Below are 57,671 nucleotides of genomic sequence, written 5' to 3'. Positions count from 1 at the left end.
GGGGTCGGTCACAGCAGTCGGCGCGGTGGCGGGTCCAGGACGGCGGCCCACACCTCCGGCAGTTCGCGCTCGCGGGCCGCCGCGGCGGCCTCCTCGCGGCCGTACAGCAGCCCGAGCGTGAACGTGCTCTCGCCCGCCGCGTGCGCCCGCACCGCGATGTCCCGCAGCGTCTCGCGGGCCCGCACGCTGTCCTGGTGGTCGCCGAGGACCTGCTGCACGCGCTGGAGCCGGCCGGCCAGCTCCCGGGCCCCCTTGCCGAGGCCCAGCTCGGCGGCCTCGGCCGCGTACCGGGCGCGCTTGGCGGCCTTGCGCGCCGCGTGCAGCGCGCCGTCGCGCTCGGGCCCCGGGGGCAGCGCGAGGGCGGCGTCCACGCGGCGGGCGAGCCGGTCCGTCTCGGCCAGTACGGCGGCGCGGACCACCTTGCGCGGCGGCTTCGCCGCGGCCGGGCGCAGCAGCGGCGGCGTGCCCTCGCGGGTCCGCGGCGGGTCGGCGCGCAGCGCGTCGAGCGTGGTGAGCAGGTCCAGGTAGCGCGGGCCGTCGAGCGCCGCGATGAGCCGCTGACGGGCGTCGGCGTGCTCGGCCTGGGCCCAGATGGTCAGCCGGGCGCGCACCGGGCCGAGCCGCTGTTCGTCGGGGACCGCGTCGAGCCCGGCCGTCAGCCGTTCGGCCAGCACCTCGCGGTCCCGGTCCACGCCCAACTCGCCGGCCAGCCACTTCAGTTCGGCGCCCACCGGGTCGGCGGCGGCCCGGTCCAGCACCTTGCGGTAGGAGCGCAGGACGCTGCGCAGGCGGCGCGTGGCGACCCGCATCCGGTGCACGGCGTCGGGGACCTCGCGCCGGGCGGCCGGGTCGAGCGCGACGATCGCCGCGACCTGCCGCCGCACCGCGTCCAGCACCACGTCGCCGGCGGTCAGCTCGGCGGTCGGGTCCCCGCCGCCGAGCAGGGCGTCCGCGCCCTCGCGCCGGCGGGCCTTCTTCGGCGGCGCGGGTTTCTTTTGTTTCTTCGGTTTCTTCGACTCCTTCGGCTTCTTCCGTGTGTCGTCGCCGTCACCGTGCGCGGCGCGGTGCTCCTCCCGGCGCGCCTCCGTGGCCGGTACGGACTCGACGTGCGGCGCGGCCGTCTCCGCCAGGGCGCGGGCCAGCTTGGAGGTCGATCCGGCGGGCCGCAGGCCCAGGGTGGCCAGGTGGCGCTCGACCGCGTCGAGCAGCGCGGGGTCGCCGCCCGCGCCCAGTTCGGCCTCGACCTCGCTCCAGCGGACGGGCGCGCCGGCCGAGCCCGCGCGGCGCGCGCTGACCTCGTCAGCGCTGATCTCCGCGAGCGACTCGCCGGCCGCGTCGACCAGGCGCCAGACGGTGCGCCGGGTGCGCAGTTCGACCAGCGGGCGCAGCGGGGCGTCCAGGGTGCGCGAGCGGGTCAGGGCGGCGAGTTCGGGCGGCACCGCGTCGCCGAGCGGGGCCCTGATCTCGTCCCGCACCACGTCCCCGCCGTCGCTCGTGCGCGGGGTGCCCTTGGGGCGTACGGGGAGCTTGAGGTGCCAGCCCTCGTCGGAACCGCCGGTGCGGCGGCGCAGCGTCACGCCGTCCGCCGCGAGCCGCTGGTCGGCGGTGTCGTAGTAGGTGGCGTCGAGCGCGGTGACGCCGTCGTCCACGACGGAGGCGACGCCGGGCAGTTCGGCGAGGGCGGACAGCGCGGCGAGGTCGAGTGGCGCTCCGCCGGGCGCCGCCTCGTACTTCCGTTCGATTTCTCGTACGGTGCGTGACATGGCCGCAATGTACGCCCGGGGGGTGCGCGCGGCGAGCGGTTCGACGGGCTCGGTCGCACCTCGCGCGGTGGGGTGGCCGGCCGCGTGGGCGCCGCGTGCCGCCGCCCCGCCGCCGGGCGCGGCCCCGCCCGGCCGGGCTCGGGCGGGGTCGCGCGCGGCGCCGCCAAGGCGTCGCGGGGTCAGGGCGTGCCGAGGCGGCGGGCGAAGAAGGTGCGGACGAGGTGGCGCAGCAGCGGCACCGAGCGCGCCGGGTCGATGGTGCCGACCAGGCCGGCGCGGGCCTCGGCGGTGATCAGGCCGGCGGCCTGGAGTTGGGGCGCCAGGGCCGCGTAGTCGGTGAGGGTCGCGTGCGTGGCGCCGGCGATCTGCCGCCAGGTGGCATGGCCGTGCGAGCGGGCCACCGCCGCCGACCAGGTGCGTTCGAACTCCGCGTCCCGGAACCCGTCCGTGCCCAGCAGGAGCAGCGGCCGGTCCACCCCGGCGCGGGCGACGGGGAAGAGCGGGCCGGGGCGGCCGGTCGGCGTTCCCGGGTGGCTCAGGTACCCCTCCAGGTTGGCCGCCGCCGCGATACGGCGGTCGTCGTAGAGGGCCTGCGCCGCCGTGGTGCCGCCCGCCGAGTGTCCGTAGACGCCCACCCGACGCGGGTCCAGGGCGCGCGCGAGGCCACGGGGCAGGGCGCGGCCCGGCTGGTCGCGGCGGCGGCCGGTCGCTGGGCCGGCCAGGCCGGCCAGCCGGACCAGGTGGTCGAGGACGAGGCGGACGTCGGCGAGCCGGGTCTCGATCATGGTCCGGAACAGCTTGGGGTCGGTGCGCGGGTCGCCGACGAAGACCGTCTCGCGCAGCGTGCCGTCCGGCAGCTCGACCTCGCTGGCGTCGCCCGGGTGGTCGAGGGTGACCACGACGAAGCCGTGGCTGGCCAACTCCTCGGCCACGCAGGTGCCCAGGGTGCGCGGGTCGCCGCCGCCCGGGCTGTAGAGCAGCACCGGCCGCCGCCGCCCGGTCAGCGCGGGCGCGTCCAGGTGGGCGTGGGTGGCGGTGGCGGCCCAGTCCACGCCCGTCGGCGGCACCTGCGGGTGCGTCCGGGGCGCCCAGGACGCGAACGAGCCGGCGGCCCGCGGCGTCATGTGCGGCAGCCGCGGCCGGCCGCGCACGTCGCCGGCCGGGTACCACACCGTGGCCATCACCTGCCGTACGCTGCCGGCGCCGAGCCACGGGTCGGGGCGTTCCCGGTCGACGAGGTGCAGCACGCTGGCCCCGAGCCGGTACGGGCCGCTCGGCGCCGGCAGCCGCAGCCGGAGGCCACCCGCCGCGCCGGCACCCACCGGGGAGCCCGGGCGCGACGCGGCCCACGCCGGGCCCCGGCCGGTGAGGGCCACCGCGCCGCCGAGCACGGCCGCCGCGGCGACCGCCCGCCGGCCGACGCCGCCCCCGGGCCCCGTACGTCCCGCGCCCCCCGTACGCCCCGCACCGCCGCGCCCGGCCCCGGCCACGGCCTTCGCCCCGTACGTGTTGCCGTCCCTGTCCCTGTTCGCCATGGTCTGTCGCACCCTTCCGTGCTCGATCGCCGCGCACCCCGCGCGAACCCCCGCCGCCACGCGGCGGCACGCCGGGAATACTGGTGGGGGCCGGCGGCGCGGGCGATCGTTGCGGCGCTGGCCGAAAAGCTGGCGCGCGGCCCTTGGGGGAAGTAGTGATCCGGGTCCACCTCACGGCCGCCGACCTGGCCCGGGTGCGGTTCGCGCCGCGCCCCGCCCCGCTCCAGGAGCTGAACACCGCGCTGCTGACGCTGTGCCAGCCCGGCGACGCGCCGCGGTACGGGCCCTGGCGGCAGCGGCTGCTGCACCGCCTGCCGGACGCCGTCCGCCCGCTGCGCGACCTGGTCCCGGCCGCCCGCGCGCCCAGCTTCCTCGACGTGTTCGCCGATGACCTGCACGAGGGCCTCGCCGCCCCGCGCGCCACCCCCGCGGCCGTGGTGCGCGCGGAGTTGACCCGCGTGTACGCCACCCATCCCGCGCCGCCCCCGCCCTGGGTGCGCGACCTGCGCCGCGGCGACGCCGACGCCTGGCGGGTGCTGCGCCAGGCGCAGCACGCGGCGTTCGAGACGGTCCTGCGGCCGGCCTGGTCCCTGGTGCAGGACCTGCACCGGGCGGAGTTCACCCGGTACGCCGTGACGGCGGCCGAGGCGGGCGTCGGCGCCGCGCTGTGCGCCGCCGTGCCCGACTCCGCGTTCCGCGCGGACGTGTGGGAGCTGGCCGCGCGCCGGGACGCGGACGTGCGCCCGGCCGGCCGCGGCCTGACGCTGCTGCCGACCTTCCACTGGTCGGGCGCCCCGCTCGTCGCCGACCTGCCGGGCCAGCCGGTGTACGTGACGTACCCGGCCGGCCCCGGCGTGCCCCCCTCGCCCGCAGCCGCCGGCGACCGCGCCGGGGCGCTGTCCGCGGTGCTCGGCCGGGCCCGGTACGAGGCCCTGCTGGTGCTCGCCGAGGCCCACACCACCGGCCAACTGGCCCGCCGCCTCGGCCTGAGCGACGCCACCGCGTCCGAGCACGCCGCCGCGCTGCGCGGCGCCGGCCTGATCACCACGGTCCGCGCCGGGCGCGCGGTGCGGCACCGCCGTACCGCGCTCGGCGGCCTCCTGGTGCGCCCCCGCGACCGCCCCACCCGCGACCGCCCCACCCCCGACCGCGCCACCGCCGACCGACCGCCGGCGGACGCGTAGGCCACGCCGCCCACCCGCCGACGCCCACGCACCCAGCCAGCGCCCGCCCACCCCTCATCCGCCGGTGTCCTCCCGACAGCGGAGCGCGCCGGCCGGGCGCGCTGCGGGGACGCTTGCCGTGGGGCAGGGTGGACGCATGGGCAAGCCAGCACCGCCGCAGGCTCACGTTCGGCGCTTCCCGCAGCGGCCGGAGTCCGTCGCGACGGCCCGGCGCTTCGTGCGCGGCGCCCTGGACGGCACCTACGCGCCGTTGGTCGACACCGCCGTGCTCCTGGTCAGCGAGCTGGTGACCAACGCGGTGGTGCACGCGGCGACCGAGATCGAGGTGTCGGTGCGGGCCGTGGGCAGCCGGGTGTGCGTGCGGGTCAGCGACCACCGGCCGGGCCGTGGCTTAGCTCCCCGGGCCTGCCCTCCGTACGCCGGTACGGGACAGGGGCTGGTCGTGGTCGAGCAGCTCACCTGGCGGCACGGGGTGGACGTCGGGGACGACCACAAGACGGTCTGGTTCGAGCTGCGGACCGACGCTTCGCCGTCGCCGCCCTTCGGATGGCGGCCCACCACCCCGCCGCCCGTGGCGGCCCGCGAGACCGTGATGCTGGTGGACCTGCCCAGGACGCTGTACGCGGCCTCCGAGCGGCACCGGCACGCGCTGCTGCGCGAGCTCTACCTCGCGGCCTCCGCCGGGACCGACCTCGGTGTGCCGCCCGGGGAGCTGGCCGTCGCGCATGACATGAACAACGTCGTCAGCGCCTGCGTCACCGCCGCCCTGGAGCGACACCCGCCGCTGACCGACGTCCACTCGCTGCCCCTGACCGTGCCGGCGGACGCCGGCCCCGCAGTGGCGACCCTGCGCCGGGTACTCGACCTGGCCGAGGAGGCGGCGCGCGCGGAGCGCCTGCTGACGCTGCCGGCCCTGCCGCGTCGGCGCGCCTTCCAGCAGTGGCTGCTCGACCAGATCACCGACCAGCTCGCCGGCGAGCCGCCCACCGCGTGGACGCTGGTCCCGCACGGGCCGGGCTTCAGCCCGTCCGAGATGGTGCCGTGGGACGCCAGCCTCCTCCAGTCGAGCAGGGTGCCGACCATCGCCGCCGACGAGAGCAACCACATCATCGCGGTCAACGGGTCGGCCGCCGACATGCTCGGCTGGTCCGCGGACGACCTGCTCGGCCGCAGGCTCACCGCCCTCATCCCGGAGCACCTGCGCCAGCGCCACGTGGCCGCGTTCACCTCGCTGCTGCTCACCGGGCAGGCGCACATCCTGGGTCGCTCGGTGCCGCTCCCGGCGCTGCACCACGACGGGCACCTCGTCCCCGTCCGGCTGATCATCCAGACCCAGGAGATGGCCGACGGCCGCACCGTGTTCGTCGCCCAACTGGCCCCCCGGGCCACCACCCCGATCGACGGACCGGGCAAACACCACGCCCGCGGCCTGCCCTCGCCCCCGCCGGAGGCGGGCGGGCCGCCCGCCCCGGCCGCGCCGCGACCCGAGGCCCGGCCGGCCGAGCCCGTCACCGAGCTGTCGGACCTGGAGCGGTTCACCCTGCTGGCCGGCCTGGGCAGCGCGCTGGGCAACACCGCGAACCTGCGCGAGGGCCTGCAGGAGGCGGGCCGCATCGTGACGCGGCAACTGGCCGACTGGTGCGTGGTCGACCTGCTGGACCAGCACGCCGGGGTGGACCGGGTCTGCGTCGTCCACCGCGACCCACCCCCGGGCCGAACGCCGCGCGCGTACGAGGGCAGGCTCCCGCCGCTGTCCGACGTCGAGCGCGGCCCGCTGGCCCGCGTGCTGCGCGGCGCGGGCCCGTTGCTGCTCACCGAGGCGCTCCCGCCGGGCCAGGCCGACAGCCCGTTGGACGCCCAGTACCGGGAGCTGTTCGAGCGACTGGGGGCCTCCAGCGCCGTGGTGGCCCCGCTCCGCTCGCGCCGGGAGGTCTTCGGGGCGCTGACGCTGGCCCGCACCGACCCCGACCGGCCCTTCACCAAGGGGGTGCTCTCGCTCGTCGACGACGTGGTGCGCACCCTCACCCTGGGCGTGGACAACGCCCGGCTCTACCAGGACACCCGGAACGTCGCCGAACGCCTCCAGCGCTCCCTGCTGCCCAGGCTGCCGGAGGTGGAGCACCTCCAGTTGGCCGCCCGCTACGTCGCCTCCTCCACCACGGCGCAGGTCGGCGGCGACTGGTACGACAGCTTCCGCGTCTCCGGCGGAACGGCCGTCGTCATCGGCGACGTCACCGGGCACAACCTCGACGCGGCCATCACGATGAGCCAGCTCCGCAGCATGCTGCGGGGCATCGCCATCGACCGCGAGGAGCCCCCGCAGGTGGTCCTGCGCCGCCTGGACCTGGCCAACCACAGCCTCTCCCACGAGCCCACCGCCACCTGCCTCTACGGCCTCGTCAAGGGCCCACCCGGCGGCCCCTGGGAGCTGCGCTACTCCTCCGCCGGGCACGTGCCGCCGCTGCTGACCACCGCGGAGGGCGAGACCCGGTTCCTCGAAGAGGGCGCGGGCCTGCTCCTGGGCATGGACCCGGACGTGCCCCGCACCGAGGCGTGGAGCGAACTCCCGGCCCACTCGACCCTGTTGCTCTACACCGACGGCCTCATCGAGCGCCGCGACGAACCCCTCGACCACTCCATGGCCAGGCTGCGCCGGCACACCGCGGCCCTGGCCCGCGAGCCGCTCGAGGTCTTCTGCGACGAACTCCTCATCGGCCTCGGCGCCGACAGCGCCGACGACCTCGCCGTCCTCGCGGTCCGCCCCACGCCGCCGCACTGACCCGGCCCCGGCCGCTCCCCCGCCGCACCGCCAGGCCGACTCGGCGCCCCCGAACGTGCCACCGCCCCGGCGGCCGTCCACGGGGGACGGCAGCCGGGGCGGCTGACGGTGCGACGGGCCCGCGCGGCGGGCCGGCCGCTAGGCCGATATCGGCCGCTGCACCCTGATCGACTGCAACAGGCCGATCGCTATCCACGCGGCGAACATCGACGTGCCGCCGTACGAGACGAAGGGCAGCGGCAGGCCGGTGACCGGCATGATGCCGAGCGTCATGCCGATGTTCTCGAAGGACTGGAACGCGAACCAGGCGATGATGCCGGCCGCGACGACCGTGCCGTACAGCTCGGGGGCGCCGCGCGCGATGCGGCAGGCGCGCCAGAGCACGACGCCCACGAGCAGGATGATGAGCCCGCCGCCGAGGAAGCCGAGTTCCTCGCCGGCCACCGTGAACACGAAGTCGGTCTGCTGCTCGGGGACGAACTGGCCGGTGGTCTGGCTGCCCTTGAACAAACCGGAGCCGGTCAGTTGGCCGGAGCCGATGGCGATGCGGGCCTGGTTGGTGTTGTAGCCGACGCCGGCCGGGTCGAGCGCCGGGTTGGCGAACGCGGCGAACCGGTCGATCTGGTACTGGTCCAGGATGTTGAGCTGCCAGATCAGCACGATGCCCAGCAACCCGGTGCCGAGGATGCCGGCGATCCAGCGGTTGGAGGCGCCGGAGGCCAGCAGCACCGCCAGCACGATGACGGCCATCACCATCACCGAACCGAGGTCCGGCATCAGCAGCACGATCGCGATCGGCACGGCCGCGATGGCCAGCGACTGGAGCACGGTGCGGTGGTCGGGGTACTCCCGGTCGCCCGCGTCCACCTTGGCGGCCAGCAGCATCGCCATGCCCAGGATGATGGTGACCTTGGTGAACTCCGACGGCTGGAGCGAGAAGCCGCCCGGAAGCTGGATCCACGAGTGCGCGCCGTTGACGGTCGAGCCCAGCGGCGAGAGCACCGCGAGCACCAGGACCACCGACAGCACGTACAGCACCGGCACCGCGCCGCGCAGCGTGCGGTGGCCGAGCCAGATGGTCACGACCATCAGGGCCAGGCCGATGCTGGTGTTGAGGGTGTGTCGGAAGAGGAACGAGTACTGGTCGCCGCCGGTCAGCTCGGTGCGGTTGCGGGTGGCCGAGTAGACCAGCACGGCGCCCATCGCGGACAGCGCGAGCGCCGAGATCATCAGCGTCCAGTCCAGCCGCCGCACGATCGAGTCCCGCGCCGTCAGCTTGCCCCAGGCGCCCGGTTCCGGGCTGAAGCGGCGGACGGAGAAACCGTCGGAAGCACTCACTGGCCCCGCCTCCCGGTCGCCGCGAGCGGCGGGGTGAGGGCGGTCGACGCGGAGACGGGGCTCTCGCCCGCGTCCAGCGTGGCGATCGGCCGCTGGCCGCGCTGGTCCAGTTCACCCGCCGCCAGCACCGGCGCCGTCTCGACCGGCTCGGTCTTCTTCGGCGGCTTGATCTGCGGCGCCTCGATCGTGCCGTCCTTCTCGATCTTGGGCAGCTTGGCCTGCGGCGAGGGCAGCAGGGCCTTCTTCCGGTCGATCCCGCCCTTGGCGTCCACGCCGTACAGCGCGCTGTAGATGTTGCGCACGGCCGGCCCGGAGGCGCCGGAGCCGGTGCCGCCCTGGGAGATCGTCATGACGATCGTGTAGTCCTTGGTGTACGAGGCGAACCACGACGTCGTCTGCTTGCCGTGCACCTCCGCGGTGCCGGTCTTGGCGTGCATCGGGATCTTGTCCTGCGGCCAGCCGCCGAACTTCCAGGCGGCCGAGCCGTTGGTGACCACGCCGGCCAGCGCCTTGTCGATCTTGTCGCGGGTGTAGCCGCGCATCGGCAGCTTGCCGTGCGTGGTCGGCTTGATCTCCTTGACGTGCTTGCCGTCGGGGCTGACCACGGCCTTGCCGACGCTGGGGTCGTAGAGCGTGCCGCCGTTGCTGATCGCGCTGTAGATCGTCGCCATCTGTATCGGCGTGACGAGCGTGTCGCCCTGCCCGATGGAGTAGTTGACGCTGTCACCGGCGCGCATCTTCATGCCCTCGGCGCAGTTCTCGCGGGCGATCTGGGTGACGTAGTCCCGCTTCTTGGACTTCGCCTGCTTGCACCACGCGTCCTTGTTGGCCTCGTAGTAGTCCTTCTTCCACTTCCGGTCCGGCACCCGGCCCGCGACCTCGTTGGGCAGGTCGATGCCGGTCTCCTTGCCAAGCCCGAACTGGTGCGCCGTCTTGTAGAAGTGGTCGGCCGGCTTGTCCTTCGGCTTGTTCCCGCCGTCCTTCTGCCACTGCTTGTACGCCAGGTCGTAGAAGACCGTGTCGCAGGAGACCTCCAGGGCGCGGCCGATGTCGATCGGCCCGTAGCCCTTGGACTCGAAGTTCTTGAAGACCTGGCCGCCGATGTTGAAGGCGCTGCTGCAGTTGTACTTGTCGTCGAAGTCGTAGCCCGCGTTGACCGCCGCGGTCGCCGAGATCACCTTGAAGATCGAGCCGGGCGCCGCCTGCCCCTGGATGGCCCGGTTGAGCAGCGGGTAGTTGGAGTCCTTGCCGGTCAGGCGCTGGTAGTCCTTGCCGGAGATGCCGCCGACCCAGGCGTTGGGGTCGTACGTCGGGTTGGAGGCCATCGACACGATGCGGCCCGTCTTGGACTCCATGACCACCACGGCGCCCGCGTCCGCCTCGTAGTTCCGGTTGGTGTTGCGGTCGTGCTCCTTGCGGGCGGCCTTCATGGCCGCATCGAGCTCCTTCTCCGCTATGGCCTGCACGCGGGCGTCGATGCTCGTGACGACGTTGGCGCCGGGCACGGCCCGGTCGCTCTTGGCCTTGCCGATGACGCGGCCGAGGTTGTCCACCTCGTACCGGGTGACCCCGGCCTTGCCGCGCAACTGGCTGTCGTAGGTGCGCTCCAGGCCCGAACGGCCGATCTGGTCGGCGCGCAGCAGCGGCGACTCGCTGTCCTCGGCCTTCTTGATCTCCTCGTCGGTGACCGGCGAGAGGTAGCCGAGCACCTGCGCGGTGTTGGCGTCACCCGGCGCGGCGTAGCGGCGCACGGCGGTGGGCTCGGCGCTGATGCCGGGGAAGTCCTCGGCCCGCTCGCGGATCTGCAGGGCCTGCTGGGTGGTGGCCTCGTCGGTGATCGGGATGGGCTGGTACGGGGAGCCGTTCCAACAGGGCTGCGGGGTCTTGGAGTCGCACAGCCGCACCTTGTCGGTGACGTCCTTGGTCTCCATGTCCAGCACCTCGGCGAGCCGGGTGAGCACGGCCTGGCCGTCGTCGGCCATCTTCATCAGCTCGGTGCGGCTGGCGGAGACCACCAGGCGGGTCTGGTTGTCGGCCAGCGGCACGCCCCTGGCGTCCAGGATGGAGCCGCGCACGGCGGGCTCGACCACCTGCTGTACGTGGTTGTTACTGGCCTGGTTGCTGTACTCGTCGCCGTTGCGGATCTGGAGGTACCACAGCCGCCCGCCGAGCGTCAGCAGCAGCGAGAAGACCAGGATCTGAATGGCCACCAGGCGGATGGTGACCCGGGTGGTCCGCCCGGTCTCCGGGATGTTGCTCATCGTGTCCCCCTCTCCACGCTCTCCGCGCTCTCCCCGCGCTTCGGGCCCCGCGGCCGGTACGGGTCCTCGTGCGGGCCCGCCTGCGCGGCCCGCCCGGACGCTTGCCGCATCACAGTCGCTTGACCCCCTTGATGCGCGCGAGCTTGCCCTTGCCGGGCTTGGCCAGCAGGTCGCTGCGCGGGCTGGCGATCCGCGCCGACTTGCCGAGCCGGATGGTCTTGCCGATACGGGCCGGCTTGCCGGAACGGGCCGCCTTGCCCCAGCCACCGGAACCGCCACCCGCGCCGGAACCCGGCGAGAGCCAGCCCAGCGACCGGTCCCGGGTGCCGCCGGACGAGGTGCCGCCGCCGTCGCTGAGCGGGTGGCTCTCGGTGCGCCGGGCCATCGCCATCACCAGCGGTACGACGAACGGCGCGAGCAGCAGGTCGTAGAGGGCGGCGGTGAACAGCAGCTTGCCGAGCCCGACATGGCGGGCCGCGTCGTCGCCGACGAGCGCGCCGACGGCCGCGTACAGCAACGTGGCGCCGATCGCCGCGCCGACGACCACGAGCATCGGCCCGGTGGCCGAGCGCGGTTGACCCTTCTCCGGCTTGGCGAGCCCGGCCAGGTAGCCGATGACGCACAGCACGAGCGCGTACCGCCCGGCGGCGTGGTCGGCCGGCGGGGCGAAGTCGACCAGGAGGCCGGCGCCGAAGCCGGTGAGGGCGCCCGCGGTGTGCCCGTAGCCGAGGGCGAGCCCGAGGACGACCAGGAGCAGCAGGTCGGGCACGGCGCCCGGCAACTGGAGTCGGGCCAACACGGTGACCTGGATGATCAGGGCGACGACCACCAGGAAGGCCGAGAGGACGATGCGTTTCACTGGGCTACGCCTCCGGGCGTTGCGTTCGCGCTGGGGGTGACGGTGACGGTGACCTTGGGCGTCGGCTTCTTGGCGGGCTTGGGCGGCAGCACCTCGTCGCGCGGGTTGGTGCGCGGCGGCTTGACCACGATGCCGACGATGTCGAGCTTGGTGAAGCCGACGTACGGGCGGACCTGGACCGTGCGGGTGAGGTCGCCGCGCGAGGGGTCGACCCGGACCACCTCGCCGACCGGGACGCCGGGCACGAACGGGCGGTCGGCGCGGGAGCCGAAGGTGACCATGCGGTCGCCCTTCTTCACCTTGGCCTTGCCGTTGAGGAGTTGCACGCGCAACGACCGGTCACCCTGGCCGTTCGCGAAGCCGATCTCGCCGCTCTTCTCCAGCCGGGTGCCGACGGTGAAGTCGGGGTCGTTGGCGAGCACCACGGTGGACGTGGACGGGCCGACCGTGGTGATCCGGCCGACCAGGCCGTCACCGTTGATGACGGTCATGTCGCGGGCGATGCCGTCGTTGCTGCCCGCGTCGATGGTGACGGTCCAGGAGAAGCCCTGGGCCGCTCCTATCGCGATGACCTCGGCGCCCTTGATGCCGTACTGGCCTCGGCCGGCGGTCTTGAGCATCTTGTCGAGCTCGGCGACGCGGGCGCGGTTGCGGTCGTCGCTGCCGAGTCTGTGCTTCAGTGCGGCGTTCTCGCGCTCCAGTGTGCTGATGCGATCGTGTCGCTCGTCGGAGTCCCGTATGGCGGCGATCGCGTTGCCGACCGGGTCGACGGCGGTGGCCACGGTGTCCTCGACCGGGCCGAAGACCGTCTGGGCCGCCGTGCGCGGTGTGTCGAGCGGGGAGTCCTCGCCACCGCGGATATCCACAGTGATCAGTGCGAACGCGATGGCGACCAGCAGCACTAGTAGCAGCCGGCTCTCTCGGGTGTCCCTCACGTACGGCGGCCGTGCCTTCCTCGTCGGACCGGCCGGTTTCGGGTCGGCGGCCGGTCGGGGCGTCCTACCTCAGTGCGAACGCTGTCCGTACGGACCGCGTCATGAGCTGGAGTGGTCCTGATACGTACCGCGCGGGTCTCCGGCGTACGGATGACGCGGGGCGCGAGGTACCGGTGATGGGCGGTGCGGTGGTGCGGTGGTGCGGTGATGCGAGGTGTGTGCGGTGGGGCTGGTGTTGTGCGACCCATGGGCTTGTGCGACCCATTATGCGGGGGTTCCGCCGCGCCGGGACGCGGCTACCCGCGCGGCGGAACGCGTTCACCCAACCGTTGGTTCAGCGTCGCGGCTGCGAGTCGAGGACCTGCTGGAGGGCCTCGAACTCCTCGACGCACTTGCCCGAGCCGAGGGCCACCGAGTCCAGCGGGTCCTCGGCGATGTGGATGGGCATCCCGGTCTCGCGGCGCAGCCGCTCGTCGAGCCCGCGCAGCAGCGCGCCGCCGCCGGTGAGCACGATGCCGCGGTCCATGACGTCGCCGGACAGCTCGGGCGGGCACTTGTCGAGGGTGGTCTTGACGGCGTCGACGATCGAGTTGACCGGCTCCTCGATGGCCTTGCGCACCTCGGTCGCGGAGATGACGACCGTCTTGGGCAACCCGCTGACCAGGTCACGCCCGCGGATCTCGGTGTGCTCCTCCTGGTCGGACTCGTACGCCGAACCAATGGTGATCTTGATGCTCTCGGCGGTGCGCTCGCCGAGGAGCAGGCTGTACTCCTTCTTGATGTGCTGGATGATCGCGTTGTCCAGCTCGTCGCCGGCCACCCGGATGGACTGCGCCGTGACGATTCCGCCCAGCGAGATGACGGCGACCTCGGTGGTGCCGCCGCCGATGTCCACGACCATGTTGCCGGTGGCCTCGTGCACCGGGAGGCCGGAGCCGATCGCCGCCGCCATCGGCTCCTCGATGATGTGCACCTGGCGCGCCCCGGCCTGGGTGGACGCCTCGATGACGGCGCGCCGCTCGACTCCGGTGATGCCGCTCGGCACGCAGACCACGACGCGCGGCCGGGCCAGATAACGGCGCTTGTGGATCTTAAGAATGAAATAGCGGAGCATCCGCTCAGTGATCTCGAAGTCGGCGATAACGCCATCCTTCAGGGGCCGCACGGCGACGATGTTCCCCGGCGTACGGCCGATCATCTTCTTGGCTTCCGCGCCCACCGCGAGAATCCCGCCGGTGTTGGTGTTGATCGCGACAACAGAAGGCTCGTTGAGGACGATCCCGCGGCCTCTGACGTAAACCAGCGTGTTGGCGGTCCCGAGGTCGACAGCCATGTCACGGCCGATGAACGACATGTTGTTCCCCATGAGGATGCGTCTGGCCTTCCCAACGTGAGCGAATGCTTGCTTGAGGTAGGCGTGATGTGTGCGCTTACGAGGCGCGGAAGGTTCCATCGTAGTCTCGCTCGCCGCGGTACAGCGCGAGGGAGCTCCTGCCATTGTCGGCGGAACACGGGCCCGTCCCCTACTTATGGAGACGTCGTGTCGCGGCGATGCGTTCCCTCAAACGATGGGCATATGCCCGGGGACAACCGAAAAAATACGATCGCCCCCTGGGCAACCGGGCTCACCCATGTGGGTCGGGTGAAGAGACCCGACGGATATCCGACGTCTCGTCAGGCGAGACCGGGAAAGAAAATCTTCATCTCCCGTTCGGCCGACTCCTCGGAGTCGGAGGCGTGAATGAGGTTCTCGCGCACGATGGTGCCGAAGTCGCCCCGGATGCTGCCGGGAGTGGCGGCGATCGGGTCGGTCGGGCCGGCCAGCGTGCGCACGCCCTCGATCACCCGCTCACCCTCGACCACCAGGGCCACGGCCGGCCCGGAGGTCATGAACTCCATGAGCGGCTCGTAGAACGGCTTGCCCACGTGCTCGGCGTAGTGCTGCTCCAGCACCTCGCGCTCCAGGGTCCGCAGCTCCAGCGCGGCGATCCGCCACCCGGCCTTGTTCTCGATGCGGCCCAGGATCTCGCCCACCAGACCGCGCCTGACCGCGTCGGGCTTGAGAAGGACGAGGGTGCGCTGGCTCATGATCGCGGCTCCTTGGCAGTGTGAACGGGGGTTGGTGGGCCCGAGGCTACAGGGGGCGCGCCCCGGGCCCGCACCGGGCCCGGCCATGATCCAACGCCGACGCGCCGCGCGTGGCCGGCCGGGCCACGCGCGACGCGCCCCGACCCTACGCGGGGTCGGACGCCGGGCGCGTCGCGTCCGCGTCCGCCGCCGCCCGCTGCCGCGGCGCCGTGGCCCCGCCGGCCGCTCCGGGCTCGCTGACCTCACGAGCCTCACGGGCCTCGTCGGCCGCGGCGGCGCCGTCGGCCGCGTCGGCGTTCCCGGTCCCGCCGGCCGCGGCGCGCGCCTCGGCCAGCTCGCGGGCGGCCTCGTCCATCGCCGCGAAGCGCGCCTTGGCCTCGTCGATGTGCCGCCCGTAGTGGATGGACGCCCACCACAGGCCGGCGAACGCCAGGCCCAGGAAGAACATCACCGGCACCACGAAGCCGCTCAGCACCAGCCCGATCTGCAACACCCAGCCGACCTGGAGCGCCCACGGCCAGCGCAGCATCCCGGACAGCAGCACGCACAGGCCCATGGCGATGCCACTGACCGTCCACACCGTGCCCATGGACAGGTCGGAGAGCTTCATGGCGACCAGGCCGGCGAAGCCGATGACGAAGAACTCGCAGATCAGGGTGGACGCACACAGGGTGCGCAGCGTTCGCATGCTCTTACTCCCTTCCGAGGAGCAGCCGGGCCTCGCCCACGGTGATGACGGAGCCGGTGATCAAGACGCCGGCGCTGGAGAACTCGCCCTCCTCCTCGGCGAGCGTGACGGCGACGTCGATCGCCTCGTCCAAGCGCGGCTCGACCTGCACCCGGTCGGGCCCGAAGACCTCGACGGCGACGGCCGCCAGTTCGTCCACGTCGAGCGCCCGGTCGTGCGCGTACCGCGTCACCACGATCTCGGTGAACAGCGGCTCGAACGCCTCCAGGAGGCCGCGCACGTCCTTGCCCGTGCTGCACGCGACCACGCCGATCAGCCGGCTGAAGGCGAACGCCTCGGTGACCGCCTCGGCCGCGGCCCGCGCGCCCCCCGGGTTGTGCGCCGCGTCCAGCACCACGGTCGGGCTGCGACGCACCACCTCAAGCCGGCCGGGCGAGCTGACGCCCGCGAACGCCGCCCGCACCGTGTCCAGGTCGAGCGTCCTGGCGTGCTGCGAGCCGATGCCGAAGAACGCCTCGACGGCGGCGAGCGCCACGGCCGCGTTGTGCGCCATGTGCGCGCCGTGCAGCGGGAGGAAGAGGTCCGGGTACTCGCCGCCGAGGCCGCGCAGCGTCAGGAGCTGGCCCCCGACCGCGACCTCCCGGCTCAGCACGCCGAACTCCATGCCCTCCCTGGCCACCGTGGCGTCCACCTCGACGGCCCGCTTGAGCAGCACCGACGCGGCCTCCACCGGCTGTTGGGCGAGGACCACCGTCGCCCCCGCGGCGCCGTCGGCCCCCTCCCGGGCCTTGATGATCCCCGCCTTCTCGGTGGCGATCGCCTCGTGCGTGCTCCCGAGCCGGTCCGTGTGGTCCAGCGAGATCGGGGTGACGACGGCGACCGCCGCGTCGATGACGTTGGTCGCGTCCCAGGTGCCGCCCATGCCGACCTCGACCACCGCGACGTCGACCGGCGCGTCGGCGAACGCCGCGTACGCCATGGCCGTCAGCACCTCGAAGAAGGAGAGCCGGAACTCCTGCTGGGCGTCGGTCATCTCCACGTACGGCTGGATGTCGCGGTACGTCTCGACGAACCGCTCGGCGGAGATCGGGGCGCCGTCCAGGCTGATCCGCTCGGTGATCGACTGCACGTGGGGGCTGGTGTACCGGCCGGTGCGCAGCTCGAAGGCGCCGAGCAGGGCCTCGATCATCCGGGCCGTGCTGGTCTTGCCGTTGGTGCCGGTGATGTGGATCGCCGGGTACGCGCGCTGCGGCTCGCCGAGGATGTCCAGGATCGCCTTGATGCGCTGCACCGACGGGTCGAGCTTGGTCTCACCCCAGCGGCTGGCCAGCTCCGTCTCGACCTCGCGCAGCGCGCGGTCCAGCTCGGGGTCCTGGGGTCGGGACGGCACGCCGTCGTCCTGGGGCGGGCCGGCCTGGGCACGCAGGGTGCGACTGCCCGCCTCGATCACGGCGAGGTCGGGGTCGCGCTCGGTCTCGGCCTCAATGATCTCGTCGAAGGCGTCGAGCCCGTCGGGCTCGGATTCGTCACTCGGGGGGCGCTCACTCACGGCGCCAGTCTACGAGGCGGGTCGGACACCGGGCGCGCGCCGGGCCACCCACGTGCGAGCCGGCCGCCGTCGAGAGCTGAGTCCCGCCGTCGGCGGAGGTACGCCGTCGCACGCGCGAGGGGCCCCGCACCGTGTTCGGTGCGAGGCCCCTCGTACGGGTTGCCCGTGCTCCCGCCGTTCGGCCGGCCGGGCGGCTACGCCTCGGGCAGCGCCGCGAGCTGGGCCGTGATGCGGACGATGTCCTCCTCGGCCGTGGCGAGCCGCTTGCGGATCTTGTCGACCACCGGCTCCGGCGCCTTGCCGAGGAACGCCTCGTTGCCGAGCTTCCCGGTCGCCTGCGCCTTCTCCTTCTCCGCCGCGGCCAGGTCCTTGGCCAGCCGCTTGCGCTCGGCCGCCACGTCGATGGTGCCGGACAGGTCGAGCGCCACCGTGGCGCCCACGACCGGCAGCGACGCGGTCGCCGTGAAGCCCTCGCCCTCGGGCTGGAGCCGCAGCAGCGAGCGGATCGCCGCCTCGTGCGGGGCGAGCGCGGTACCCGTCAGGTCGAGTCGGGCCGGCACCTTCTGGCCGGGTTGCAGGCCCTGGTCGGCGCGGAACCTGCGGACCTCGGTGACCAGTTCCTGGACCACCGCGATCTCCCGCTCGGCCGCCGCGTCCCGGAACCCGCTGTCGGCCGGCCACTGCGCGACGACGAGGGACTCGCCCCCGGTCAGCGCGGTCCACAGGGTCTCCGTGACGAACGGGACGAGCGGGTGCAGCAGCCGCAGCGTCACGTCCAGGACCTCACCGAGCACCCGCCGCGAGGCGTCGGCGGCCGGGCCGCCGGCCTGGAAGGTGGTCTTGGACAGCTCCACGTACCAGTCGAAGACCTCGTCCCACGCGAAGTGGAACAGCGCGTCCGAGAGCTTGGCGAACTGGTAGTCGTCGTAGTACGCGTCCACCTCGGCGACGACCGTGTTCAGCCGGGAGAGGATCCACCGGTCGGCCGCCGACAGCTCCTCGGGGGCCGGCAGCGGGCCGTCGACCGTGGCGCCGTTCATCAGCGCGAAGCGTGTCGCGTTCCAGATCTTGTTGGCGAAGTTGCGTGAGCCCTGCACCCAGTCCTCGCCGATCGGCACGTCGGTGCCGGGGTTGGCGCCACGGGCCAGGGTGAAGCGGACGGCGTCGGAGCCGTAGGTGTCCATCCAGTCCAGCGGGTTGACCGCGTTGCCGAAGGACTTGGACATCTTCTTGCCGAACTGGTCGCGGACCATGCCGTGCAGCACGATCGTCTGGAACGGCGGCGTGCCGTCCATCGCGTACATGCCGAACATCATCATCCGCACGACCCAGAAGAACAGGATGTCGTAGCCGGTGACCAGGATGGAGTTCGGGTAGAACTTCTCGACGCTCTCGGTCCGCTCCGGCCAGCCGAGCGTGGAGAACGGCCACAGGCCGGAGGAGAACCAGGTGTCCAGGACGTCGGTCTCCTGGTGCCAGCCCTCGCCCGTCGGCGGCTCCTCGTCCGATCCGACGCAGACCATCTCGCCGTTCGGCCCGTACCAGACCGGGATGCGGTGGCCCCACCAGAGCTGGCGCGAGATGCACCAGTCGTGCAGGTTGTCCACCCAGTCGAAGTACCGCTTGGTCATCTCCTCCGGGTGGATCGCGACCCGGCCGTCGCGCACCGCGTCGCCGGCGGGCTTGGCCAGCGGGCCGACCTTGACCCACCACTGCATCGAAAGCCTGGGCTCGATGGTGGTCTTGCAGCGCGAGCAGTGCCCGACGGAGTGCTTGTACGGGCGCTTCTCGGCGACGACGCGGCCCTCGGCGCGCAGCGCGCCGACGATGGCGCTGCGCGCCTCGAAGCGGTCGAGCCCCTGGAACGGGCCGTGCACGGTGATCACGCCGCGCTCGTCCAGGACGGCGGGCGCGGGCAGGCCGTGCCGCTGGCCGATCTCGAAGTCGTTCGGGTCGTGGGCCGGGGTGACCTTGACCGCGCCGGTGCCGAACTCCGGGTCGACGTGCGCGTCGGCGACGACGGGGATGCGGCGGCCGGTCAGCGGCAGCTCGATCTCGGTGCCGACCAGGTGGCGGTAGCGCTCGTCGTCCGGGTGGACGGCGACGGCGGTGTCACCGAGCATCGTCTCGGCGCGGGTGGTGGCCACCACGACGGACGCCTCGCCCTCGCCGTACCGGATGGAGACCAGCTCGCCGTCGTCCTCCTGGTACTCCACCTCGATGTCGGAGATGGCCGTCAGGCAGCGCGGGCACCAGTTGATGATGCGCTCGGCGCGGTAGACCAGCTCGTCGTCGTAGAGCTTCTTGAAGATCGTCTGGACGGCGCGGGAGAGGCCCTCGTCCATCGTGAAGCGCTCGCGCGACCAGGCCACGCCGTCGCCGAGGCGGCGCATCTGGCCGGAGATCTGCCCGCCGGACTCGTCCTTCCACTGCCAGACGCGCTCGATGAACGCCTCGCGCCCCAGGTCGTGCCGCGACGTGCCGTCCTTGGCCAGCTCGCGCTCCACGACGTTCTGCGTCGCGATGCCGGCGTGGTCCATGCCGGGCTGCCACAGCGTCTCGAAGCCCTGCATCCGCTTGCGGCGGGTGGCGGCGTCGATCAGCGTGTGCTCGAAGGCGTGGCCCAGGTGCAGGCTGCCGGTGACGTTGGGCGGCGGGATGACGACCGTGAACGGCGGCTTGTCGCTCGCCGCGTCCACCTCGAAGTAGCCACGCTCTACCCAGCGCTCGTACAGCTTCCCCTCTACGTCGGCCGGCGCGTACTGGGTCGGCAGTTCGGGGGCGGGGCTGTTGTGCCCGTCGTGCGGGCGCTGAGTGTTGTCGGTCACGAGCCGATTCTACGGTCCCGCCGCAGGCTGTTACGAACCCGTTGCGCGCCCCGGGGTGAGGGCGCCTCACGGCGTCCGGGAGGATGCTGACTGAGGCGCGACTGTCGCGCGTGGCCTTCGACACACCGGGGAGACGCCCTATGAGCCACCACCAGCCGCAGTCAGGCCCTTACGGCGAGCAACCCGGGCCGTACGGCAACGCTGGTGGCCAGCCGCAGGCGCCCAACCCGTACGCGGGCCAGCCGGGTTACGGCTACCCCGCCGCCCCGGGCCCGCAGGCCCAGCCGGCCCAACCCGCGCAGCCCGGCGGCTACGGCCACCCCGCGCCCCAGCAGCAGCCGAACCCGTACGCCCAGGGCGGCGGCTACGGCCAGGGCGGCTACGGCCAGCCGGCCCCCCAGCAGCCCCAGCCCCAGCCGAACCCGAACCCGTACGCGCAGCCGGGCGCGCCGTACGCGCAGGGCCCGTACGCCCAGCCGCAGCCCGCCTTCCACCAGCAGCCGATGCAGCCGCAGCCCGCTCCGTACGGGCCGCCGACCCCGGGTGGGAACGGTGGGGGCGGGCGCCGGAAGACGGGGCTGGCCATCGGCGCGGCGCTCGCGGTGGTGGCCGCCGCGGTGGGCGGTTACCTGCTCTTCGCCAGCGACGAGGACACCGCGTACGAGCTGAGCACGCCGCAGACCGTGGCGGGCGACTACCAGCGCGTCGGCGAGGGCAAGGACGAGAGCAACCTGACCCCCGCGGGCAAGGCGCAGCTCAAGGAGATGCCGGTGGTCGAGGACGCGCACCCGGTCTCGGCCAACTACCAGACGCCCGGCCAGAAGAAGCTCCAGTTCAGCGGCGTGTGGGGGAAGGTGACCGACCCGAACCGGGCGGCGGACCTCGCGCTCGCCGTCATCACCAAGGCACTCGTCGAGGACGGGACGGCCGAAACGGTCGGCAGCCCGCAGAAGTTCTCACCCGACGGCTTCGACGGCGACGTGCTCAAGTGCCAGGAGCTGAAATTCACCTCTCCCAAGGGAGCCATCACGGCCCCCGCCTGCGTCTGGGGTGACGAGAGCACCGTCGGCGTGACGGTCATGGCGGACCCGGCGGCCCTGGTCACCGGCGCCGGCATGACGCTGAACGAGGCGGCGGGGCTCGCCGCCGAGGTCCGCTCGGACGCCCGCGTCGAGGCCGGCTGACCGGCTCACGTCAGCGGGTTCCGCGCGACCCCGTCGGCACCACGGCAGCCGAGGCCCGCCCACCCGCGCGGCCTCGGCCCCTCCCACGCCGTGCCCAACCACCGCTCCTACCAGCCGCGACACCGTACGCAGCAGAACGAGGGAACCCATGAGCTACCACCAGCCCGGCCCCTACGGCCAGCAACCCCAGCAACCCCCACAGCCGGGGCCCTACGGCCAGGGCGGCGCGGCTGGCGACCCGGGCTACGGCTACCCGCCCCAGCCGCCCCAGCCCGGCCCCTACGGCCAGCCCCCGCAGGGCTACGGCTACCCGCAGCAGCAGCCCGGTCCGTACGGGCAGATGGGCCAGTACCAGCAGCCGGGCCCGCCGATGCCGCCGCAGGGCGGGGGCAACAGGAACAAGACGGTCGGCATCGTCGTGGGCGCGGTCGTGGCCTGCGCGGCGGTCGTCGGCGGGGTGCTGTTGTTCAACGGGAGCGACAGCGACGGCGATTCGGCCAAGGACAAGAAGAAGGACACCGTCGTCGGCGACACCGGCGGCCAGCAGGGTTCGGGTGGGACGGGCGGCACCGGTGAAGAGCAGCCGCCGGTGACCGAGCCCGCCCAGCAGTACAAGCTGACGACGCCGCAGACGGTCGCTGGCTCCTTCCAGCGTGAGGGCGAGGGCGAGACGGACAGCGGCATCGGTGCGAACGGCGTGGAGCCGACGAGCTTCACCACCGAGGGATCGGTCTCCGCGGAGTACGCGGGAGGCATCAAGAAGCTCACGTTCGGTGGCGCGTACGGCAAGTCCACCGACCCGGAGGCCAGCGTCGACTGGTACTTCCAGCAGATGCGATCGAGCAGCGGCGGCAAGCCGCAGGGGACGCCGCAGAAGTTCACCCCGGCCGGTTTCGACGGCGTCATGAAGTGCCAGGTGGTCGAGTCCAGTTCGGTGCCGATCCAGACGTGCGCGTGGAGCGACGCCAGCACGATCGGCGCCGTCATCTTCGGTGACCCGGCCGTCGTCAGCGACCCCGGCGCCGTCAACCTGAGCGCCGTCGCCGACACCACCGCGCAGGTCTACAAGGACGTCCGCGTGCCGAAGTGAGGCCACGCGGGACCGCGCTTGGGTGACGCCCCGTCAACGCGCGAGGGGCGCCCGGCCAGTTGGCCGGGCGCCCCTCGCGCGTTGCTGGGTGAACAGCGCGCTACGCGCTCTTCTCGTGCCGCTCGTCCTTGCCGACGATGCGCGGCTCGCGCGGCACCAGGGTCGGGTTCACGTGCGAGTGGACGACCTCTTCGGTGATGACGACGCGGGCCACGTCCTTGCGGGACGGCACCTCGTACATCACCGACTGGAGGACCTCCTCCATGATGGCGCGCAGTCCACGGGCGCCGGTGCCGCGCAGGATGGCCTGGTCGGCGATGGCCTCCAGGGCCGGACGGTCGAACTCCAGCTCCACGCCGTCGAGTTCGAACAGCCGCTGGTACTGCTTGACGAGCGCGTTGCGCGGCTCGACCAGGATCTGGAGCAGCGCCTCACGGTCGAGGTTGTGCACCGAGGTGATGACCGGGAGGCGGCCGATGAACTCGGGGATCATCCCGAACTTCACCAGGTCCTCCGGCATGACCTCCTGGAACTGGTCGCTGGCCTCGATCTCGCGCTTGGAGCGGATGGTGGCCCCGAAGCCGATGCCCTTGGCGCCCGCCCGCGACTCGATGATCTTCTCCAGGCCGGCGAACGCGCCGCCCACGATGAACAGCACGTTCGTCGTGTCGATCTGGATGAACTCCTGGTGCGGGTGCTTGCGTCCGCCCTGCGGCGGGACGGAGGCCGTGGTGCCCTCCAGGATCTTCAGCAGCGCCTGCTGCACGCCCTCGCCGCTGACGTCGCGGGTGATCGACGGGTTCTCGCTCTTGCGGGCGACCTTGTCGATCTCGTCGATGTAGATGATCCCGGTCTCGGCCTTCTTGACGTCGTAGTCAGCGGCCTGGATCAGCTTGAGCAGGATGTTCTCGACGTCCTCGCCCACGTACCCCGCCTCGGTGAGGGCGGTGGCGTCGGCGATGGCGAACGGCACGTTGAGCATCCGGGCCAGCGTCTGCGCCAGCAGCGTCTTGCCGGAGCCGGTCGGGCCGAGCAGCAGGATGTTGGACTTCGACAGCTCGATGCCGTCGTCGCGGCTGCTCGCCGCCTCGCCCGCCTGAACGCGCTTGTAGTGGTTGTAGACGGCCACCGAGAGCGCCTTCTTCGCGGCCTCCTGGCCGACGACGTAGCCCTCGAGGAACTCGTAGATCTCGCGCGGCTTGGGAAGTTCCTCCCAGCGGACCTCGGAGGTCTCCGCGAGCTCCTCCTCGATGATCTCGTTGCAGAGATCGATGCACTCGTCGCAGATGTACACACCGGGGCCTGCGATGAGCTTCTTCACCTGCTTCTGGCTCTTCCCACAGAACGAGCACTTGAGCAGGTCGCCGCCGTCACCGATGCGTGCCACGAGGTGCTTCCCCTTCGCCTGGGATCTGCAACGCTTGCGCAGACCCGGGTGCTTGCCTATCGACGGTACCTTGCCGGGGCCCCCGTGCGGGCCCCCCTTGGAGCGACTCGATCCACACGGCACCGAGTGCACGCCAAGAGGGACCGCTCCCGACGCGGCGGGATCAAACCGAAACGGAACTCTTGCGGGTCGAGACGATCTGGTCCACCAGACCGTACGCCAGCGACTCGTCAGCGGTGAGGATCTTGTCGCGCTCGATGTCGTCGCGGATCTTCTCGATCGGCGTCGTGGAGTGCTTGGCCAGCATCTCCTCGAGCTGCGAGCGCATCCGCAGGATCTCGTTGGCCGCGATCTCCAGGTCGGAGACCTGGCCGCGGCCGGTCTCGCTGTACGGCTGGTGGATCAGGATGCGGGCGTTGGGCAGCGCCATCCGCTTGCCGGGCGTGCCGGCCGCGAGCAGCACGGCCGCGGCGGACGCCGCCTGTCCCATGCACACCGTCTGGATGTCGGGCTTGACGAACTGCATCGTGTCGTAGATAGCCGTCAGCGCGGTGAACGAGCCGCCGGGCGAGTTGATGTAGATCGAGATGTCGCGGTCGGGGTCCATCGACTCCAGGCACAGCAGCTGCGCCATGACGTCGTTGGCGGAGGCGTCGTCGATCTGGACGCCGAGGAAGATGACCCGCTCTTCGAAGAGCTTGGCGTACGGGTCGTACTCGCGCACGCCCTGCGAGGTGCGCTCCACGAAGCGCGGGACGACGTACCGGGACTCGGCGGCCGGGCCCTGGTACAGACCGCTACCGGCGTTGTTGTTCATCTGCGTGTTCACCATCCTGATGGCGTTCGGTGGGCTGGAAGTGGAAGCTCGGGTGCCGCTCAGGCCCCGGTGCCGCCGCCGCCCGGAACGCTCGCGGCGGAGGCCATGACGTCGTCGATCAGGCCGTACTCCTTGGCCTCCTCGGCGGAGAACCAGCGGTCGCGGTCGGAGTCGCGGGTGATCTGCTCGACGGTCTGGCCGGTGTGGAAGGCGGTCAGCTCCGCCATCCGCTTCTTCGTGTGCAGCAGCCGCTCGGCGTGGATCTTGATGTCGGAGGCCGAACCCGCCAGGCCGGCGGAGGGCTGGTGGATCAGGATCTCGGCGTTCGGCAGCGCGAACCGCTTGCCCGGGGTGCCCGCGCTGAGCAGGAACTGGCCCATGGAAGCGGCGAGGCCCATGGCGATGGTGACCACGTCGTTCGGGATGAACTGCATGGTGTCGTAGATCGCCATGCCCGCCGAGATGGAGCCGCCCGGGCTGTTGATGTAGAGGTTGATGTCCTTGTCAGGGTCCGCGGCGAGCAGGAGCAGCTGCGCGGTGATCTTGTTGGCGATGTCGTCGTCGACCGGCTGGCCGAGGAAGATGATCCGCTCCCCGAGCAACCGGTTGTAGACCTGGTCGCCGAGGCCGCCGCCGACGGTCGGCTCGCCGGCGGCGGAAGGCATCAGATTCGTCACGTATCCACCTGCTCGTTGATTCGACGGCCGCGAGCCGTCTCAGCGTCTTCGTGCGGACAGGAAGCAAGCGGCGCCTGGAGCCCGCCCCACACCCTCCGGGGCTTTCCGCGGCGCCACCCCTGCCCTCGTATCTACGGACCCTAACGCGCAGGTCGGACAACGCCATCCCGCATCCGGAACTGTTCGCTGTGAGCGCAGGCTACGGGGCGCTGTGCGCCCGGTGGAGCGCCGGTCGGCCCGCGCGCCAGCCGGGAAAGGCGAACGGGCCCCGGCGGGCCGGCGGACGGCCGCACAGCCCCGCCCGGCCGGCTTCCGACACCCGCCCGTGGCCCCGTTCGGAGCCGGTCGTACGGGTGTGCGCCGGGGGGCCCGGTGTGTCGATCGCGGGCCGGCGCGCGCCGGCCCCCCGCGGGCGGGGACGGACACGGGTCCGGACGCGTGTGCGTCCGGACCCGTGCCGTGGTGTCCCGCGCCGGGGATCAGGCCGGGGCTCAGCCCTCGGTCTTCTCCTCGGCCTTCTCGTCGGCCTTCTCCGCGGCCTTGGCGTCGCCGGCCTCGTCGGCCTTGGCCTCCGGCGCGTCGGCGCCCTCGGCCGCGCCCTCGCCACCGGCCTCGACGGTCTCGGCGGTCTCGTCGGTGTCGTCCTCGTCTTCCAGGTCGACGACCTCGCCGTTGGTGTCCGTGACCTTGGCGGCCTCGACCACGACCGCGAGGGCCTTACCGCGGGCGACCTCGCCGACGAGCATCGGCACCTGGCCACCCTCGACCACGGCCTGCGCGAACTGGTCGGGGCTCATGCCGGAGGACTGCGCGCGGCGCATCAGGTGCTCGGTCAGCTCTTCCTGGCCGACCTGCAGCTCCTCCTTGCTGACCAGCTCGTCCAGCAGGAACTGGGTCTTGATGCCCTTCTCCGCCTGCTCCTTGGTCTCCGCGTCGAACTCTTCCTCGGTCTTGCCCTGGATCTCCAGGTACTTCTTGAGGTCGAGGCCCATCTGGCCGAGCTGGTGGTTGACCAGGTTGTGCTTGCGGGTCTCGATCTCGTCCTGGAGGAGCTTCTCCGGGATCGGGATCTCGGCCAGCTCCAGGAGGGCGTCGAGCACCTTCTCCTGGGCCTGGGTGGCCTGCTCGTACTTCTTCATCTGCTCAAGGCGCTTGCGGCTGTCGGCGCGCAGCTCCTCCAGCGTGTCGAACTCGCTCGCCAGCTGCGCGAACTCGTCGTCCAGCGCGGGCAGTTCGCGGGACTTGACCTCGGTGACCTCGACCTTGACCTCGGCCTCCTTGCCCTCGGCGGAGCCGCCCTTGAGCTCGGAGGTGAAGGTGGCGGTGCCGCCGGCGGAGACGCCGGTGACGGCCTCGTCGATGCCGTCGAGGAGCTGGCCGGAGCCGATGGTGTACGAGACGCCCGAGGCGACGCCGTCCTCCAGCACCTCGCCGTCGACCCTGGCCTCAAGGTCGATCGTGAGGGTGTCACCCTCGGCGGCGGGGCGGTCGACCACGGAGGTGGTGGCGAAGCGGTCGCGGAGCTGCTCGACCGACTTGTCGACGTCCTCGTCGGAGACCTCGACCGCGTCGACGGTGACCTCGATGCCGGAGTAGTCCGGGATCTCGACCTCGGGGCGGACGTCCACCTCGGCGGTGAAGGCCAGCAGCTCGCCGTCCTTCAGCTCGGTGATGTCCACCTCGGGCTGACCGAGGACGTTCAGCTCACCCTCGTTGACCGCCTCGGTGTAGAACTTCGGGAGCGCGTCGTTGACGGCCTCCTCCAGCACGGCGCCACGGCCGAACCGCTGGTCGATGACCCGGGCCGGGATCTTGCCCTTGCGGAAGCCCGCCACCGTGACCTGCTGGTTGATCTTCTTGTACGCCGCGTCGAGGCTGGGCTTGAGCTCCTCGAAGGGCACCTCGACAGTGAGCCGAACCCGAGTCGGGTTCAGGGTCTCCACGGCGCTCTTCACGGTTCGGTCTCCTTGGGGCTGACTTCTTGGGGTCTTCGGGTTTTTCTGAGTGTGGCTCTTCATGTGCGTGCCTGCGCGTGCTGCGACGTGTGGTTGGCGCGGCGACGCTGCGGATCGCGCCCCTTGGCGAAGCGCCCGCCGTATTACCAGGGGATACCAGGGGCGGGCCCATTCCCGTCATCACAGACACAGGCGCGCAGCTTGCATAGTAACCGCAAGCGAGAGCAGCCCCCTAACGGGATCATGCCCGTTCACAGCCGCCGCCCGACGCCCGGTCGGACCCGCGGCGAGGCGGGGCGAATCGGCGCCGACGGACTGCGCCGTACGAACGACACGCCGCCCGGACCGTGGCCTGGGCGGCGTTCGAGGTGATGCTGGTCGGGGTGGCCGGATTCGAACCGACGACCTTCCGCTCCCAAAGCGGACGCGCTACCAAGCTGCGCCACACCCCGCCGGTGCGACACGTAGGGTACATGCCGATCGGACTGTCGGCTGCCACTTATTCCCGCGATCAGGCGAAGTGTGCGCGGGACGGGGCTGACCCGCTACGATGCACCTCGTGCCACGGCCGGGCCCGCGAGGGCTCGTACGGGCCGGTGTTTTCGGCGGTCGCCACGGCGATCGTCCCACCTCACCGGTGGCGCGCGGGCGTAGCTCAATGGTAGAGCCCCAGTCTTCCAAACTGGCTACGCGGGTTCGATTCCCGTCGCCCGCTCCACTGCCTGCCCAACGGCCCGGCGTGCGGATCCTCCGCCGCCGGGCCGTTGGCGTCGCGCTCGCCGTACGGGCCCTCCGGCCGGGTCGTACGGCCACTCGGGGGCCGTCGCGGCCCGGCGGAGCGACGTGCGTTCCCTGCGGGCCGCCGCAGCCCAGGCGACCGGTCATGAGGGGCAACGTCACGAGGGGCAACGGTGTCCGCGCCGGGTTCGCGCTGGCGCTCCGCCGCGTTTGGGCCGCGTGGGACGGGGGACTCGGCCGCGGCGATGTGGCATGGCATGGCGTGGCGTGACACGGCCCGCGGACCGGCGGGCTCGCGGGAGGGATGGCCCGGTGCGCGAGGTGACGACGCGGCCCGGCGGGCGCGAAACCGGGGAATCGGGACACCGGAGAGACGGGCGGGCCAGTTGCCCGTGTGCTGCCCCTTGTGCCGGGAGCGCGACGTGGGGAGACTCCCACGTACTCCGACACTCCCCGGCCGGCCGGTCCGCGTGCACGGCCCAGCACCGGACGCGGGGGCGGCCCGCTCGCGCCGTGGCGCACGCCGGCGACGTACGCCGAGCCGGCCGCGTGCTCCGCCGCGTCACGCCCTCGCGGGCGCACACGGCGGACGCGGGAGGCCCGGCTAGAACTCGATGTCGCTGATGCCCTCGGCCACGTTGTCCAGGAACTCCTGGATGTCCGGGGAGGCATCGGTCGAGGCGAGGAGGAAGCCGAAGAGCATGGCGACGAGCATGGGCCCTGCCTTGATCTTCCCAGCCCTGAAGATAAACGCCAAAATTATGCCAACCAGCAGCACAACAGACAGGGAAATAACCACGACTGATCCCTCGCCCTCGGTCGCAACACGTCTCTCCGGCCCGGGGAGGAGCACGGCCCCGCACACCCCCACCTGAACCATCGTGCCACCAAGTGAGTGATGGTTGGAGCCAGGTGACGAATCATTGGCCAACCGCGCATGCTGCTCGGACGGCCTTTCCGGGCTCCGGTCCGGGGGCCCGAATCGCCTCCGGGAGTGATGGCAGGCCCGGTTTTCGGGCGTACCGGGCGGTCCGGCGGGCATCGGGTGTCCGATAGACACCGCATAAATTCGGCCGGATCTCCTACCCTGGTGCCCCTTACAACAACATTGCTAACGGGAATTCTGCATATCTTCAACGCGCCCCGGACCTGCGGACAAATCACCAACAAAGCGGTGAAGTTCTCGCCTCTTCCGTCAGCGCCGGACATCCCTCGCCAAGAGGGCCAATGCCGCGTGCTACAGCGCGAGTTGCCCTGTCCATGCCGGGCCGGAGAGGACCCTCACGCGCGCTCGGTTGACGCCTCGCCGGGGCAGGGCGGGGATGGTACGCGAGTGAACAATGCGCAGCGGAAATGTCGAGCAAAGTTTTACCCATTCCTGGGGTGGCCACTATGGCGCCTCAGATGTTCGACGCTGCCTCCCCCACTTCCCCGCAGTGCGGGCGCGGTTCGCCGGCCCCGACGGGGTGCGGGTCCGCCCGTGAGTGACCGCCCCACCGCGTACCCGAGCGACCAGCTCCGGTCCCCCTCGCGCCGGCCCGCGCGAGCGCGCCACGGCCCGGCCCGCCGTCGCTCCCTCGGCCTCGGGCCGCACCTGCGGGCCGGCCACGTTCACCTGGTGCGGCGCGCCCGGGTGCGGGTGGTCGCGGTGCCCGTCTTCGGTCGCGCGCTCGGCTTGGCCTCCTGGGCGGCCCCGCGGGTGCGGCCGGCCTGGCTCCACCACAGTGACGGCGTGCGGGAGTTGGGCGCCGCTCCGTGGACCGGGCGGGTGCTGACGCCCGGTCTGTTCGGGTGCTCGACGGTGTTGGTGGTCTGCTTCCTCGCCTGGGTGCCGCGGCGTGGGACGTGGTGCACGGCGCTGGGCGCCGGCACGTTGTACGGCGGTCTGCCGCACGGCTTCCTCGCCGGGGGCGCGCTGTTCGGCGGGGGGCCGGAGGCTCACCCGTGGCTGCGGGAGCCGCTGGGTGAGGTGGTGGTGACGGCGGTGGCCGCGCTGGTGGTCACGGCGTTGCCCACGCCCCCGGTGCGGCGGGTGTTCCGCTTTGCGATGGAACCGACGATGGCATGGGCGTTCCGCGCCGACCCGGCCGAGACCCGTCGGCGGCCACCGCGCGCGGGTGGCTGAAGCAACGCGGTGTCCAGGGGGCGCCCGGCGATGGGTCGCGCGCCCGGGCGCGGTGGGCCCGGGCGCTCGGCCCGGTCAGCTCTGGGCCGCCGGCCGGTCCTCCGTGTCCGGCAGGCCGAGGAGTTGCCGGGTGCGGGCGTACTTCGCGCTCAGCCGCTCCCGGGTCTCCGGGTCGAGCCGGGCCAGTCGGGCCGGGTCCGCGTTGTGGGCGACGTCGGCCGCCTTGATGAGCACGGCGCCCGGGGTGGCCCGCAGCCGGGCCGCGTACGCCTCAAGGGGCTCGTCCTCGCGCTTGGTCATCGCGTCGACCAGCTCCTTGGTGTGCGGCGTCAGCGGTGCGGTGGCCAGCCAGTCGCGGGACAGGACGTCGTCCTCGATGGCGTCGTGCAGCCAGGCCGCCGCGATCTGTTCGTCGTCGCCGCCGCGCTCGCGGACCCCGTGGGCGACGGCGGCCAGGTGCTCCACGTACGGGATGCCGGCCTTGTCCGTCTGGCCCGCGTGTGCCTCGCGGGCGAGCGCCTCGACTTCCTCCAGCGTCAGCACCGACATCTCGTGTCCTCACTCCGTGACCTGTGACCTGTGGCGGCGGTTCGGGTACCCACTCTCGCCGGTCACACCTGTCGGTCGAGCCCCGGGGCGGGACGTCACTGCTTCTCGCCCGCGCCGACCATGCTCGTTCGGCGCAGCGCGAGCCGGGCCGGCAGCGTGCTGGACAGCAGGCCGATGAGGAGCGCGGCGCCGGCGAACGCCGCGTACAGGCCCGGGGGGATGTACGGGCTGGTGCCGGTGATGCCGCGCGTCATCGGGTTCAGCGTGATCAGCGCGATGGCGGTGCCGATGGCGACGCCCGCGACGCCCACGAGCAGCGCCTCCCAGCGGATCATGCCGAGCACCTGGCGCCTCGTGGAGCCGATCAGGCGGAGCGTGCTCAACTCGCGGCGGCGGTCGAGGACGGTCATGACCAGGGTGTTGGCGGCGGCCACGGCGGCGAATCCGCCGAGTACGGCGGCCATGGTGGTGTTGGCCCAGACGTTGATCTCGCGGTCCTTGTCCTGTGCCTCGGCGTACCCGTCGCGATCGGTGACGGTGCCGAGCGGGGCCAACGCGGCGGCGACCCGGTCCGGGTCGCTGCCCGGGATCCGCTGGACGAAGACGTCGGTGTCGTAGGCGGCGGTCACGTGGGGGGCCAGCGCGGCGCGGGGCAGGGTGAGCTGGGCGACGCCGAGACCGCGGCCGTAGACGGCGACGACCTCGGGCTTGGCCGTCGAGCCGTCGGGCAGCACGATCTGGAGCCGGTCGCCGACCTCGGCGTCGGCCGAGTCGGCGAGCAGCGCGTCCACGGCGACGGTGTCGGGGCGGCCGATGGCGGACTGGTCGCCGGCGCGTACGTCCAGGTCCTGGACGGTGCGCAGCGCGTCGCCGGTGCCGGAGACGCCCTGGGCCGCGGCGCTGGTGAGCATGCGGGTCTCGCCGGAGCCGGTCGGGACGAGCACGCCGGCGCGCAGCAGGCCGACGGCGGTCCGCACGCCCGGGGTGTGGGCGGCGCGGGCGGCGGTGTCGGCGGGCAGGCCGTCGGGGTCGGTGACGATGTGGTCGGCGACGATGCCCGCGCGGCGCTGGTCGTCGCGGGCGTGGTCCTCGCTGGTGTGCAGGAACACCAGGGTCGAGGAGAAGGCCATGGCCAGCACGATCGGGGTGATGGCGGAGGCCAGTCGGCGCGAGTTGGCCCGGGTGTTGGCGGCGGCCAGGCCGGCGGGGGCGCCGCCGGCGCGCAGCGGCAGGCCGATCAGCCAGGCGCAGAGCCGGGCGATGATCGGGCCGAGCAGACTGACGGAGAGCATGAAGAGCATCACCACGCCGAGCGCGAGGTTGGCCGCGTCGTCGCCGCTCTCCCCCGCCGCGACGCGGGCCAGCACGATGCCGCCGACCAGGGCGCCGGCGCCGAGCACCGTACGGATGACGCCGGGCCTGAAGCGCTCCACGGCGGCCTCGCTCAGGGCCTGGCCGGGCTTGGTCCTGGCCGGACGGCGGGCGGCCAGCAGCCCGGCGAGTACCGCGGCGAGCACGCCCGCGCCGACCGCGCTGACCAGCGGGATCCAGGAGACGTGCAGGCGTACGGCCTCGGGGATGGCGCCCTTGTCCTGGAGTTGGTCGAACCACCAGTGGGCCAGCGCGATGCCCGGCAGGCAACCGACGGCGCCGGCGATCGGCGCGATCAGCAGGGCCTCGGTGGCGATGGAGCGGCGGAGTTGGCGCGGGGTGGCGCCGATGGCGCGCAGCAGGGCGAACTCGCGGGAGCGCTGGCCGACGCAGAGGGCGACCGTGCCGGCCGCGGTGAAGACGGCGACCATGGTGGCGACGCCGCCGAAGCTGCCGCCGAGTCCGGTCAGGAGTTCCTTGGCCTCGGCGACGCCGGGCTCCTCCACGCCGCCGCGGCCGTCGCCGGTGTGCACCTTCGCCTTGCCCGCCACGGCGCGCCTGACCTGGTCGGCGAGGTCGCCGGTGGTGGTGCCGGGCGCGGCGAGCACGGCCACCGCGTCGATCTTGCCGGGGTGCCCGGAGAGTTCGACGGCCCGCTGGTCGGTGAGCCAGGCGGTGGGTGCCCGGAGCGCGGCGTGGGTCGCGGGCTTGGCGATGCCGGAGACCTCGAAGCGGTGCGCGCCGTCGGCGGCGGTGAGGGTGACGTGGTCGCCGACGGTGGCGCGCTGGGCGCGGGCGGTGGCCTGGTCGAGCACGACCTGGTGCGCGGTGCGGGGCGCGGCGCCCTGGGCGAGGTCGCCGCCGGTGAAGGCGGTGGAGCCCCAGCCGTGGGCGGTGACGGCGCCCGTGCTGGTGCGCAGGGGGTAGCTGACGTCGGGGATGGCGGTGGCGACGCCGGGGGCGGCGGCGATCTCGCTGACGAGGGCGGCGTCAAGGCGGGCCGCGTCGGGCACCAGTTCGCTGCCGTCGTCGCCGTCGTCGCCGCTGTCGTCGGTGAGGCGCGCGTGCTGGTCGGCCGCGGCGACCACGGGCACGTCGGCGTAGCGCTGGGGCGGCGCGGAGGCGCGTACGCCGCTCTCCAGCAGGATGCCGCAGGCGGAGACGATGAACGCGGCCATCATCAACGCCACGAAGGTGCCGGCGAACGCGGCGGGCTTGAAGCGGACGGCCGCGCGGGCCAGGCCGTTGGTCAGGGAGCGTCTGGTCATGCCGCCGCACCCGCCATCGGGTGGGGCGCGGCGGGGCGGGTGCGGGCGGTGAGGGCGGTCATGCGCGCGGCGACCTGGTCGGCGGTGGGCCGGGCGAGCCGGTCGGTGATGGCGCCGTCGGCCAGGAACAGCACCCGGTCGGCGTAGCTGGCGGCGGTCGGGTCGTGGGTGACCATGACGACGGTGGCCGACAGGGTGTCCACGGCCTGCCGGAGCAGGGTGAGCACCTCGGCGGCGGTGCCGGTGTCCAGGGCGCCGGTGGGTTCGTCGGCGAAGACCACGTCGGGCTGGGTGACCAGGGCGCGGGCGATGGCCACGCGCTGCTGCTGGCCGCCGGAGAGCTGGCCCGGGCGGCGCCTCGCGTGCGCCTCCAGGCCGACCTGGGCGAGCACCCGGGCGGCGGCCTCGCGGTCCGGGCGGCGGCCCGCGAGTCGCATGGGGAGCAGCACGTTGTGCTCGACGGTCAGCGAGGGCAGCAGGTTGAACGCCTGGAAGACGAAGCCGAGGCGGCTGCGGCGCAGGGCCGTGAGCTTGTTCTCGTTCATCCCGGTGATCTCGGTGCCGCCGAGCCGGACGGAGCCGGCGGTGGGCCGGTCGAGTCCGGCGGCGCACTGAAGGAAGGTGGACTTGCCCGAGCCGGAGGGGCCCATGACGGCGGTGAAGCTGCCACGGGGCAGGGCGAGGTCGATGCCGCGCAGGGCGTGCACGGCGCCCGAGCCGCGCCCGTACTGCCGGCGCACGCCGCGCAGTTCGATGGCCCACGCGCCGCCCGGCGTGCCGGGCGGGTACGGCGGCGGCCCGTCGGCCGCGGTCGCGACCCGGGGCCGCTCCCGTGTGGCGTACGGGCCGCCGGGCCCGGTGCCGTACGGGTCGCCCGCGGGGTGGTCGGTGCCGGCCGGGCCGGGTGTGGCGTGCCCCTCGGTCCGCTTGGTGCGACGCCTGTTCCGCAGCCCCATCGCCTGTTCCGTCCTTCGCTGGTCGTGGCGCGGTGGAGCGCCGTCGGTGCGCTGGCGTGGGCGCCGTCGGTCTGCGCCTCACGTGGTCTTTCAGCACCTCGAACGTACGGAGTGAAGGCGCGTCGCGACCATGGCGGTTGCTGGCGGATGCATGGTGGGGAAAACCCGATGGCCGGTGCGGGTGCTGGGCTCCCGGATGGCTTCCGTCCACGGCGCGCGCCTGCCGGGCGCGCGTTGCGGAGGGGAGCCTTCCGGGTCGGCCCGGGCGTCGAAAAGTCGTTTGGTAAACTAATTACATACGATTTCTTGACTCCCCCTTGACCTCACCGTCGGGCCGACCTCTGGAGGAGCCATCGGACACGCGGACACCCTCATCGCCATGGGCGGGGCGTTTCTCGCCGCCGCCGTGCTCGCCCGCCTGGGCGCGCGGATCGGGCTGCCCACCATTCCCCTGTTCATCCTGGCCGGCATCCTGCTCGGGCCGAACACGCCGGGCTTCGTCCTGGTCGACGACCCGCACGAGCTGGAGATGCTCTCCGCGCTCGGCCTGGTACTGCTGCTGTTCTACCTCGGTCTTGAGTTCCACATGGACGACCTCAAGACCGGCGGGCGCAAGATGGCGCTCGCGGGCGGCTCGTACCTCGCCCTCAACGTGGGCGCCGGCCTCGCCTTCGGCTTCCTGGTGGGCTGGGGCACGTCCGAGGCGCTGGTCCTGGCCGGGGTGCTCGGCATCTCCTCGTCGGCGATCGTCACCAAGGTGCTGGTGGACCTCGGGCGGATCGGCAACCCGGAGACCAAACCCATCCTCGGCATCATCGTCGTCGAGGACATCTTCCTGGCCCTGTACCTGGCGGCCCTCCAGCCGGTGATCTCCGGCGCGGACAGCATGTCGGCCGCGGCGGGCGACGCCGGCAAGGCGTTCGGCTTCCTGCTGCTGCTCGCGGCGATCGCCCGCTGGGGCATCGGCGTCATCGACAAGCTGATCTCCACCCGCGACAACGAGTTGCTGGTGATCTCCTTCCTGGGCGCGGCCGTCTTCGTGGCGGGTGTCTCCGAGTGGTTCGGGGTGGCGGACGCGATCGGCGCGTTCATGGTCGGCCTCATGCTGGGCAGCACCACCTCCGGCAACCGCATCCGGAAGCTGGTGCACCCGCTGCGGGACGCGTTCGGCGCGATCTTCTTCTTCGCCTTCGGCCTGTCCATCGACCCCGGCGACCTGCCGACGGTGCTGGTCCCGGTGCTGATCGCGGTGACGCTGACGATCGTGATGAACGTGTTCGCCGGCCTTGTGGCCGCCCGCCTCTACGACTTCGGCGCCGGCCCCGCGGCCAACATCGCCACCGCGCTGCTGGCCCGCGGCGAGTTCGCGCTGATCCTGGCCACCATGGCGGCGGGCGCGGGGCTCGACGAGCGGCTGTCCCCGTTCATCGCCGGCTACGTCCTGATCCTCGCGGTGCTCAGCCCACTGGCGGCCGGCAGCTCCCACTGGCTGGCCCGCTTCCTCCCGGGCGGCCGAGACGCGGAGCAGCCCAGGCAGGCCGCGCTCCAGGGCAACGGGGCCGGCGGCTCGGGCGGTGCCGGCGGCACCGGCGGGGACAAGGGCACCGACCCCGGCTGAACGGCGCCGGCCGAACCGGCACGAGGGGCCGGGCGCGTACCGCACGCGCCCGGCCCTTCGTCGTTCACCGGACCCTCGCCGCTCACCGGCGCCTCGCCGCTCACCGGCGCCTCGTGGCTCGGCTACTCGCGGCAGATCAGCAGCAGCGCCCGGTCGTCGTTGACGTCCTTGGCCACCGACTCGATCAGGTGCCAGGCCGCGCCCTGGAAGCCGCTGGCCACGTAGCGGTCCGCCTCGCCGGTCAGCCGGTCGATGCCGTCGGCGATGTCCCGTTCGGAGGTCTCCACCAGGCCGTCGGTGAACAGCATGAGCACGTCGCCCGGACGCAGGTTGCCCTTGATCGGGTCGAACGTCGCCCCGTCGTACACGCCGAGCAACGGGCCCTCGGCCGCCATCTCGTCCCAGCGTCCGGAGCCCGCGTTCAGTTGCAGCGCGGGCGGATGGCCGGCCGAGTACAACTCGTAGTCCCCGCTGTCCAGGTCGAGCACCAGGTGGATGGAGGTGGCGAAGCCCTCGTCCCAGTCCTGCCGCAGCAGGTAGCCGTTGGCGGCGGGCAGGAAGCCGTGCGGCGGCAACGAGCCGAGCAGCCCGCCGAACGCGCCGGACAACAGCAGCGCCCGCGACGCCGCGTCCATGCCCTTGCCGGAGACGTCGGTGAGCACCACTTCGAGGCTGCGCCCGCCGTTCGTGCGGGCCGCGACGACGAAGTCGCCCGAGAAGGACTGGCCGCCGGCCGGTCGCAGCGACATCTCGCGGTGCCAACCGCGTGGCAGCGTCGGCAGCTTGCTCTGCACCCGGATGCGTTCGCGCAGGTCGAAGAGCATGGTCCCGCCGCCGCGCCAGGGCACCCCGACCCGGCTGCGGAACTGGGCGATCACCAGCCCGAAGAAGCCCACCGCCGCGACGACCAGGATGGTGCCGGGGGTCACCCGGTCCTCGCCGCCGACGTACGGCTCAAGGACCGCGGCCTCGATGATCAGCGCGGTGGCCGAGGCCGCGTACAGCGCGAGCAGGCTGGCCGGGCGCAGCAGCAGTCCGCCGGCGACGATCGGCAGGACCAGTACGGAGGGGTCACACCAGTCGGGTTGGGCGATGGTGCTGGCCGCGATGGCCGGCACGGCCGCGAGCAGGACGGCCAGGGCCAGCCAGTCGGAGCCGTCGCCGCGGAAGTAGTCCACACCGGCCTTGCGCACGCTGGTGCGCGCCCGGTGTAGCGCCTTGCGCATCCGGGCCGTCGCGGACTCCACACCTCCGGTCTTCATCGCATCGGGACCTTATCCACCCTCCACCATGCTCCGCACGTTTCTCCGACTCCGACGCTGAATCCGACGCTTCGCATGGTCGCCCCCGGCGCGGCCACGGAAGGCGCGCCTCGGGCCGCTGGCCGAGAAGGGAATCCTAAGCGAAATGCGATCGCCTGTGCGGGTACGTCGCGAAGATCACCAACGGGCCCGCGGGATCGCGCGCCCGCGCGCGGGCGGCGCCCGAGTCGAGTAGCACCCGGGCACCAGGAGCTAGCGGGGTTGGCACCCCGGGCACCAGAAGAGGTTGCGGGCGGCGAGTTCGGCGGTGCGGATCTCGCCGCCACAGATGTGGCAGGACTGCCTGGCCCTGCGGTACACGTACACCTCTCCCCCGTGGTCGTCCACGCGCGGCGGACGCCCCATGGCCTCGGGGAGGTGTTCGGGTCGCACCGTGTCGATGCGGTTGTTCCGGACGCCTTCGCGCATGAGGTGGACCAAGTCGGCCCAGACGGCGTCCCATTGCGCCCGCGTCAGATCGCGGCCGGCGCGGTACGGGTCGATGCCGTGCCGGAAGAGCACCTCGGCCCGGTAGACGTTGCCCACCCCGGCGATGACCTTCTGGTCCATCAGCAGCGCGGCGACCGTGGACCGGCTGCGGGAGATCCGCCGCCAGGCGACCTCGCCGTCCCCGCTCGGGTCCGCCGCCACCGGCCGGTCGGCCGGCCCGCGCGCCCGCAGCGGGTCGGGGCCGAGGCGCTCGTGTATGGCCTGCTTCTCCGCGTCGGTGATCAGCGCGCAGGTGGTCGGCCCCCGCAGGTCCGCGTACGCGTCGGGGTTGGCCAGGCGCAGCCGCACGGTGTCGGTGGGCGGCGGCGCGGGGGCCGGGCCGAAGGTGAGCTTGCCGAAGAGGCCGAGGTGGATGTGGACCCAGCCGGCGGCGGCGAAGCCGAGGAAGAGGTGCTTGCCGTGCGCGTCGGCGGCGGTCAGCGGCTGGCCGTCGACGAGCGCGGCACCGTCGGCGAACTTGCCCTGCGGGCTGCTCGCCCGCACCGGTCGGTCGGCGAAGCGCTCCCGGTAGTCCGCCGCGAGGCGGTGGATCGTATGCCCCTCAGGCACGGCTGGGTTCCTCCGGCTGCCGCGGGCCGGTGGCGGCGCTTCGCCGCCCGGCCCGGGCCGCGCTTGGTCGGGGGCCGGGTGCGGGGCCCCACGGATCGGGATGGGTGGGCGCCCCGCGGCCGGCCGGGCGGGGCGGTGCGTCGCCGGGCCGGGCGCGGGGCGCTACGACCCGCCGCGCGTCAGGGCTGCGGGTGGTGGGCCGGGATGGCGGGCAGGGTGCCGGTCAGCTCGTACGACGAGAGCATGTCGATGCGGCGAGTGTGCCGCTCCTCGCCCGAGTACGGCGTGTCCAGGAAGGCCGCGACGAAGCTGGTGGCCTCGTCCAGGGTGTGCATCCGGGCGCCGACGCTGAGCACGTTGGCGTTGTTGTGCTCGCGGCCGAGGCGGGCGGTCTCCTCGCTCCAGGCCAGCGCGGCGCGCGCGCCCTTGACCTTGTTCGCGGCGATCTGCTCGCCGTTGCCGGAGCCGCCGATCACGATGCCGAGGCTGCCCTCGTCGGCGACGGCGCGCTCGGCGGCGCGCAGGCAGAACGGCGGGTAGTCGTCCTGGGCGTCGTAGATGTGCGGGCCGCAGTCGACGGGCTCGTGGCCGCCCGCGGTGAGCCACTCCACGAGGTGGTTCTTGAGTTCATAGCCGGCATGGTCGGAGCCGAGGTACACGCGCATGTGCTGAGTGTGGCACGAGCGGTGACGGGTAGGCGCGGACGGGTCCTGAACACCGAATTTCCGTGCGCAACGATTTGGAATCGCTTCTTCCGCTCGGCTTCACCCTGAGTTTGAATGCCGGAGCCGCACAGCGCACCACCAAAGCTAAGGATCGTGCATGAGTACGCAGCCGCCCCCCGTCAGGGTCGACGGGGCCAAGGACGCACCCGGGGCACCCGGTGACGCGTCCGGCGATGGCCTCAAGGCCGGCCTGAAGAACCGCCATCTGTCGATGATCGCCATTGGCGGCGTGATCGGCGCCGGCCTGTTCGTGGGCTCCGGCGCCGGCATCGCCAAGGCCGGCCCCGGCATCCTCGTCTCCTACGCCATCGCCGGCCTGCTGGTCGTCCTCGTGATGCGGATGCTCGGCGAGATGGCGGCGGCCGACCCGACCTCGGGGTCGTTCTCGGCCTACGCGGACCGGGCGCTCGGGCGCTGGGCCGGGTTCACGATCGGCTGGCTGTACTGGTTCTTCTGGGTCGTGGTGCTCGCCGTGGAGGCGACCGCGGCGGCGGCGATCCTCACCGAGTGGGTGTCCCCGATCCCGCAGTGGGCTTGGGCGCTGCTCGTGATGGTCGTGCTGACCGCGACGAACCTGGCCTCGGTCGGCTCGTACGGCGAGTTCGAGTTCTGGTTCGCCGGGATCAAGGTCGTGGCGATCGCCGCGTTCATCGTCATCGCCGGGCTCGCGGTCTTCGGCGTGCTGCCGGACACCGAGGCGGTGGGCACCTCGCACCTGACCGGTGACGGCGGCTTCCTGCCCAACGGCCCCGGCACCATCCTCTCGGGCATGCTCCTGGTCGTCTTCTCCTTCATGGGCAGCGAGATCGTCACGCTGGCCGCGGGCGAGTCCGCGGAGCCGGCGAAGATGGTCAGCCGGGCGACCAACAGCGTGATCTGGCGGATCGGCATCTTCTACCTGGGCTCGATCCTGCTCGTGGTGATGCTGCTGCCGTGGAACTCGCAGGCCCTCCTTGACGACGGCCCCTACGTCGCCGCGCTGAACGAGATCGGCATCGCCCACGCCGGGACGATCATGGACGTGATCGTGGTGACGGCCGTGCTGTCCTGTCTGAACTCGGGCCTGTACACGGCCTCCCGGATGGCCTTCTCGCTCGGCCAGCGCGGTGACGCGCCCGCGTCGTTCGCACGGGTGAACAAGCGGGGCGTGCCGGCCGCAGCGATCTGGTCCTCGGTGGCCTTCGGCTTCGTCGCCGTGATCTTCAACTACACCTCGCCGGACACGGTCTTCGAGTTCCTGCTGAACTCCTCCGGCGCGGTGGCCCTGTTCGTGTGGATGGTGATCTGCTTCTCGCAGTTGCGGATGCGCCCGATCATCGAGCGCGAGATGCCCGAGCGGCACACGGTGCGGATGTGGCTCTACCCGTACCTGACGTACGCCACGATCGCGCTGATCATCTTCATCCTCGGCTACATGCTCTACGACGACGAGGGCCGCGAGATGATGGTGCTCTCGCTCGTGGTGGGCGCGTTGGTGCTGGTCACCAGCCTGGTCCTGGACCGCAGGCGGGGACGCGTCGCGCTCGCGGCGGCGGCCGGGCCGGCCGACGCGCCGGAGGCGGCCAAGGCCCCCGAGGTGCCCGAGCAGCGCGCCTGACCGGGCCGGGCCGCCCGGCGGCGGCCCTCTGACACGCCAGCGCCCCACCCGCCCGACTGGGCTGGTGGGGCGCTGGCGTGTGGTCCGGGCCCGGCCCCGAGGGGGCGGGCCCGGCGCGGAGGTCAGGAGCGGCGGTCCAGGAGTCGCCAGGCGGTGGGGAGCAGGCCCATGGCCAGGGCCACCTTGAGCGCGTCGCCGAGCAGGAACGGGGTGAGGCCGGCGGCGACCGCGTCGGTCAGCGACATGTTCGTGGCCAGCGCCAGGTAGGGCACGCCGATCGCGTAGATGATCGCGGAGCCGACGGCCATGGTGCCCACCGTGCGGACCATGCCACGGTCGCCGCCGCGCCGGGCCAGCGCGCCGACCGCGGTGGCCGCGAGCATCATGCCGATGACGTAGCCGAAGGAGGGGGCGGCGGCGCCCGACTCGCCCTCCGCGAACCACGGCATGCCGGCCATCCCGACCAGGGCGTACACCAGCAGCGAGAGCAGGCCGCGGCCCGCGCCGAGGGACGCGCCGACGAGCAGCGCGGCGAAGGTCTGGCCGGTGACCGGCACCGGCGAGCCCGGCACGGGGACGGCTATCTGCGCGGCGACGCCGGTCAGCGCGGCGCCGCCGACGACCAGGGTGGCGTCCCGGACGCGGGCGCGGCCGTCGGACGAGGCGTGCAGCAGGTCGGCCAGGACCGAGCCGGGCCGGGCGGCGGTGGAAACAGTGCTCAACGTTTCTCCCCGAGAAGAGTCAGGACGGTGCGGATGGCCGAAGCGGCGCGGCCACAGCGACGTTAACCCAGCCCATACCACCCGCCCACCGTGTACCCGGTACAAAGCCGCGGGCCGACTCCTGGCGGATACGACACTCGGCCCGTGGTCCCGCGGCACGCTGCGCGTTCGCCGTTTCGGCTGGTCGCGTGATGCTCATCACGAAGCGGCGGGCGGCGGATGGATCGTTTTGCGGTTCCTCGCATGCGACGGCGAGACTGTGGGCTCCCACCAATACGAGAGTACGAGCGCGATGCACGACACACCCACGTCCGGCGCGGCCGGTACGGAAGAACCGCTGGCCGGTGGGCTCAAGCAGCGCCACATGACGATGCTCGGGCTCGGCGGGGTGATCGGCGCGGGCCTGTTCGTCGGCTCGGGCGCGGGCATCGCGGTGGCGGGGCCGGGCATCGTGCTCTCCTACCTGCTCGCGGGCGCCCTCGCCATGCTGGTGATGCGGATGCTGGGCGAGATGTCGGCGGCGATGCCCGCCTCGGGCGCCTTCTCGGTGCACGCCGAGCGCGCCCTCGGCCGCTGGGCCGGCTTCTCGGTGGGGTGGCTGTACTGGTTCCTGCTGGTCGTCGTGTTGGCGGTGGAGGCGACGGGGGCGGCGGGCATCGCGCACGGCTGGGTGCCGGAGGTGCCGCAGTGGGCGTGGGTGCTGCTGTTCATGGTGGTCTTCACGGCCGCCAACCTGGCGGCGGTGCGCAACTTCGGGGAGTTCGAGTTCTGGTTCGCCGCCCTCAAGGTGGGCGCGATCGTGCTGTTCCTGGTGCTCGGGCTGCTGGCCATCCTCGGGGTGCTGCCGGACACCGACGCGGTGGGCCTGACCAACCTGACCGGGCAGGGCGGCTTCCTGCCGGAGGGGTGGGGCGGCGTGATCTCCGGGGTGCTCGCGGTGGTCTTCGCCTTCGGCGGCCTCGAGGTGGTGACGATCGCGGCGGCCGAGTCGGACGACCCGGCGCGCGCGGTGGGCCGGGCGGTGCGCAGCGCGGTGTGGCGCATCGTCTTCTTCTACATCGGCTCGATGCTGGTCATCGTGACCGTGCTGCCGTGGACGGACATGGCCCCGGGAAAGAGCCCGTACGTGGCGGTGCTCGACCACATCGGCGTGCCGGCGGCCGGGCAGATCATGAACATCGTGGTGTTCGTGGCGCTGCTGTCGGCGCTCAACGCCAACCTCTACGGCTCCTCGCGGATGATCTTCTCCCTCGCGGAGCGCGGCGAGGCGCCACGGGCGCTGCTGCGGGTGGGGTCCGGCGGCGTGCCGCGGCGGGCGGTGTTCGCGTCGGTGGCCTTCGGTTTCGTCTCGGTGCTGCTCAACCTGAAGTGGCCGGATTCCATCTTCCAGTACCTGCTGAACGCCGTCGGCGCGGTGCTGCTCTTCGTCTGGGCCCTGATCGCCGCGTCGCAGCTTCGGCTGCGCTCGCGGATGGACCCGGCCGCGGTGGCCGCGCTGCCGCTGCGCATGTGGGCCTTCCCGTGGCTGACGTGGGCGGCTCTGGTCGCGATGGCCGGCGTCCTGGTGCTCATGCTGACCGACGACGGCGCCCGCCCGCAGTTGCTGTGGTCGGCCGGCGCGACCGCCGCCGTGCTGGCCGTCGCGGGGGTACGAGAAGTGGTCAAGCGGCGCGAAGCGGCCGAAGTGCCGCCAACCTGACGATCGGTCGGGCACGGAACGTAACGATGCCGTCTGCATATCGGACAGGGCTGTCCGAACTGTTGTCCTGAGCGGACACCGGCCCCACACTGGCAGCTTCATGCGCACGTCAGGGCTCTCACGGACTGGACCTTTATCACCATGAAGCGGACCCCCGCGTTCCCCGCATCGGAGCGCGAGCCAACCAAAGAGGTAACGGACGGCAACGAAGCCGCCGCGACCGACAGTGTCAATCTTGGCCACGGTCTCAAGCAGCGACATCTGTCGATGATCGCGCTGGGTGGCGTCATCGGTGCGGGCCTGTTCGTGGGCTCCGGCGCCGGCATCCGCGCGGCGGGGCCGGCCATCGTCCTGGCGTACGCCGCCTCGGGCCTGCTGGTGATGCTGGTCATGCGGATGCTGGGCGAGATGGCCGCGGCCAATCCGGCGTCCGGCTCGTTCTCGGTGCACGCCGAGCGCTCGCTCGGCCCCTGGGCCGGGTTCACCGCCGGCTGGATGTTCTGGATGCTGCTGTGCGTGGCGGTGGCCGCGGAGGCCATCGGCGCCGCCGACATCATGGTGGGCTGGTTCCCGGACACCGAGTCCTGGATGTGGGTCGCCCTGTTCATGGTGGTGTTCACCGGCACCAACCTGGCGGCGGTGAGCAACTTCGGCGAGTTCGAGTTCTGGTTCGCCGCCCTCAAGGTCGCCGCGATCGCCGCCTTCCTGATCCTCGGCGTCCTGGCCATCATGGGCGCGCTGCCCGGCACCGACGCGCCGGGCACCGACAACCTCACCGGCGACGGCGGCTTCCTGCCCAACGGCGTGGACGGCCTGGTCGTCGGCTTGCTGGCCTCGGTGTTCGCCTTCGGTGGCCTGGAGACGGTCACCATCGCCGCCGCCGAGTCCGAGCACCCCCGCAAGGGCGTCGCCAAGGCCGTGCGCACCGCGATGTGGCGGATCGGCCTCTTCTACGTCGGCTCGATGCTGGTCATCGTCACGCTCATCCCGTGGGACGACATGGCGGTGGTCAACGACGGCCCGTACGTGGCGGTGCTGAACCACATCGACATCCCGGCGGCCGGCGACACGATGAACGTCATCGTGCTGATCGCGCTGCTCTCGGCGATGAACGCCAACATCTACGGCGCCTCGCGCATGGCGTTCTCGCTGGTCGCGCGCGACCAGGGGCCGCGCTTCCTGAAGACGGTCAGCAACCGGGTGCCGCGCCGCGCGGTGGTCGCCTCGGCCGCGTTCGGCTTCCTGGCGGTGCTGTTCAACTACTGGTGGCCCGAGACGATCTTCAAGTGGCTGCTGAACATGGTCGGCGCGGCCGTGCTCGTGGTGTGGGGCTTCATCGCCGCGGCCCAACTGCGCATGCGGCGCCAGTTGGAGCGCGAGGCGCCGGACAAGCTCATCGTGCGCATGTGGCTCTTCCCGTACCTGACCTGGGTGGCGCTGGTCGGCACGGTCGGCGTGCTGCTGCTGATGCTCCGCGAGGACGACACCCGGACGCAGCTCTTCTTCACCGCCGGGCTCGCGGTGGTCTTCGCCATCATCGGCTACGTCCGGCAGCGCGCGGCGGGCCAGGCCGGGGGCGTGAACGCCGCCGCCGTGGTGGCCGCCGCCAAGGCCGACCACGACGACCCCGTCAGCACCACTGGCGCCCCCGGCACTCCTGACCGCTCCGGTGACGGCACCGGCGAGGCGCCCAAGGACGCGCCGAACAGCTAGCGCGGCACTCTTTCGACTGATCCACCCCGGCGCCGTCCCGGCCCGCTCGCAGCGGGCCCGGACGGCGCCGGCGCGTTGTGCGGCCCCGCCTGACGAGGTGGCGGCGTACGCCGGAGGCGGGACGGCCCCTCAGACCGGGGGACCATCCCGCCTCCGTCTTTTGGACCAGGTCAACGCCGGTCCGTGGCGTGAAATGGTCTTGCTGGTAGCGTGCACCTGCAAGTTAATTGCAATAAGCAGTCGGAGGGCTCGGCATGGCCATCTACACACTTCCTGAACTTCCGTACGACTACTCGGCGCTGGCACCGGTGATCAGCCCCGAGATCATCGAACTGCACCACGACAAGCACCACGCCGCCTACGTCAAGGGCGCCAACGACACCGTGGAGCAGCTCGCGGAGGCGCGGGACAAGGACCAGTGGGGCGCGATCAACGGCCTGGAGAAGAATCTGGCCTTCCACTTGTCCGGGCACATCCTGCACAGCATCTACTGGCACAACATGACCGGTGAGGGCGGCGGCGAGCCGCTGGACAAGGACGGCGTGGGCGACCTGGCCGACGCCATCACCGAGTCCTTCGGCTCCTTCGCGAAGTTCAAGGCCCACCTGACCAAGGCGGCGGCCACCACCCAGGGTTCGGGCTGGGGCGTGCTGGCGTACGAGCCGGTCAGCGGCCGGCTCGTGGTCGAGCAGGTCTACGACCACCAGGGCAACGTCGGCCAGGGCTCGGTGCCCATCCTGGTCTTCGACGCCTGGGAGCACGCCTTCTACCTGCAGTACAAGAACCAGAAGGTGGACTTCATCGAGGCGATGTGGCAGGTCGTCAACTGGCAGGACGTGGCCAAGCGCTACCGCTCCGCCACCGAGCGGGCCGGCAACCTGCTGCTCGCCCCCTGAACCGCGGCCGAGGCGGAAGCGCGGGCGGCACGCCGCCGGCTGACGCGCGCCGGCCGCCCCCGACCTCCTGCTGACGTGATCGTCTTCTCACCCTTCACGTAGGCGGGCGGAAAAAGGCAGGGCCCCCACGCGATCGACGCGCGTGGGGGCCCTGTCGTGCCCGACCCTCCCACACGTCCCACGGGTCCCGCCGCACCCGTCCACGGGACCGCCGTGGCGCGCCCCCCGCGCGTCACCAGCTTCCATTCCCTCCCTTTATCACCTCTGTGCATCACGCATGAAATGATTCCTGCTGACCTACACATGAGACGAAGACGAGGGAGTCCCGTCGTGCCCGGTGAGAACCTGACCCGTGAAGAGGCCCGTACCCGGGCCGACCTGCTCACCGTGGACGCGTATGACATCGCGCTCGACGTGCGCAGCGCCGTCGGCGCCCAGGAGGGCGACGGGCCGCGCACCTTCCGTTCGGTCACCACCATCCGGTTCCGCTGCGCCACCGAGGGCGCCGAATCGTTCGCGGACCTGCTCGCCCCCTCGATCACCTCCCTCACCCTGAACGGGCGCGCGCTGGACGTGGCCGAGGTCTACGACGGCTCCCGGATCGCGCTGACCGGCCTGGCCGCCGAGAACACGCTGACCGTGGACGCGCGCTGCGCGTACAGCAAGACCGGGCAGGGCCTGCACCGCTTCGTGGACCCCGAGGACGGCGAGGTCTACCTCTACACGCACTTCGAGCCGGCCGACTCGCGCCGGGTCTTCGCCAACTTCGAGCAGCCGGACCTGAAGGCACCCTTCACCTTCGCGGTGACCGCGCCCGAGGGGTGGACGGTGCTCAGCAACGGCGACCGGGACGGCGAGAGCACGCCGGCCGAAGGGGGCGGCACGCACACCCGCTTCGTACCGACCAAGCCGATCTCCACGTACATCACCGCCGTCGTCGCCGGCCCGTACCACTACGAGCGCGACCACTACAGCCGCGTCCTGCCCGACGGCAGCACGCTGGAGATCCCGCTGGGCGCGCTCTGCCGCAAGGGCCTGGCCCGGCACTTCGACGCGGACGACATCTTCACCGTCACCAAGCAGGGGCTCGACTTCTTCCACGAGCGGTTCGACTTCCCGTACCCGTTCGGCAAGTACGACCAGGCGTTCGTGCCCGAGTACAACATCGGCGCGATGGAGAACCCGGGCTGTGTCACCTTCCGCGAGGAGTACATCTTCCGCGGCAGGGTCACCCAGGCGTCGTACGAGGCCCGCAGCAACACCCTGCTGCACGAGATGGCCCACATGTGGTTCGGCGACCTGGTCACCATGGAGTGGTGGGACGACCTGTGGCTCAAGGAGTCCTTCGCCGACTTCATGGGCGCCTACGCGCTGGTCGGCGCCACCCGCTTCACCGACGGCTGGATCACCTTCGCCAACCGCCGCAAGAGCTGGGCCTACCGGGCCGACCAGCTCTCCTCCACGCACCCGGTCACCGCCGACATCCGGGACCTGGAGGACGCCAAGCTCAACTTCGACGGCATCACGTACGCCAAGGGCGCCTCGGTGCTCAAGCAACTGGTCGCCTACGTGGGCGAGGAGGCGTTCCTCGAAGGCGCCCGCCGCTACTTCAAGCGCCACGCCTACGGCAACACCACCCTGGGCGACCTGCTCTCGGTGCTGCACGAGACCTCGGGCCGGGACATGGCCGCCTGGTCCGCGGCCTGGCTCCAGACCACCGGCGTCAACGCGCTCACCCCGCAGGCCACCTACGACGCCCACGGCACGATCACCGAGCTGGCCGTGGTCCAGGAGGCCGCCGACGCGCACCCGACGCTGCGCCCGCACCGCGTGGCCGTCGGCCTCTACCGGCGCGCGGACGGCGCCCTGACCCGGTACGCGCGGGCCGAGGTGGACGTGGCGGGCCCGCGCACCGTCGTCAGCGAGCTGGCCGGCCTGGAGCGACCCGACCTGATCCTGGTCAACGACGAGGACCTGACGTACTGCAAGATCCGCTTCGACGAGGGTTCGCTCGCCACCCTGCGCGGGCACCTCGGCGAGCTGACCGACCCCATGGCGCGCGCCCTGTGCTGGTCCGCGCTGTGGAACCTGACCCGGGACGCGCTCATGCCGGCCCGCGACTTCCTCGCCCTGGTCGAGTCGTTCGCCGGCACCGAGACCGACATCGGCGTGTTGCAGATGGTGCAGTCGTGGGCCGGCTCGGCGCTGGCCCACTACACGGCCCCCGCCTCGCGCGAGACCGCCGGGCAGGCGCTGGCCCAGGGCGCGCTGCGCGAGCTGCGGCAGGCGGAGCCGGGCAGCGGTCACCAACTGGCCTGGGCCCGCTTCTTCGCCGGCGCCGCCTCCGCCGAGGCCGACCTCCAACTCCTGGACGGCCTGCTCGCCGGCAACGCGAAGATCGACGGCCTGGACGTGGACCAGGAGCTGCGCTGGACGTTCCTGGCCCAGCTCGCCGCGCACGGCGCCGCCGACGCGGAGCGCATCGACGCCGAGCTGGCCCGCGACGACACCGCGTCCGGCAAGCGGCACCAGGTGCGCTGCCTGACCGCGCGCCCGTCGGCCGAGGTCAAGGCCGCGGCGTGGACGTCGGTCGTGGAGCGCGACGAGCTGTCCAACGCGCTGGTGGAGGCCACCATCGCGGGCTTCGGGCAGTCGCACCAGCGCGCGCTGCTCGCCCCGTTCGCGCCCCGGTACCTGGCGGCCCTGGAACGGGTGTGGCAGGAGCGGTCCATCGAGATCGGCATGTCCATCGTGACGGGCCTGTTCCCGATGCAGCAGGGCGACCAGGCCACGCTGGACGCCGTCGAGGGCTGGCTGACCGAGCACCCGGACGCCGCCCCGGCCCTGCGCCGGCTGGTCGCCGAGGGCCGCGACGACCTGGCGCGCGCGGTGCGCGCCCAGTCCTGCGACGCCGCCTGAGCGCGGCGCGCGTGACGGGGGCGGAGCGGGTGGCGCGGGTGCCGTAGCCGCGCGCGGCGCGCCGCCGCTGGTCGGCCGGGGCCGGTCGGGGATCTTTCCCCGGCCGGCCCTGCGGCGTGTGGTGGAGGGTCGCCGTGGCGGGTCGTCGCCGTGGCGGATGCTCGCCTATGGCGGGCGGCGGGTGGCGGGCGCGGCCTGCGGCGGCTGGCGGGCCGGCGGGGCGGGGCGGACGGGGTTCGTACGGTGTCCCCCGCCATGGCCGTCCGAATATGTCAGCGATGCTCGAACTTTTGCGCTTTGGTGCAGTGTTGTACCAATTCTCCGTCAGTTCTGTCACGGCGCTGACCCGCCGCCGTGGGCGCGGGAACCTGCGGGGCATGACTGCTGACTTCACCGCCCCGCGCGACGCCGCCTCGCCTCGCCCCCTCGGCCACCTGTCCGCCACCCAGCGCCGCGTCCTGACGGAGCGCCAGTTGCGGGAGCACGGGGTGCCGCCGGCCCTGGTCGCCGAGCGCGGCCGGGCCGGTGGCCCCTGGCAGCAACTCCTGCCGGGCGTCTACCTGTTGCATCCGGGCCGACCCAGCGGCGAGGAGCGGGCGGAGGCCGCGCTGCTGTACGCGGCGCCACCGGGCGCGGGGCCTGGGCCGCGCCCGCCGGCCGTGGTGACCGGGGCTGCGGCGCTCGCGCTGCACGGGTTCACCACGCTGCCGCCGCTGGCCGGCCTCGACCGCATCGACGTCCTGGTGGACCACGCGTGGCGACCGCGCTCGACGGCCTTCGTCCACCTGCTGCGCACGGCCGCGCTCCCCCGCCCGCAGCACGTCGCCGGCCTGCCGGTGGCCCCGGTGCCGCGCGCGCTCGCGGACCTCGTCGGCAGCCTGCGCAGCGCCGACGAGGTGCGCGCGGTGCTGGTGGAGGCGGTGCGCGGCAAGCACTGCGAGGCGGGCGCCCTGGTACGGGAGTTGGCCCTGGCCCGCCTGCTGGACCAGCCGCAGGTGGCGGGCGCGATCGAGGGCCTGATGGCGGAGGGCCGCACGGTCGCCGAGGGGCTGCTCTACCGGATGGTGCGCGAGTACCGGCTACCGGAGCCGCTGTGGAACGTGGGGCTGTGCCTGCCCGGCGGCGCGTACCTGGCCGGCGTCGACGCCTACTGGCCGCGGCAGGCCGTGGCCGTTGAGCTGGTGGCGCGCGAGCCGCAGGCGGACGGGCGCGCCCCCTGGCCACGCGACGCACACCGCCGCGAGCACTTGGCGGGCCTTGGCATCACGGCCATCCAGGTCACCGCGCGGCGGTTGCGGGGCGGCCTGGAGCGGCAGGCCGCGATCGTACGGACCGCGCTGATGGCGTCCGTCGACCGCGAGCCCGCCGCCTCCGTCGTCATCCTGCCGCGTTGACCCGCGGTGCCAGGCTGCCGTGCCGGCCCTGCTCGACGGTGCGTACGGGGAGCTCGCTCCCCTTCGGGGTGGCCCCGTGCGCGGCGTCGGCGCGGGTGGCGCCTTCGGTCGCGGCGTCGGTGGCGGCGGTGTCGGTGTCGGTGTCGGTGGTGCCGCAGAACTCCGCGTCGACCACGGCCATGCCCTGGCCCGTCCAGTCGGCGTTGAGGTTCAGCGCGATCTGGTGGCGGGCGTCCTCGCTGGAGAAGGCGTACGAGGACGAGCCGGGGATGCCGCCGTCGTGGCCCCAGACCGTGGTGTCGCAGGACAGGCGCAGCTCGGCCACGCCGAGCCCGTATCGCAGCGGCACGTCGTCGCCGATCGGCACCGTGGTCTTCATCTCGGCCAGCGCGGCGCGGGGCAGCAGCCTGCCCTGGAGGAGGGCGGCGTAGAAGCGGTTGAGGTCGGCGGAGGTGGAGATGGCCTCGCCGGCCGCCCAGCCCCAGGAGGGGTTGAGCAGGGTGGTGTCGTGGATCTTGCCATGCGGGTCGTCGGGGAACTTGCTGTAGCCGCGCCCGTGCGGCCCCGGGATGCCCGCCCTGGTGCCGGGCAGGGTGGTGGAGCGCAGCCCAAGCGGCTTGATGATGCGCTGCCTGACCTGCGTGGCGTACGGGGTGCCGGTCACCTTCTCGATGATCAGGCCGGCCAGCATGTAGTTGGTGTTGGAGTAGCTCCAGCCGGTCCCGGGCTCGAAGTCGGGCTGGTGGCGCATGGCGATGGCGATGGCCTCGCGCGGCGTGAGCGTGTCGTAGCGGTGCTTGAGGAAGCCCACGCCCAGGTAGGTCTTGCCGAAGTCCGCGTCGGCGGTGTAGTTGAAGATCCCGCTGGTGTGGTTGAGGAGTTGGCGGACCGTGATCGCGCGGCCGTCGTGGCCGTTGCCGCGCACGACGCCCGGCAGGTAGGTGTCGACGGACGCGTCCAGGTCGACCTTCCCCTCGGCCTGCAACTGGAGCAGCACGGTCGCCGTGAACGTCTTGGTGATGCTGGCGATCCGGTACCGGTCGTGCTCGCCGCGCGGCTTGCCCGTCCGCAGGTTCGCCACGCCCGCGTCGCCGTTCCACACCCCGCGCTCGTCGCGTGCCTGCGCCAGCGCCCCGGGCACACCGGCCTCGTCGACCTGCGCCTCAAGGGCGGCCCGCGTCGCCGCGTGCCCGGTGTCCCGCGCCGCGTCGCCGCGGCTGCCGTCGGTCGCGCCCGCGACGGGCGCCGTCAGCACGGCGGCCCCCAGCGCGGCGACCGCGGTCGCTCCCACCACGACGGTCCGTATCGCCCGTGCCCGCATCCGCGATCACCCTCTTCTCCGCGCGTCACCGCGCGTCGCCCTACTCGTGTTCTCGCTGTCGTGAGGACATGACGTCGGGCGAGCTGGGCGGGTTGATCAACTGGGCGGCGCCGTGCGCCGGATCACACGGCCCGCGCGCCCCCGCCGGGGCGCCACCGGCTCGCCCGCCCCGGCGCGGTGCTTCACCTACCGCTTGCGCAGCAGCAGTTCGGTGTTGCGGTCGTGCGGGTCGCCGGCGAGCGCGGTGCTGCGGCCCGGGGCGTTGAAGGACAGCTCGCGGTAGAGGGCGGCCAGGCCGGTCTGGGAGAGGTCGGTGTGGTCGGCGCGGTACGGGGCGGCGGACTCGATGAGGGTGGTGAACAGCGACAGGGTGCCGTCCCGGTTGTCCACCAGCTCGATGACGCGGGCCAGTTGGGGGAAGTCGACGTGGGACGCGGTGGTGATCTCCCAGAACGTCTTGCGCGGGGTGATCTCGTTCTTGTGGCTGTGCCCGTTGATCCAGGCGACCACCTGCGGGTGGCGCTGGAAGAGGGCCACCAGCTCCGCGCCGCTGTGCCGGGCCTCCTTCGGCCGGGCCGGGTCGCGGTTCATGTTCTTCATGCTGCGGCTGTAGTGGTGGCTGAAGACGATGACGTGCTCGTCGCGGTGCGCCTTCAGGGTCCGCTCCAGCCAGCGCAGTTGGGCGGTGCCGACGGAGCCGGTGTAGTGGCCGCCCGGGTCGGTGGAGTCCAGGCTGACGCCGATGACGTCGGCGGAGATGCGGAACGTGTAGTAGAGGGTGCCCGCCTCCAGGTTGGCGCGGGTGTAGCCGTGGCCGATCGGGCCGGCGCCGGCGTACCGCGGGTCGAGGTGGGCGGCCAGGTACTCGCGGGGCGTGAAGGGCGCGCGCCGCTCGTCGGGGGTGACGGTGCGCAGCCCCTTCGCGTGCGTGCGCAGCAGTTCCCGCATCCGCTTGCCGGTGGGGTCGGCGCCCGCCTTCTCGGCCTCGGCGAGCTTCTTCGCGTCGGCGGCGGGGATGAGTTGGATCTTGCGTCGCCCGGTGGCGAAGTCGGCGAGGAAGCTGCCGCCGAAGGCGTAGGAGCCGCCGTTGAGGTCGTCGTGGTTGCCGATGGTGGAGTACCAGGGCATGCGCAGCCCGGGGCTGTTGACGTCGCGCAGCGCGGCCCGCAGGAAGCCGTCGACGCGGGGGAAGCCGAGCTTCTTGTCGGCGTCGCGCAGCGCGCTGTCCGGGTGCCAGAACTCGCGCAGCCCGCTGTCCTGGACGCCCTCGTAGCGGCGCGGGTCACCGGTGTTGGGGGTGATCCGGCCGCCGCTCATGGCGGTCAGGAACCAGTCCAGCTCGACCTTCGCGTTGTTGTCGGTGTTGTCGCCGGTGGTCATCGCGAAGGACAGCGGGGCGCCGGTCGCCGGGCCGTACCGCAGCGCGTTGACCCGCTCGACGAGCGAGACGGCGCCGACGACGGTCAGCGCCTCGTGCGGGCGCCAGGCGCTGACCCGGCCCGAGCGCAGGAACTCGTACCGCAGCGGGTGCTGCACGTCGGTCAGGTGCAGGTCGGTGAGTTGGACGAAGGAGGCGAGCGTGGTGCGCCGGCCGGCGCGTCCGGCCTTGGCGGCGGCCAACTCGCCGCGCACCGTGCGGGCCCAGCCGGGTCCGTCGCCCAGCCGCCGGTAGGCGCCGGTGCCGCGCGGGGTGGCGACGCTGTGCAGCGTGGTGCCCGCGGCCGAGGGTCGCGCCGGGGCGGCGGGCGCGGGGGCGGCGCGGCGCTCGACGCCCGGCACGGGCGGCGCCGGGGACGGGGAGGCGGTGGCGGACCCGGAGTGCGGCCCGAAGGCGAGGCCGAGCCCGACGGCGGCGCCGGTGCCCCCGGCCGCGGTCAGCAGGGTGCGGCGGTTGACCGCGGCGACCGCCGAGGTGGCGGCGCCGGCGGCGGAGCGGATACGGGACCGGGCGATACGGGACATGCGCGCTCTCCCCGATTCGATGCGCGGAAGCGGTGCGGACGTGCGGTGCGGTGCGTGCGGTGCGGACCTGCGGTGCGGACGTACGGGCGACGGGCTGGCCGGTGTGGGGACCGGTCACCGCCGTCACGTTGGATCGTTGGCAGCGGGGGTGGCCTGTGCGTGAACGCGACGGCAACGCGCGACGCCCATCTCCGCACGTGGATCACCCCTCCCGGCGCCGGCCACGGACCGCTCGCCCACGGGAGTTGTGCCGGTCACCGCCCGTTCACCGGACCGGGGAACGGGCCGGGGTCACGGGCGGGCGAGGCGGGCGAGGCGGGCGACGGCTGGTCCGCCGGGCGACGGGGCGAAGGCTCCGGGCGGGGCGGCGGCCGGTGACGGGCGTGGCGGAAGCCGGCGGCGGCCGGCGGACCCGGGCGCGGGTGGCGCAGGGGCGTCCGGCGGGGTTCGCGGCCCCGCGTGCGGGGGTCCGGGAGCGGTGCCAGCATGGGGAGATAGGGGGTAAAGCGACGTGCTGTGTGTGAGGAGCCTCCCGTGACTGGCACGAAGAAGTGGACCACCGAGATCACCATCACCGAGGTCGGCCGCGAGGTGACCGCGGAGGCCAGGCTGCGCGGGGAGAACAGCGGTTCGCTGGTGGGCTACGGCAGCGCCATCTGCAAGGTGACCGATGCCAACGTCCCCGCGATCGGCGACGAACTGGCCGCCGCCCGGGCCTTCTCCGACCTCAGCCACCAGTTGCTCCACAACGCCGCGGAGGACATCGAGGCGCATACCCGCCAGCCGGTGGACCACCTCCGGGTGTGACGGCCAACCCACGCCGACGCCCGGCGCGCCGGAGGCGGGCAGACGCCCGCGACCTACGGGCGCCCGGTGAGCGCGGCTGCCGCTGAATGACCGCGGGTTGCCGCCGTGCGACCGGAGACTGGGGCCGAGCGACCGAGCGTTGACCTCAAGTGACCGCGAGTCGACGCCCGCCGACCGCCCGACGATCGGCCGGCGATGGTCAGCGATCGGCCGGCGATCGGTCAGTGATCGCCCGCCGCACGGCGACTCCCGGGCCCGGTGAGCGCGCCGAGCGCGGCTGCCGCGCGAGGCGTACGTACATGAGCACCGCACGTACGCCGGGACGCGTACGCCCCCAAGGAGCGGGCGACGACCAGTAGGCGCCGGGGCGCCACCCTCCACCACGCGACGGGCCGCCGACGCACGCGCGACCGGCCGAGCACTGAGGCGCTCACGCCGCCCCGCACCCGCCCCGCGGCCCACGCGCCCACCCGCCGCCCAACGGGCCCCGCCCCCGCGACCCCGCGCTCCCCGCCCTCCCGACAGGGCCGGGGAGCGCGCCCCCGTTCCCCGCCCGCGCGCCAACCGAGCGCCCCCACGGGCCCCGCCCCACGCCCGCACGCTCGGCCGCACCCGTAACCCACAACCCGCACCCCGCACCCCGCACCCCGCACCCCGCAACCACATCGGCGCCCGCGTCCGCTTCGTGGCATTGCGTACGCTTCGCCGCTCATTGCGCGTTGGCGGGAATATGCCAATCGGCATCTCTGGCTCGGGCAGCACTCCCCAAACAACGCGTCCTTACACAAGGGTGAACGGTCTATTGGCTCCGTATTCCGAACAAGGATGCCCATGTCCCGATCACCTGAAGACATATCCCGACGCAAAAGACGCACGGCCCGGGTCGTGCTCGCCGCGGGTCTGGTGGCGGCGCTGTCCGCGACCGGTGTGGCGCCCGTCCTCGCGGACGAGCCCACCCCCGGCGGCGCCCCGCCCGCCTCCGCCAAGCCGGCCAAGCCCGCGGGGGACAAGCTCGGCGCGGCCGACGCCAAGCTGCTCGCCGAGGCCAAGGCCGAGGGCGACAAGACGATCACGATGATGGTGGCGGCCCAGCCCGGCTCGACCGACCGTGTCGCCGACACGCTGGACGCCGCCCAGGGCGCGTCCGTCGGCCGCACCTACGACAAGCTCGGCTACGTCCGCGCCACCGTGCCGATCGCCCGGGCCGACCAGGCCATCGGGGCGGCCAAGCGGATGGCCGACGTGCACGGCATCGACCTCAAGCACGAGATCAGGCTCCCGGACCCGACGCCCGGCGCGGACGCGGTGCGCGGCGGCGCGTCCGCGAAGTCCGGTTCGTACCCGGCGCCGGGCCGGAACACGCCGGCCAGGAACCCGTACCAGCCGGCGCACGAGACGGGCGCCGTGGACTTCGTGCAGCAGAACCCGCGGGCCGACGGCCGTGGCGTGACGATCGGCGTGATCGACTCCGGCGTGGACCTCGCGCACCCCGCGCTGCAGAAGACCACCACCGGTGAGCGCAAGATCGTGGACTGGGTGACGGCGACCGACCCGATCACCGACAACGACGGCACCTGGCGCCCGATGACCACCAACGTCTCGGGCCCCTCCTTCTCCTACCAGGGCCGCACCTACACCGCCCCGGCGGGCGCGTACCAGGTCAGCCGCTTCCAGGAGAAGATCACCGACGGTGGCCCGGACGGCAGCGACTACCACGGCGACGTCAACCGCGACGGTGACACGACCGACTCCTGGGCGCTGCTCTACGACGCGGCGAAGGGCACCGTCCGCGTCGACCTGAACGACAACGGCGACTTCACCGACGACACGCCGATGAAGCCCTACCGGGACGGGTTCCAGGTCGGCTACTTCGGCACGGACGACCCGAAGACGCCGGTCGCCGAGCGCTCCCCGTTCGTCGTGGAGATCCGCAAGGACGTGCCGCTCGACCCGCTGGGCGGCTCCAATGTCGGCAAGAAGGCCGACTTCGTCAACGTGGGCATCATCGAGTCCGAGCACGGCACGCACGTGGCGGGCATCACGGCGGCCAACAAGCTCTTCGGCGGGAAGATGAACGGCGCCGCCCCCGGCGCCAAGATCGTCTCCTCGCGGGCGTGCAGTTGGAGCGGCGGCTGCACCAACGTGGCGCTGACCGAGGGCATGATCGACCTCGTCACCCAGCGCGGCGTGGACATCGTCAACATGTCGATCGGCGGCCTGCCGCCGCTGAACGACGGCAACAACGCGCGCTCGGAGCTGTACACCCGGCTCATCGACACCTACGGCGTGCAGCTCGTCATCTCCGCGGGCAACAGCGGCCCCGGCGCCAACACCATCGGCGACCCGTCGCTGGCCAACAAGGTGATCAGCGTGGGCGCCGGCGTCTCGAAGGAGACCTGGGCCGCCAACTACGGCTCGCAGGTCAAGCGGAAGTACAACCTCTTCCCCTTCTCCTCGCGCGGCCCGCGTGAGGACGGCGGCTTCACACCGACCCTGGTCGCCCCGGGCGCGTCGATCAACACCACGCAGACCTGGATACCCGGTTCGCCGGTCAAGGAGGCCGGATACGAACTGCCGGTCGGCTACAGCATGCTGCAGGGCACCTCGATGGCCTCCCCGCAGGCGGCCGGCGCGTCCGCGCTGCTGCTCTCGGCGGCCAGGCAGCGGGGCATCGAGCTGACCCCGGCCACCCTGCGCACCGCGCTGACCAGCACCGCGCACAAGATCCCCGGCGTGCAGGCGTACGAGCAGGGCGCCGGCCGGATGGACATCGTGGACGCCTGGAAGTCGATCCGGCGGGGCGCGCACGGGCACGCGTACACGGTCAAGGCGCCGGTGAAGACCGCGCTGTCGGACTACCTGAAGACCCCGGGCTTCGGCACCGGCGTCTACGACCGTGAGGGCGGCCTGAAGGCCGGCCAGTCCAGGACGTACGACGTGACCATCACCCGCACCACGGGCCCGGACCGCGCCGTGCGGCACACCCTGAAGTGGCGGAACAACAGCGGCGCGTTCCGCCTCGCGGGCAGCGGCACGGTGTCGCTGCCGCTGAACAAGCCGGTCACCGTCAAGGTGGTGGCCAGGCCCGGCGCGGCCGGCGTGCACAGCGCCATCCTGGAGGTCAACGACCGTCGCACCGAGGGCGTCGACCACCAGATCCTGAACACCGTCGTGGTGGCGAAGCCGCTGGCGGGCCCGTCGTACGCGGTCAAGGAGTCGGGCTCGGTCCAGCGCAACGCGCCGACCTCGTACTTCGTGAACGTGCCCAAGGGCGCCAAGACCCTTGAGGTGGCGCTCGGCGGGCTGCGCGACAAGAGCCAGACCCGGTTCGTCGCGATCAACCCGTACGGCGTGCCGGTCGACCCGACCTCGTCGATCGCCTGCTACCCGAACTACGACAACCCGGCCAACACCTGCCGGCCCGACCGCCGCGCCTACCCGAACCCGATCCCGGGCGTGTGGGAGATCGAGGTCGAGTCGCGGCGCACCTCGCCGGTCCTGGACAACCCGTACCAGCTCACCGTGAACGCGCTGGGCAGCACCTTCTCGCCCGAGACGCAGACCCTCGCGGAGGCGAAGGTCGGCCAGGCCACTCCGGTGGAGTGGAAGGTCAGCAACGGGTTCGGCCCGATCGACGGCAAGCTCCAGGGCGGCCCGCTGGGCTCCGCCCGCACCGAGCGGCCCACGATCAAGCAGGGCGAGACGCGGACCAGCCAGGTCACGGTCGCCGAGGGCGCCTCGCGCCTGGACGTCGCGATCGGCGGCGCGGCCGACGGCAAGGCCGACCTCGACCTGGCCGTGGTCTTCAACGGCCAGGTGGTGGGCGAGTCCACGTCGTCCGGCTCGGACGAGAAGGTGTCGCTGCGCTCCCCCAAGGCCGGCGTCTACACCATCGAGGTGGCCGGCTACGCGGTGCCCGCCGGCAGCACCGCCTACGACTACCGGGACCTGTTCTTCGCCCCGTCGCTCGGCGAGCTGAAGGCCGACGGCGGCAAGCGGATCACGCTCGCCAAC

General features: G+C 72.7%; 38 protein-coding genes, 2 tRNA genes and 1 pseudogene (1 of these 41 only partly in view). 15 read left to right on the top strand and 26 right to left on the bottom strand.

All coding sequences use genetic code 11. From position 1 onward, the window contains the following. Nucleotides 1–8: 8 nt before the first annotated feature. Nucleotides 9–1,763, bottom strand: a complete 1,755-nt coding sequence (locus AC3CHW_RS24700; RefSeq protein ID WP_488467943.1) for a CYTH and CHAD domain-containing protein — start codon at nucleotides 1,761–1,763, stop codon at nucleotides 9–11. A 179-nt stretch (nucleotides 1,764–1,942) separates the two neighbouring features. Continuing rightward, entirely contained in the window at nucleotides 1,943–3,298 is a 1,356-nt protein-coding gene (locus tag AC3CHW_RS24695; RefSeq protein ID WP_488467942.1) for an alpha/beta hydrolase family protein, read from the bottom strand. A gap of 143 nt (nucleotides 3,299–3,441) precedes the next feature. On the opposite strand from AC3CHW_RS24695, the gene AC3CHW_RS24690 reads away from it, so the two are divergent. Together AC3CHW_RS24690 and AC3CHW_RS24685 are read left to right on the top strand one after the other, a co-directional pair. After that, a complete protein-coding gene (locus AC3CHW_RS24690) occupies nucleotides 3,442–4,482 on the top strand; it encodes a winged helix-turn-helix domain-containing protein (RefSeq protein WP_488467941.1) in 1,041 nt (346 codons plus the stop codon). 136 nt (nucleotides 4,483–4,618) lie between these two features. Further along, nucleotides 4,619–7,261: a SpoIIE family protein phosphatase gene (locus AC3CHW_RS24685; RefSeq protein ID WP_488467940.1), complete on the top strand. Its 2,643-nt coding sequence runs from the start codon at nucleotides 4,619–4,621 to the stop codon at nucleotides 7,259–7,261. Between the two features lie 138 nt (nucleotides 7,262–7,399). Here the strand turns inward: AC3CHW_RS24685 and rodA are convergent, their stop codons facing one another. The 9 genes and pseudogenes from rodA to AC3CHW_RS24640 all read right to left on the bottom strand — a co-directional run bounded on the left by rodA (nucleotide 7,400) and on the right by AC3CHW_RS24640 (nucleotide 19,807). After that, entirely contained in the window at nucleotides 7,400–8,599 is a 1,200-nt protein-coding gene (gene rodA / locus AC3CHW_RS24680; RefSeq protein WP_488467939.1) for a rod shape-determining protein RodA, read from the bottom strand. After that, on the bottom strand, nucleotides 8,596–10,860 hold the full coding sequence (gene mrdA, locus AC3CHW_RS24675) for a penicillin-binding protein 2 (protein ID WP_488467938.1): 2,265 nt from the start codon (nucleotides 10,858–10,860) through the stop codon (nucleotides 8,596–8,598). The genes rodA and mrdA overlap by 4 nt, the downstream gene beginning before the upstream one ends. 109 nt (nucleotides 10,861–10,969) lie before the next feature. Then, on the bottom strand, nucleotides 10,970–11,719 hold the full coding sequence (mreD, locus tag AC3CHW_RS24670) for a rod shape-determining protein MreD (protein WP_398607243.1): 750 nt from the start codon (nucleotides 11,717–11,719) through the stop codon (nucleotides 10,970–10,972). Beyond that, on the bottom strand, nucleotides 11,716–12,654 hold the full coding sequence (gene mreC, locus AC3CHW_RS24665) for a rod shape-determining protein MreC (RefSeq protein ID WP_398607244.1): 939 nt from the start codon (nucleotides 12,652–12,654) through the stop codon (nucleotides 11,716–11,718). Before mreC ends, mreD begins: the two co-directional genes overlap by 4 nt. A 334-nt stretch (nucleotides 12,655–12,988) precedes the next feature. Further along, on the bottom strand, nucleotides 12,989–14,008 hold the full coding sequence (locus tag AC3CHW_RS24660; protein ID WP_176166043.1) for a rod shape-determining protein: 1,020 nt from the start codon (nucleotides 14,006–14,008) through the stop codon (nucleotides 12,989–12,991). A gap of 320 nt (nucleotides 14,009–14,328) precedes the next feature. After that, nucleotides 14,329–14,742, bottom strand: a complete 414-nt coding sequence (ndk, locus tag AC3CHW_RS24655) for a nucleoside-diphosphate kinase (protein ID WP_176161598.1) — start codon at nucleotides 14,740–14,742, stop codon at nucleotides 14,329–14,331. Nucleotides 14,743–15,070: 328 nt separating this feature from the next. Then, nucleotides 15,071–15,421, bottom strand: a pseudogene (locus AC3CHW_RS24650) (DUF4233 domain-containing protein); the annotation flags it as partial. Nucleotides 15,422–15,434: 13 nt separating this feature from the next. Further along, nucleotides 15,435–16,979: a bifunctional tetrahydrofolate synthase/dihydrofolate synthase gene (gene folC, locus AC3CHW_RS24645; protein ID WP_459249444.1), complete on the bottom strand. Its 1,545-nt coding sequence runs from the start codon at nucleotides 16,977–16,979 to the stop codon at nucleotides 15,435–15,437. A 194-nt stretch (nucleotides 16,980–17,173) separates the two neighbouring features. Beyond that, a complete protein-coding gene (locus tag AC3CHW_RS24640) occupies nucleotides 17,174–19,807 on the bottom strand; it encodes a valine--tRNA ligase (protein ID WP_488467937.1) in 2,634 nt (877 codons plus the stop codon). 140 nt (nucleotides 19,808–19,947) lie between these two features. Here AC3CHW_RS24640 and AC3CHW_RS24635 point away from each other — a divergent pair, with 140 nt between their 5' ends. Then, a complete protein-coding gene (locus AC3CHW_RS24635; RefSeq protein ID WP_488467936.1) occupies nucleotides 19,948–20,991 on the top strand; it encodes a hypothetical protein in 1,044 nt (347 codons plus the stop codon). 148 nt (nucleotides 20,992–21,139) lie between these two features. Then, on the top strand, nucleotides 21,140–22,081 hold the full coding sequence (locus tag AC3CHW_RS24630; protein WP_488467935.1) for a hypothetical protein: 942 nt from the start codon (nucleotides 21,140–21,142) through the stop codon (nucleotides 22,079–22,081). Between the two features lie 100 nt (nucleotides 22,082–22,181). Here AC3CHW_RS24630 and clpX read toward each other — a convergent pair whose 3' ends face one another. The 5 genes from clpX to AC3CHW_RS24605 all read right to left on the bottom strand — a co-directional run bounded on the left by clpX (nucleotide 22,182) and on the right by AC3CHW_RS24605 (nucleotide 27,369). After that, nucleotides 22,182–23,468 carry an ATP-dependent Clp protease ATP-binding subunit ClpX gene (gene clpX, locus AC3CHW_RS24625; RefSeq protein WP_176161603.1) on the bottom strand — a complete coding sequence of 429 codons (1,287 nt, stop codon included), beginning with the start codon at nucleotides 23,466–23,468 and terminating at the stop codon, nucleotides 22,182–22,184. Between the two features lie 163 nt (nucleotides 23,469–23,631). Continuing rightward, nucleotides 23,632–24,297 (bottom strand): ATP-dependent Clp protease proteolytic subunit, encoded by a 666-nt coding sequence (locus AC3CHW_RS24620; RefSeq protein WP_269785646.1) that lies wholly within the window; start codon nucleotides 24,295–24,297, stop codon nucleotides 23,632–23,634. A 47-nt stretch (nucleotides 24,298–24,344) separates the two neighbouring features. After that, complete coding sequence (locus tag AC3CHW_RS24615) at nucleotides 24,345–24,962, bottom strand: ATP-dependent Clp protease proteolytic subunit (protein ID WP_269475461.1); 618 nt, start codon at nucleotides 24,960–24,962, stop codon at nucleotides 24,345–24,347. 491 nt (nucleotides 24,963–25,453) lie between these two features. Beyond that, nucleotides 25,454–26,917, bottom strand: coding sequence for a trigger factor (tig, locus tag AC3CHW_RS24610; RefSeq protein ID WP_488467934.1), 1,464 nt, complete (start codon nucleotides 26,915–26,917; stop codon nucleotides 25,454–25,456). 375 nt (nucleotides 26,918–27,292) lie between these two features. Beyond that, a tRNA-Pro gene (locus AC3CHW_RS24605) sits at nucleotides 27,293–27,369 on the bottom strand. A 192-nt stretch (nucleotides 27,370–27,561) separates the two neighbouring features. Here AC3CHW_RS24605 and AC3CHW_RS24600 point away from each other — a divergent pair. Continuing rightward, nucleotides 27,562–27,635 (top strand) — tRNA-Gly (locus AC3CHW_RS24600). A gap of 624 nt (nucleotides 27,636–28,259) precedes the next feature. On the opposite strand, the gene AC3CHW_RS24595 is transcribed toward AC3CHW_RS24600, so the two are convergent. Then, entirely contained in the window at nucleotides 28,260–28,454 is a 195-nt protein-coding gene (locus AC3CHW_RS24595) for a hypothetical protein (protein ID WP_176166046.1), read from the bottom strand. A gap of 681 nt (nucleotides 28,455–29,135) precedes the next feature. Between AC3CHW_RS24595 and AC3CHW_RS24590 the strand changes: the two genes are divergently transcribed. Continuing rightward, the gene (locus AC3CHW_RS24590) at nucleotides 29,136–29,780 is read left to right on the top strand and encodes a hypothetical protein (RefSeq protein WP_488467933.1); all 645 of its coding nucleotides are present in this window, start codon (nucleotides 29,136–29,138) and stop codon (nucleotides 29,778–29,780) included. 75 nt (nucleotides 29,781–29,855) lie between these two features. On the opposite strand, the gene AC3CHW_RS24585 is transcribed toward AC3CHW_RS24590, so the two are convergent. The 3 genes from AC3CHW_RS24585 to AC3CHW_RS24575 form a co-directional block, all read right to left on the bottom strand. Further along, a complete protein-coding gene (locus AC3CHW_RS24585) occupies nucleotides 29,856–30,329 on the bottom strand; it encodes an HD domain-containing protein (RefSeq protein ID WP_488467932.1) in 474 nt (157 codons plus the stop codon). Nucleotides 30,330–30,424: 95 nt separating this feature from the next. After that, the gene (locus AC3CHW_RS24580) at nucleotides 30,425–32,968 is read right to left on the bottom strand and encodes an ABC transporter permease (RefSeq protein WP_488467931.1); all 2,544 of its coding nucleotides are present in this window, start codon (nucleotides 32,966–32,968) and stop codon (nucleotides 30,425–30,427) included. Continuing rightward, on the bottom strand, nucleotides 32,965–33,924 hold the full coding sequence (locus AC3CHW_RS24575) for an ABC transporter ATP-binding protein (RefSeq protein WP_488467930.1): 960 nt from the start codon (nucleotides 33,922–33,924) through the stop codon (nucleotides 32,965–32,967). Before AC3CHW_RS24575 ends, AC3CHW_RS24580 begins: the two co-directional genes overlap by 4 nt. Before the next feature lie 379 nt (nucleotides 33,925–34,303). Between AC3CHW_RS24575 and AC3CHW_RS24570 the strand changes: the two genes are divergently transcribed. Then, nucleotides 34,304–35,542: a cation:proton antiporter gene (locus AC3CHW_RS24570; RefSeq protein ID WP_488467929.1), complete on the top strand. Its 1,239-nt coding sequence runs from the start codon at nucleotides 34,304–34,306 to the stop codon at nucleotides 35,540–35,542. A gap of 122 nt (nucleotides 35,543–35,664) precedes the next feature. On the opposite strand, the gene AC3CHW_RS24565 is transcribed toward AC3CHW_RS24570, so the two are convergent. From AC3CHW_RS24565 to AC3CHW_RS24555, 3 genes are all read right to left on the bottom strand, one after another. Next, nucleotides 35,665–36,804: a PP2C family protein-serine/threonine phosphatase gene (locus tag AC3CHW_RS24565; RefSeq protein WP_176161610.1), complete on the bottom strand. Its 1,140-nt coding sequence runs from the start codon at nucleotides 36,802–36,804 to the stop codon at nucleotides 35,665–35,667. Between the two features lie 252 nt (nucleotides 36,805–37,056). After that, nucleotides 37,057–37,902: an Fpg/Nei family DNA glycosylase gene (locus tag AC3CHW_RS24560; protein ID WP_488467928.1), complete on the bottom strand. Its 846-nt coding sequence runs from the start codon at nucleotides 37,900–37,902 to the stop codon at nucleotides 37,057–37,059. Nucleotides 37,903–38,081: 179 nt separating this feature from the next. After that, entirely contained in the window at nucleotides 38,082–38,567 is a 486-nt protein-coding gene (locus AC3CHW_RS24555; protein WP_398607256.1) for a ribose-5-phosphate isomerase, read from the bottom strand. A gap of 157 nt (nucleotides 38,568–38,724) precedes the next feature. On the opposite strand from AC3CHW_RS24555, the gene AC3CHW_RS24550 reads away from it, so the two are divergent. After that, nucleotides 38,725–40,224, top strand: a complete 1,500-nt coding sequence (locus AC3CHW_RS24550; RefSeq protein WP_398607257.1) for an amino acid permease — start codon at nucleotides 38,725–38,727, stop codon at nucleotides 40,222–40,224. Between the two features lie 122 nt (nucleotides 40,225–40,346). Here AC3CHW_RS24550 and AC3CHW_RS24545 read toward each other — a convergent pair whose 3' ends face one another. Then, the gene (locus tag AC3CHW_RS24545) at nucleotides 40,347–40,946 is read right to left on the bottom strand and encodes a biotin transporter BioY (RefSeq protein ID WP_488467927.1); all 600 of its coding nucleotides are present in this window, start codon (nucleotides 40,944–40,946) and stop codon (nucleotides 40,347–40,349) included. 292 nt (nucleotides 40,947–41,238) lie between these two features. Between AC3CHW_RS24545 and AC3CHW_RS24540 the strand changes: the two genes are divergently transcribed. The 5 genes from AC3CHW_RS24540 (at nucleotide 41,239) to AC3CHW_RS24520 (ending at nucleotide 49,567) form a co-directional block, all read left to right on the top strand. Beyond that, complete coding sequence (locus AC3CHW_RS24540) at nucleotides 41,239–42,645, top strand: amino acid permease (protein ID WP_488467926.1); 1,407 nt, start codon at nucleotides 41,239–41,241, stop codon at nucleotides 42,643–42,645. Nucleotides 42,646–42,786: 141 nt separating this feature from the next. After that, a complete protein-coding gene (locus tag AC3CHW_RS24535) occupies nucleotides 42,787–44,358 on the top strand; it encodes an amino acid permease (protein WP_398607259.1) in 1,572 nt (523 codons plus the stop codon). A 254-nt stretch (nucleotides 44,359–44,612) separates the two neighbouring features. Further along, entirely contained in the window at nucleotides 44,613–45,254 is a 642-nt protein-coding gene (locus tag AC3CHW_RS24530; protein ID WP_176161617.1) for a superoxide dismutase, read from the top strand. A gap of 330 nt (nucleotides 45,255–45,584) precedes the next feature. Further along, a complete protein-coding gene (pepN, locus tag AC3CHW_RS24525) occupies nucleotides 45,585–48,173 on the top strand; it encodes an aminopeptidase N (RefSeq protein WP_488467925.1) in 2,589 nt (862 codons plus the stop codon). A 377-nt stretch (nucleotides 48,174–48,550) separates the two neighbouring features. Further along, nucleotides 48,551–49,567 carry a hypothetical protein gene (locus AC3CHW_RS24520; RefSeq protein ID WP_488467924.1) on the top strand — a complete coding sequence of 339 codons (1,017 nt, stop codon included), beginning with the start codon at nucleotides 48,551–48,553 and terminating at the stop codon, nucleotides 49,565–49,567. Here AC3CHW_RS24520 and AC3CHW_RS24515 read toward each other — a convergent pair. Both AC3CHW_RS24515 and AC3CHW_RS24510 read right to left on the bottom strand, forming a co-directional pair. Further along, nucleotides 49,551–50,858 (bottom strand): serine hydrolase domain-containing protein, encoded by a 1,308-nt coding sequence (locus AC3CHW_RS24515; protein WP_488471157.1) that lies wholly within the window; start codon nucleotides 50,856–50,858, stop codon nucleotides 49,551–49,553. The two genes, AC3CHW_RS24520 and AC3CHW_RS24515, sit on opposite strands and share 17 nt — an antisense overlap. Before the next feature lie 216 nt (nucleotides 50,859–51,074). Beyond that, a complete protein-coding gene (locus AC3CHW_RS24510) occupies nucleotides 51,075–52,850 on the bottom strand; it encodes a TIGR03767 family metallophosphoesterase (protein WP_488467923.1) in 1,776 nt (591 codons plus the stop codon). 534 nt (nucleotides 52,851–53,384) lie between these two features. Between AC3CHW_RS24510 and AC3CHW_RS24505 the strand changes: the two genes are divergently transcribed. Continuing rightward, nucleotides 53,385–53,657, top strand: coding sequence for a DUF1876 domain-containing protein (locus AC3CHW_RS24505; protein ID WP_176161622.1), 273 nt, complete (start codon nucleotides 53,385–53,387; stop codon nucleotides 53,655–53,657). An 831-nt stretch (nucleotides 53,658–54,488) separates the two neighbouring features. Next, nucleotides 54,489–57,671, top strand: partial view of a S8 family serine peptidase gene (locus tag AC3CHW_RS24500; RefSeq protein WP_488467922.1) — the 5' portion only. Its footprint extends 147 nt past the window's final position; only the first 3,183 of its 3,330 coding nucleotides appear in the window; it begins with the start codon at nucleotides 54,489–54,491; its stop codon lies off the right edge, out of view.

This window comes from Streptomyces sp. MGP-BFMKR1, from assembly GCF_057766585.1.
The sequence above is the reverse complement of the archived record's forward strand: the minus strand, read 5'-3'. Positions and strand labels throughout refer to the sequence as shown.

What these genes read in the sequence shown, in the direction of transcription:
- AC3CHW_RS24700 (WP_488467943.1), bottom strand. Translation starts at nt 1,763, where the DNA reads ATGTCACGCACCGTACGAGAAATCGAACGGAAGTACGAGGCGGCGCCC.
- AC3CHW_RS24695 (WP_488467942.1), bottom strand. Translation starts at nt 3,298, where the DNA reads ATGGCGAACAGGGACAGGGACGGCAACACGTACGGGGCGAAGGCCGTG.
- AC3CHW_RS24685 (WP_488467940.1), top strand. Translation starts at nt 4,619, where the DNA reads ATGGGCAAGCCAGCACCGCCGCAGGCTCACGTTCGGCGCTTCCCGCAG.
- mrdA (WP_488467938.1), bottom strand. Translation starts at nt 10,860, where the DNA reads ATGAGCAACATCCCGGAGACCGGGCGGACCACCCGGGTCACCATCCGC.
- AC3CHW_RS24660 (WP_176166043.1), bottom strand. Translation starts at nt 14,008, where the DNA reads ATGTCGTTCATCGGCCGTGACATGGCTGTCGACCTCGGGACCGCCAAC.
- ndk (WP_176161598.1), bottom strand. Translation starts at nt 14,742, where the DNA reads ATGAGCCAGCGCACCCTCGTCCTTCTCAAGCCCGACGCGGTCAGGCGC.
- AC3CHW_RS24635 (WP_488467936.1), top strand. Translation starts at nt 19,948, where the DNA reads ATGAGCCACCACCAGCCGCAGTCAGGCCCTTACGGCGAGCAACCCGGG.
- AC3CHW_RS24630 (WP_488467935.1), top strand. Translation starts at nt 21,140, where the DNA reads ATGAGCTACCACCAGCCCGGCCCCTACGGCCAGCAACCCCAGCAACCC.
- AC3CHW_RS24585 (WP_488467932.1), bottom strand. Translation starts at nt 30,329, where the DNA reads ATGTCGGTGCTGACGCTGGAGGAAGTCGAGGCGCTCGCCCGCGAGGCA.
- AC3CHW_RS24580 (WP_488467931.1), bottom strand. Translation starts at nt 32,968, where the DNA reads ATGACCAGACGCTCCCTGACCAACGGCCTGGCCCGCGCGGCCGTCCGC.
- AC3CHW_RS24575 (WP_488467930.1), bottom strand. Translation starts at nt 33,924, where the DNA reads ATGGGGCTGCGGAACAGGCGTCGCACCAAGCGGACCGAGGGGCACGCC.
- AC3CHW_RS24570 (WP_488467929.1), top strand. Translation starts at nt 34,304, where the DNA reads ATGGGCGGGGCGTTTCTCGCCGCCGCCGTGCTCGCCCGCCTGGGCGCG.
- AC3CHW_RS24565 (WP_176161610.1), bottom strand. Translation starts at nt 36,804, where the DNA reads ATGAAGACCGGAGGTGTGGAGTCCGCGACGGCCCGGATGCGCAAGGCG.
- AC3CHW_RS24555 (WP_398607256.1), bottom strand. Translation starts at nt 38,567, where the DNA reads ATGCGCGTGTACCTCGGCTCCGACCATGCCGGCTATGAACTCAAGAAC.
- AC3CHW_RS24550 (WP_398607257.1), top strand. Translation starts at nt 38,725, where the DNA reads ATGAGTACGCAGCCGCCCCCCGTCAGGGTCGACGGGGCCAAGGACGCA.
- AC3CHW_RS24540 (WP_488467926.1), top strand. Translation starts at nt 41,239, where the DNA reads ATGCACGACACACCCACGTCCGGCGCGGCCGGTACGGAAGAACCGCTG.
- AC3CHW_RS24535 (WP_398607259.1), top strand. Translation starts at nt 42,787, where the DNA reads ATGAAGCGGACCCCCGCGTTCCCCGCATCGGAGCGCGAGCCAACCAAA.
- AC3CHW_RS24530 (WP_176161617.1), top strand. Translation starts at nt 44,613, where the DNA reads ATGGCCATCTACACACTTCCTGAACTTCCGTACGACTACTCGGCGCTG.
- AC3CHW_RS24520 (WP_488467924.1), top strand. Translation starts at nt 48,551, where the DNA reads ATGACTGCTGACTTCACCGCCCCGCGCGACGCCGCCTCGCCTCGCCCC.
- AC3CHW_RS24510 (WP_488467923.1), bottom strand. Translation starts at nt 52,850, where the DNA reads ATGTCCCGTATCGCCCGGTCCCGTATCCGCTCCGCCGCCGGCGCCGCC.